54 protein-coding genes and 2 pseudogenes (1 of these 56 running past the window's edge) are annotated in these 55,418 nt (G+C 58.2%); 22 read left to right on the forward strand and 34 right to left on the reverse strand.

What is annotated here, in order from left to right:
- The first annotated feature begins 112 nt into the window (after positions 1–112).
- Positions 113–978: pseudogene (ppk2, locus tag QZ268_RS04430) on the forward strand (polyphosphate kinase 2).
- 106 nt (positions 979–1,084) lie between these two features.
- Positions 1,085–2,479 (forward strand): MATE family efflux transporter, encoded by a 1,395-nt coding sequence (locus QZ268_RS04435; protein ID WP_295448629.1) that lies wholly within the window; start codon positions 1,085–1,087, stop codon positions 2,477–2,479.
- 44 nt (positions 2,480–2,523) lie between these two features.
- Here QZ268_RS04435 and QZ268_RS04440 read toward each other — a convergent pair whose 3' ends face one another.
- Both QZ268_RS04440 and QZ268_RS04445 read right to left on the reverse strand, forming a co-directional pair.
- A complete protein-coding gene (locus QZ268_RS04440) occupies positions 2,524–2,937 on the reverse strand; it encodes a hypothetical protein (protein ID WP_295448632.1) in 414 nt (137 codons plus the stop codon).
- A gap of 18 nt (positions 2,938–2,955) precedes the next feature.
- Positions 2,956–4,158, reverse strand: a complete 1,203-nt coding sequence (locus QZ268_RS04445) for a pyridoxal phosphate-dependent aminotransferase (RefSeq protein ID WP_295448635.1) — start codon at positions 4,156–4,158, stop codon at positions 2,956–2,958.
- A 99-nt stretch (positions 4,159–4,257) separates the two neighbouring features.
- On the opposite strand from QZ268_RS04445, the gene QZ268_RS04450 reads away from it, so the two are divergent.
- The 3 genes from QZ268_RS04450 to QZ268_RS04460 all read left to right on the forward strand — a co-directional run bounded on the left by QZ268_RS04450 (position 4,258) and on the right by QZ268_RS04460 (position 5,508).
- Entirely contained in the window at positions 4,258–4,659 is a 402-nt protein-coding gene (locus tag QZ268_RS04450; protein WP_295448638.1) for a helix-turn-helix transcriptional regulator, read from the forward strand.
- Positions 4,660–4,669: 10 nt separating this feature from the next.
- Positions 4,670–4,939 carry a succinate dehydrogenase assembly factor 2 gene (locus QZ268_RS04455; RefSeq protein WP_295448641.1) on the forward strand — a complete coding sequence of 90 codons (270 nt, stop codon included), beginning with the start codon at positions 4,670–4,672 and terminating at the stop codon, positions 4,937–4,939.
- Positions 4,940–5,010: 71 nt separating this feature from the next.
- Positions 5,011–5,508 carry a winged helix DNA-binding protein gene (locus tag QZ268_RS04460; protein WP_172684845.1) on the forward strand — a complete coding sequence of 166 codons (498 nt, stop codon included), beginning with the start codon at positions 5,011–5,013 and terminating at the stop codon, positions 5,506–5,508.
- 238 nt (positions 5,509–5,746) lie between these two features.
- On the opposite strand, the gene QZ268_RS04465 is transcribed toward QZ268_RS04460, so the two are convergent.
- Entirely contained in the window at positions 5,747–6,175 is a 429-nt protein-coding gene (locus QZ268_RS04465) for a VOC family protein (RefSeq protein WP_295448646.1), read from the reverse strand.
- Between the two features lie 322 nt (positions 6,176–6,497).
- On the opposite strand from QZ268_RS04465, the gene QZ268_RS04470 reads away from it, so the two are divergent.
- Both QZ268_RS04470 and QZ268_RS04475 read left to right on the forward strand, forming a co-directional pair.
- Positions 6,498–7,331, forward strand: a complete 834-nt coding sequence (locus QZ268_RS04470) for a thymidylate synthase (RefSeq protein ID WP_295448649.1) — start codon at positions 6,498–6,500, stop codon at positions 7,329–7,331.
- Positions 7,332–7,415: 84 nt separating this feature from the next.
- Complete coding sequence (locus QZ268_RS04475) at positions 7,416–7,904, forward strand: dihydrofolate reductase (RefSeq protein ID WP_295448652.1); 489 nt, start codon at positions 7,416–7,418, stop codon at positions 7,902–7,904.
- Positions 7,905–8,088: 184 nt separating this feature from the next.
- On the opposite strand, the gene QZ268_RS04480 is transcribed toward QZ268_RS04475, so the two are convergent.
- Positions 8,089–8,307, reverse strand: a complete 219-nt coding sequence (locus QZ268_RS04480; protein WP_295448655.1) for a cold-shock protein — start codon at positions 8,305–8,307, stop codon at positions 8,089–8,091.
- 231 nt (positions 8,308–8,538) lie between these two features.
- Between QZ268_RS04480 and QZ268_RS04485 the strand changes: the two genes are divergently transcribed.
- The gene (locus tag QZ268_RS04485) at positions 8,539–8,856 is read left to right on the forward strand and encodes an ArsC/Spx/MgsR family protein (RefSeq protein ID WP_295448658.1); all 318 of its coding nucleotides are present in this window, start codon (positions 8,539–8,541) and stop codon (positions 8,854–8,856) included.
- Positions 8,857–8,945: 89 nt separating this feature from the next.
- Here QZ268_RS04485 and QZ268_RS04490 read toward each other — a convergent pair whose 3' ends face one another.
- The 6 genes from QZ268_RS04490 to QZ268_RS04515 form a co-directional block, all read right to left on the reverse strand.
- On the reverse strand, positions 8,946–9,509 hold the full coding sequence (locus QZ268_RS04490; RefSeq protein ID WP_295448661.1) for a DoxX family membrane protein: 564 nt from the start codon (positions 9,507–9,509) through the stop codon (positions 8,946–8,948).
- Between the two features lie 4 nt (positions 9,510–9,513).
- Positions 9,514–10,299: a DNA-binding domain-containing protein gene (locus QZ268_RS04495; protein WP_295448664.1), complete on the reverse strand. Its 786-nt coding sequence runs from the start codon at positions 10,297–10,299 to the stop codon at positions 9,514–9,516.
- On the reverse strand, positions 10,296–11,186 hold the full coding sequence (locus QZ268_RS04500) for a DUF692 domain-containing protein (protein ID WP_295448667.1): 891 nt from the start codon (positions 11,184–11,186) through the stop codon (positions 10,296–10,298). The genes QZ268_RS04495 and QZ268_RS04500 overlap by 4 nt, the downstream gene beginning before the upstream one ends.
- Before the next feature lie 207 nt (positions 11,187–11,393).
- Positions 11,394–11,699, reverse strand: coding sequence for a DUF2282 domain-containing protein (locus tag QZ268_RS04505; RefSeq protein WP_295448670.1), 306 nt, complete (start codon positions 11,697–11,699; stop codon positions 11,394–11,396).
- A 233-nt stretch (positions 11,700–11,932) separates the two neighbouring features.
- Positions 11,933–13,879, reverse strand: a complete 1,947-nt coding sequence (gene thrS / locus QZ268_RS04510) for a threonine--tRNA ligase (RefSeq protein ID WP_295448673.1) — start codon at positions 13,877–13,879, stop codon at positions 11,933–11,935.
- 205 nt (positions 13,880–14,084) lie between these two features.
- Positions 14,085–15,092, reverse strand: a complete 1,008-nt coding sequence (locus QZ268_RS04515) for a DUF4105 domain-containing protein (protein ID WP_295448676.1) — start codon at positions 15,090–15,092, stop codon at positions 14,085–14,087.
- Between the two features lie 195 nt (positions 15,093–15,287).
- Here QZ268_RS04515 and QZ268_RS04520 point away from each other — a divergent pair, with 195 nt between their 5' ends.
- The 3 genes from QZ268_RS04520 to QZ268_RS04530 all read left to right on the forward strand — a co-directional run bounded on the left by QZ268_RS04520 (position 15,288) and on the right by QZ268_RS04530 (position 17,467).
- Positions 15,288–16,028 (forward strand): alpha/beta hydrolase, encoded by a 741-nt coding sequence (locus tag QZ268_RS04520; RefSeq protein WP_295448679.1) that lies wholly within the window; start codon positions 15,288–15,290, stop codon positions 16,026–16,028.
- 70 nt (positions 16,029–16,098) lie between these two features.
- Positions 16,099–16,524 (forward strand): VOC family protein, encoded by a 426-nt coding sequence (locus QZ268_RS04525; protein WP_295448792.1) that lies wholly within the window; start codon positions 16,099–16,101, stop codon positions 16,522–16,524.
- A gap of 199 nt (positions 16,525–16,723) precedes the next feature.
- A complete protein-coding gene (locus QZ268_RS04530) occupies positions 16,724–17,467 on the forward strand; it encodes an alpha/beta fold hydrolase (RefSeq protein WP_295448682.1) in 744 nt (247 codons plus the stop codon).
- A 99-nt stretch (positions 17,468–17,566) separates the two neighbouring features.
- Here the strand turns inward: QZ268_RS04530 and QZ268_RS04535 are convergent, their stop codons facing one another.
- Positions 17,567–18,139 carry a DUF6151 family protein gene (locus QZ268_RS04535; protein WP_295448685.1) on the reverse strand — a complete coding sequence of 191 codons (573 nt, stop codon included), beginning with the start codon at positions 18,137–18,139 and terminating at the stop codon, positions 17,567–17,569.
- A 4-nt stretch (positions 18,140–18,143) separates the two neighbouring features.
- Positions 18,144–19,442 carry a polyhydroxyalkanoate depolymerase gene (gene phaZ, locus QZ268_RS04540; RefSeq protein ID WP_295448689.1) on the reverse strand — a complete coding sequence of 433 codons (1,299 nt, stop codon included), beginning with the start codon at positions 19,440–19,442 and terminating at the stop codon, positions 18,144–18,146.
- Between the two features lie 145 nt (positions 19,443–19,587).
- Between phaZ and phaC the strand changes: the two genes are divergently transcribed.
- Positions 19,588–21,393: a class I poly(R)-hydroxyalkanoic acid synthase gene (gene phaC, locus QZ268_RS04545; RefSeq protein WP_295448692.1), complete on the forward strand. Its 1,806-nt coding sequence runs from the start codon at positions 19,588–19,590 to the stop codon at positions 21,391–21,393.
- A gap of 130 nt (positions 21,394–21,523) precedes the next feature.
- The gene (locus QZ268_RS04550; protein WP_295448695.1) at positions 21,524–21,967 is read left to right on the forward strand and encodes a phasin, PhaP; all 444 of its coding nucleotides are present in this window, start codon (positions 21,524–21,526) and stop codon (positions 21,965–21,967) included.
- Positions 21,968–22,160: 193 nt separating this feature from the next.
- Here QZ268_RS04550 and QZ268_RS04555 read toward each other — a convergent pair whose 3' ends face one another.
- Positions 22,161–23,033: an NAD-dependent epimerase/dehydratase family protein gene (locus QZ268_RS04555; protein ID WP_295448699.1), complete on the reverse strand. Its 873-nt coding sequence runs from the start codon at positions 23,031–23,033 to the stop codon at positions 22,161–22,163.
- Between the two features lie 212 nt (positions 23,034–23,245).
- Here QZ268_RS04555 and phaR point away from each other — a divergent pair, with 212 nt between their 5' ends.
- Entirely contained in the window at positions 23,246–23,821 is a 576-nt protein-coding gene (phaR, locus tag QZ268_RS04560; protein ID WP_295448702.1) for a polyhydroxyalkanoate synthesis repressor PhaR, read from the forward strand.
- Positions 23,822–24,010: 189 nt separating this feature from the next.
- Here phaR and QZ268_RS04565 read toward each other — a convergent pair whose 3' ends face one another.
- The 5 genes from QZ268_RS04565 to QZ268_RS04585 all read right to left on the reverse strand — a co-directional run bounded on the left by QZ268_RS04565 (position 24,011) and on the right by QZ268_RS04585 (position 30,311).
- The gene (locus tag QZ268_RS04565; protein ID WP_295448704.1) at positions 24,011–25,222 is read right to left on the reverse strand and encodes an aminotransferase class I/II-fold pyridoxal phosphate-dependent enzyme; all 1,212 of its coding nucleotides are present in this window, start codon (positions 25,220–25,222) and stop codon (positions 24,011–24,013) included.
- Between the two features lie 240 nt (positions 25,223–25,462).
- The gene (locus QZ268_RS04570; RefSeq protein WP_295448707.1) at positions 25,463–26,773 is read right to left on the reverse strand and encodes an FAD-binding oxidoreductase; all 1,311 of its coding nucleotides are present in this window, start codon (positions 26,771–26,773) and stop codon (positions 25,463–25,465) included.
- A 119-nt stretch (positions 26,774–26,892) separates the two neighbouring features.
- Entirely contained in the window at positions 26,893–28,251 is a 1,359-nt protein-coding gene (locus QZ268_RS04575; protein ID WP_295448710.1) for a glutamine synthetase family protein, read from the reverse strand.
- Entirely contained in the window at positions 28,251–28,931 is a 681-nt protein-coding gene (locus tag QZ268_RS04580) for a type 1 glutamine amidotransferase (RefSeq protein ID WP_295448713.1), read from the reverse strand. Before QZ268_RS04580 ends, QZ268_RS04575 begins: the two co-directional genes overlap by 1 nt.
- A 60-nt stretch (positions 28,932–28,991) precedes the next feature.
- Positions 28,992–30,311, reverse strand: a complete 1,320-nt coding sequence (locus tag QZ268_RS04585; RefSeq protein ID WP_295448715.1) for a glutamine synthetase family protein — start codon at positions 30,309–30,311, stop codon at positions 28,992–28,994.
- 292 nt (positions 30,312–30,603) lie between these two features.
- On the opposite strand from QZ268_RS04585, the pseudogene QZ268_RS04590 reads away from it, so the two are divergent.
- Both QZ268_RS04590 and QZ268_RS04595 read left to right on the forward strand, forming a co-directional pair.
- Positions 30,604–31,637: pseudogene (locus tag QZ268_RS04590) on the forward strand (IS1595 family transposase).
- 100 nt (positions 31,638–31,737) lie between these two features.
- The gene (locus tag QZ268_RS04595) at positions 31,738–32,928 is read left to right on the forward strand and encodes an NADH:flavin oxidoreductase/NADH oxidase family protein (protein ID WP_295448718.1); all 1,191 of its coding nucleotides are present in this window, start codon (positions 31,738–31,740) and stop codon (positions 32,926–32,928) included.
- 135 nt (positions 32,929–33,063) lie between these two features.
- Here the strand turns inward: QZ268_RS04595 and QZ268_RS04600 are convergent, their stop codons facing one another.
- From QZ268_RS04600 to QZ268_RS04645, 10 genes are all read right to left on the reverse strand, one after another.
- Positions 33,064–33,870: an ABC transporter permease subunit gene (locus QZ268_RS04600; RefSeq protein ID WP_295448720.1), complete on the reverse strand. Its 807-nt coding sequence runs from the start codon at positions 33,868–33,870 to the stop codon at positions 33,064–33,066.
- A complete protein-coding gene (locus QZ268_RS04605; RefSeq protein WP_295448795.1) occupies positions 33,867–34,748 on the reverse strand; it encodes an ABC transporter permease subunit in 882 nt (293 codons plus the stop codon). Before QZ268_RS04605 ends, QZ268_RS04600 begins: the two co-directional genes overlap by 4 nt.
- Before the next feature lie 114 nt (positions 34,749–34,862).
- Positions 34,863–35,573, reverse strand: coding sequence for a transporter substrate-binding domain-containing protein (locus QZ268_RS04610; RefSeq protein ID WP_295448723.1), 711 nt, complete (start codon positions 35,571–35,573; stop codon positions 34,863–34,865).
- Between the two features lie 80 nt (positions 35,574–35,653).
- Positions 35,654–36,442, reverse strand: coding sequence for an amino acid ABC transporter ATP-binding protein (locus QZ268_RS04615; protein ID WP_295448726.1), 789 nt, complete (start codon positions 36,440–36,442; stop codon positions 35,654–35,656).
- A gap of 137 nt (positions 36,443–36,579) precedes the next feature.
- The gene (locus tag QZ268_RS04620) at positions 36,580–37,347 is read right to left on the reverse strand and encodes a PhnD/SsuA/transferrin family substrate-binding protein (protein WP_295448728.1); all 768 of its coding nucleotides are present in this window, start codon (positions 37,345–37,347) and stop codon (positions 36,580–36,582) included.
- Positions 37,344–37,784: a TerB family tellurite resistance protein gene (locus tag QZ268_RS04625; protein ID WP_295448734.1), complete on the reverse strand. Its 441-nt coding sequence runs from the start codon at positions 37,782–37,784 to the stop codon at positions 37,344–37,346. The genes QZ268_RS04620 and QZ268_RS04625 overlap by 4 nt, the downstream gene beginning before the upstream one ends.
- Positions 37,777–38,244 carry a TerB family tellurite resistance protein gene (locus tag QZ268_RS04630; protein ID WP_295448737.1) on the reverse strand — a complete coding sequence of 156 codons (468 nt, stop codon included), beginning with the start codon at positions 38,242–38,244 and terminating at the stop codon, positions 37,777–37,779. Before QZ268_RS04630 ends, QZ268_RS04625 begins: the two co-directional genes overlap by 8 nt.
- A 159-nt stretch (positions 38,245–38,403) precedes the next feature.
- Complete coding sequence (locus QZ268_RS04635; RefSeq protein WP_295448740.1) at positions 38,404–38,697, reverse strand: DUF1330 domain-containing protein; 294 nt, start codon at positions 38,695–38,697, stop codon at positions 38,404–38,406.
- Between the two features lie 196 nt (positions 38,698–38,893).
- Positions 38,894–41,971 carry a valine--tRNA ligase gene (locus tag QZ268_RS04640; RefSeq protein WP_295448743.1) on the reverse strand — a complete coding sequence of 1,026 codons (3,078 nt, stop codon included), beginning with the start codon at positions 41,969–41,971 and terminating at the stop codon, positions 38,894–38,896.
- 103 nt (positions 41,972–42,074) lie between these two features.
- On the reverse strand, positions 42,075–42,509 hold the full coding sequence (locus QZ268_RS04645; protein WP_295448746.1) for an AsnC family transcriptional regulator: 435 nt from the start codon (positions 42,507–42,509) through the stop codon (positions 42,075–42,077).
- A gap of 108 nt (positions 42,510–42,617) precedes the next feature.
- Between QZ268_RS04645 and QZ268_RS04650 the strand changes: the two genes are divergently transcribed.
- From QZ268_RS04650 to QZ268_RS04660, 3 genes are read left to right on the forward strand one after another with little or no spacing between them, the layout of a single operon-like run.
- Positions 42,618–43,769: a type III PLP-dependent enzyme gene (locus QZ268_RS04650; protein ID WP_295448751.1), complete on the forward strand. Its 1,152-nt coding sequence runs from the start codon at positions 42,618–42,620 to the stop codon at positions 43,767–43,769.
- 47 nt (positions 43,770–43,816) lie between these two features.
- Entirely contained in the window at positions 43,817–46,111 is a 2,295-nt protein-coding gene (locus tag QZ268_RS04655) for a xanthine dehydrogenase family protein molybdopterin-binding subunit (protein ID WP_295448754.1), read from the forward strand.
- Entirely contained in the window at positions 46,092–47,186 is a 1,095-nt protein-coding gene (locus QZ268_RS04660; protein ID WP_295448756.1) for a DUF2235 domain-containing protein, read from the forward strand. The genes QZ268_RS04655 and QZ268_RS04660 overlap by 20 nt, the downstream gene beginning before the upstream one ends.
- Before the next feature lie 74 nt (positions 47,187–47,260).
- Here the strand turns inward: QZ268_RS04660 and QZ268_RS04665 are convergent, their stop codons facing one another.
- Both QZ268_RS04665 and metF read right to left on the reverse strand, forming a co-directional pair.
- A complete protein-coding gene (locus QZ268_RS04665; RefSeq protein ID WP_295448759.1) occupies positions 47,261–47,752 on the reverse strand; it encodes a PaaI family thioesterase in 492 nt (163 codons plus the stop codon).
- A gap of 114 nt (positions 47,753–47,866) precedes the next feature.
- Positions 47,867–48,736, reverse strand: a complete 870-nt coding sequence (metF, locus tag QZ268_RS04670; protein WP_295448762.1) for a methylenetetrahydrofolate reductase [NAD(P)H] — start codon at positions 48,734–48,736, stop codon at positions 47,867–47,869.
- 95 nt (positions 48,737–48,831) lie between these two features.
- Here metF and QZ268_RS04675 point away from each other — a divergent pair, with 95 nt between their 5' ends.
- Together QZ268_RS04675 and QZ268_RS04680 are read left to right on the forward strand one after the other, a co-directional pair.
- Positions 48,832–49,737 carry a LysR family transcriptional regulator gene (locus QZ268_RS04675; RefSeq protein WP_295448765.1) on the forward strand — a complete coding sequence of 302 codons (906 nt, stop codon included), beginning with the start codon at positions 48,832–48,834 and terminating at the stop codon, positions 49,735–49,737.
- 32 nt (positions 49,738–49,769) lie between these two features.
- On the forward strand, positions 49,770–50,132 hold the full coding sequence (locus QZ268_RS04680; RefSeq protein WP_295448769.1) for a hypothetical protein: 363 nt from the start codon (positions 49,770–49,772) through the stop codon (positions 50,130–50,132).
- A 96-nt stretch (positions 50,133–50,228) separates the two neighbouring features.
- Here QZ268_RS04680 and QZ268_RS04685 read toward each other — a convergent pair whose 3' ends face one another.
- A complete protein-coding gene (locus tag QZ268_RS04685) occupies positions 50,229–51,269 on the reverse strand; it encodes an NADP-dependent oxidoreductase (protein ID WP_295448771.1) in 1,041 nt (346 codons plus the stop codon).
- Between the two features lie 238 nt (positions 51,270–51,507).
- On the opposite strand from QZ268_RS04685, the gene QZ268_RS04690 reads away from it, so the two are divergent.
- Positions 51,508–52,293, forward strand: coding sequence for an inositol monophosphatase family protein (locus QZ268_RS04690; protein ID WP_295448774.1), 786 nt, complete (start codon positions 51,508–51,510; stop codon positions 52,291–52,293).
- A gap of 156 nt (positions 52,294–52,449) precedes the next feature.
- Here QZ268_RS04690 and QZ268_RS04695 read toward each other — a convergent pair whose 3' ends face one another.
- The 3 genes in view from QZ268_RS04695 to putA are tightly spaced (at most 58 nt apart) and all read right to left on the reverse strand, a layout consistent with a single transcriptional unit that may run on beyond the window.
- Positions 52,450–52,833: a GFA family protein gene (locus QZ268_RS04695; RefSeq protein ID WP_295448777.1), complete on the reverse strand. Its 384-nt coding sequence runs from the start codon at positions 52,831–52,833 to the stop codon at positions 52,450–52,452.
- Between the two features lie 11 nt (positions 52,834–52,844).
- Positions 52,845–53,630 carry a rhomboid family intramembrane serine protease gene (locus QZ268_RS04700; protein WP_295448798.1) on the reverse strand — a complete coding sequence of 262 codons (786 nt, stop codon included), beginning with the start codon at positions 53,628–53,630 and terminating at the stop codon, positions 52,845–52,847.
- A gap of 58 nt (positions 53,631–53,688) precedes the next feature.
- Positions 53,689–55,418, reverse strand: partial view of a bifunctional proline dehydrogenase/L-glutamate gamma-semialdehyde dehydrogenase PutA gene (gene putA, locus QZ268_RS04705; RefSeq protein ID WP_295448780.1) — the 3' portion only. It continues 1,678 nt past the right edge of the window; only the last 1,730 of its 3,408 coding nucleotides appear in the window; the start codon falls outside the window, past its right edge — the gene reads right to left on this strand; it ends in the stop codon at positions 53,689–53,691.

Genomic DNA, 55,418 nt, shown 5'->3' on the forward strand with positions numbered 1-55,418 from the left:
CAGTAGCGAAAGCGCGGCAGTGTCGGTATTGTTCTTCATGGCGTGATCTCCCTGGCGGTTGCTGCCGCCGGTTGGGTGGGTTCAGTTCACCCGGAGATTACGCCACCTTCAAATTTCCACCACCTTCGCGACACGACCGGAAGATATCCGTCGGGTCTTTGAAAGTGGGCGCTATCCCTACAAGCGTAAGATGTCGCGTCGGACCTATGAGGCCGAGAAGGCGCGCCTGCAGGCAGAGCTGTTGAAGGTTCAGATCTGGGCGCAGGACACGGGCCAGAAATTCGCCATGGTGTTTGAAGGGCGTGATGCTGCGGGCAAGGGGGGACGATCAAACGCTTTACCGAGCACCTGAACCCGCGCTCGGCCCGGGTTGTTGCCTTGAATAAACCCACCGACGAAGAGCGTGGCCAGTGGTACTTCCAGCGCTATATCAATCACCTGCCTACCAATGGTGAAATTGTTCTTTATGACCGCTCTTGGTACAATCGGGCAGGCGTCGAGCGGGTCATGGGCTTTTGTGAGCCGGATGAGTACCTCGAGTTCATGCGCCAGACACCTGAGCTGGAGCGGATGTTGGTGCGGTCTGGTGTGCGGCTTTATAAATACTGGTTCTCGGTCACTCAGGCCGAACAGCGGCGCCGGTTCCAATCCCGCGAAACGGACCCGCTGAAACAGTGGAAGCTGTCACCGATCGACAAAGCCAGCCTTGGCAAATGGGATGACTACACCGAGGCCAAGGAGGCGATGTTCTTTTACACAGACACCGCAGACGCGCCCTGGACCGTCGTCAAATCCAACTGCAAGAAACGAGCGCGCCTGAATTGCATGCGACATTTCCTGAGCACAGTGGACTACCCGGGCAAAGATCCCTCAATCGCTCAGGCCCCTGATCCACTGATCGTGGGCCAGGCGCATCATGTGATTCATCGGTCCGATCACATTCTGGGTAAGGCTCTGCATCCAGACGCAAAAGCGTGATACACTGAGTGCGATAGCGCCCCCTGCCTGGGGGCGTTATTGGGGTAGTATTGCGCGCAGCACTGTCGGTACTTGCCGGGGGCGCAGTACCTGCTAAGACTGCCCTATGATAGATCAATCCAGCACTCATCTTACCACATCCAGAATGACCAAAGGCGGCCACCTGCGGGCTGTGTCTTTGCTTGGTTTTCCGTTGGTTGGCGGTCACGTGGCGCAATATGCCATTGGCATGACGGATTCGCTCATGCTGGGCTGGTACGGGGCCGAGGCTCTGGCGGCGGTGACACTGGCCGGATCCTATTTCTTTGTGTTTTTCCTGATGGGTGCAGGATTCGCCTTTGCGGTAATGCCTCTGGTGGCCGCCGCTGCCGGGGCCGGGGAAGAGCGCCAGATCCGCCGCGCCACCCGCATGGGGCTGTGGCTGTCGCTGCTTTATGCTGTGGCGGCGATGCCGGTGCTGCTGTTTTCAGAATATATCTTGTTGGCGCTGGGACAAAATCCAGAAGTGGCAGGACCGGCCTCTGCCTATTTGCAATTGGCGGGGTGGGGACTGTTTCCGGCGTTGCTGGTCATGGTGTTGAAATCTTATCTGGCAGCGCTGGAGCGCACGCAGATCGTGCTTTGGATCACCATTTTGGCGGCTGTGGTGAACGGGCTGGTGAACTATGCGCTGATTTTTGGCAACTGGGGCGCACCAGAGCTGGGCATTGCCGGGGCGGCCTATGCCTCGATTGCGACGCAGTCGGTGTCCTTGCTGACAGTGGGAGCATACGCACTGTGGGTGCTGCCCGAGCATGAACTGTTAAAGAATTTTCACCGCCCGGATTGGGAGATGTTTTTCCGGGTGTTTAAATTGGGCATGCCCATTGGTCTGACAAATCTAAGCGAAGTCAGCCTGTTTGCCGCCTCCGCCATGATGATGGGCTGGTTGGGAACCATCCCGCTGGCGGCCCATGGCGTGGCGATGACGCTGTCGGGGCTGACATTCATGGTGCATCTGGGCCTGAGCAATGCTGCCACTATTCGTGCCGGCAACGCCTATGGGCGCCGTGATCGCGCTCATATGGCGCTGGGCGCCCGGGTGGTGATTTTACTGTCGCTGGCCATGGCGCTGCTTGGCAGTGCGGCCTTTTTATTGGTCCCGGACCCGCTGATTTCGCTGTTTCTGGACCCCACGGACCCCAACAAGCCTGAAATCCTGATTGTTGGGGCGGGTCTCTTGGCGATGGCAGCCCTGTTTCAGCTGGCGGATGGTATGCAGGTGATCGCGCTGGGCTTGCTGCGCGGTGTGCAGGACACCAATTGGCCGATGGTGATTGCGGCGCTCAGCTATTGGGCGATTGGCGTTCCGGCCTCTTATCTCTTTGGCTTTACCTTTGGCTGGGGCGGCGTCGGGGTCTGGTCGGGGCTGGTGCTGGGGCTTTGCTTTGCTGGTGTCTTCCTGATGTCGCGCTTTTGGCGCCATTCCATCCTGCTGACAGAAGAAAAGCCTGCAGCGTAAATCGCCACAGTGATTTGCTAAAACGCCGGGGCGGGCTGCAGAGCTTAGTCGTCTTTTTGTCCCTTGATGAGCCGATCTGCCTTTTTGCGCACCAAGACGCTGCGCAGGTCATGCATGGTCAGCAACAGATCATCGGTGACAGCTTCGAGCTGTTCATCGGTGGCCTTGGTCTGGGCCCAATGGGCGGTGAGGTTCAGGTGATCCACCGCCCGCTTGATGTCATCTATGTCCCGTGCGGCCAGGACCGCGCGCCGGTCTGCCATCCAGGATTTGATCGCCGCCAGATCCTGGTCTGACAGGGCGCGTCCGCCATGTGGCTTGATCTCGCCGTTGCGGATGTTGATGGCTGCAATCTGATCCATGTCGATGCGCCGCTGCCGGTTTTCGGTATCAACCCGAAACACAAAAGCACCGTTTTCACGCACGCGAAAGAAATACTCGGGCAGCGTTGCAGCCATCAGCTTGGATCCTTTGGCTTAGGTCAGGGAGGCGCAGAACGCGGCAATACGCGCGCAGGCCTCGGTGAGGGCTTCGTCCGAGGTGGCATAGCTGACCCGGAAATTTGGCGACAGGCCAAAGGCCGCGCCAAAGACCACCGCGACATCCGCCTCAGCCAAAAGCGCCGTGGCAAAGGCCTTGTCGTCCTCAATCACTGTGCCTTTGGGCGTTGTCTTGCCGATCAGACCTTTGATCGACGGATAGACATAAAAGGCGCCTTCTGGTGTGGGGCAGGTCACGCCGTCGATGGCGTTGAGAGCAGCCACCACCAGATCGCGGCGCCGTTTGAAGGCGACATTGTTGGTCGCGAGGAAATCCTGCGGGCCATTCAGCGCCTCAACCGCTGCCCATTGGCTGATCGAAGAGGGGTTGGAGGTTGACTGAGACTGGATCTTGCGCATGGCAGCAATCAAATGCTGGGGGCCTGCGGCATAGCCAATGCGCCAGCCGGTCATGGCATAGGCTTTGGACACTCCGTTGCAGGTCAGCGTGCGGTCATACAGACCGGGCTCCACCTGCGCTGGAGAGGTGAATTCGAACCCATCAAAGACCAGGTGTTCGTACATATCATCTGACATCACCCAGACGTGGGGATGGCGCATCAGCACATCTGTCAAGGCCTTCAACTCGGCGCGAGTATAGCCGGCACCGCTGGGGTTGGAGGGCGAGTTGAAGATGAACCATTTTGTATTGGGCGTTATCGCCGCTTCCAGCTGTGCGGGCGTCAGTTTGAAATCCGTTTCCAGGCTGGCCTCGACCGCGACAGGTGTGCCGCCGGCCAGCAGCACCATATCCGGGTAGCTAACCCAGTAGGGGGCTGGAATGATCACCTCGTCGCCGGGGTTAAGTGTTGCCATCAGCGCATTGTACAGCGTTTGCTTGCCGCCGGTGCCAACTGAGACCTGTGCCGGTTCATAGGACAGGCCATTCTCGCGCTCAAATTTGGCGCAGATGGCCTGTTTCAGCTCGATGATGCCGTCAGGGGCGGTGTATTTTGTCTTGCCCGCAGCAATGGCGGCATTTGCCGCATCCTTGATGTTCTGCGGGGTGTCAAAATCTGGTTCACCCGCGCTTAGCCCGATCACATCCCGGCCAGCAGCTTTCAGCTCGGCAGCCATTGCAGTAATCGCAATCGTGGGCGACGGTTTTACACGCTCGAGGGTCTTGGAGAGGAAAGACATGGCTGCGGGTCCTTGTTTGAATGTTCTTGGTATCTGTCATAGGGTGCCACCAAATTGCGATCAAGCAGCATTGACAAAGAGCAGAAACGGAGATGGCAAATGTCTGACGAAACAACAGATTGGTTCGGACCAGAGGCAGCAACATTTGGCGATCGTGTCGCCGCCGCCCGCGAGGCCGCCGATATGACCCAGGCACAGCTGGCGCGACGCCTTGGGATCAAGAAGTCCACTCTGATGGGCTGGGAACAGGATCTGTCTGAACCACGCGCCAACAAGCTGTCGATGGTATCGGGGCTGTTGAATGTCTCGATGTCCTGGTTGCTGACCGGCGAGGGCGAGGGGATGTCGGAACCCGCAGATGTGGATCTTGCGGTGGGCGATTTTGCCGGTGTGCTGAATGAGCTGCGCGCCCTGCGCAATGAGATGCGCAGCAATGCCGAGCGCGCCGCACGGCTGGAAAAGAAGCTTCGCACACTGGTGCAGAGTGCCGCGTCTACGTGAGGCTGATTGGATGACTGAAACGACGGAATTGCACGAACATCGCCTCAAGCGTCTAAAGATGCGGTCCATGCGTCGCGGCATTAAAGAAATGGATATTCTGCTCACTGCCTATGCAGATGCCAACTTGCCTGCGATGGATGCGGCCAAGCTGGATCTCTATGATCAGATGCTGCACGAGAACGATCAGGATCTCTATCAGTGGGTGACAGGGCAGGTTGCTGCCCCCAGCTCTTATGAGGCTCTGATCAGGGAAGTCGCACAAACCCATCAAACTAAATAAAAAACCAGCTTAACGCATTTTTGGGGAATTTTCTGCATTCTCTCCTGAGCAAACTCGAGTCGGAGATGCGAATGAGTATGGAAATGCCAATCGGCCAGCAGGACCGCAAAGGGTTCATGACTGGTTACCTTGAAGCGCTGGCACTGGTGGAGCGACTGCACCGGCTGTTGTTGGATGTTATCAAGGATGAGTTCGAACGCGTCGGCGTTCTGGAAATAAACGCAGTGCAGGCACTGCTCTTGTTCAACGTTGGTGACAATGAAGTCACTGCCGGTGAGCTCAAGAGCCGTGGCTATTATCAGGGCAGCAATGTCAGCTACAATCTGAAAAAGCTGGTTGAGCTGGACTATATGCACCATCAGCGCTGCGAGATTGATCGCCGGTCTGTTCGGGTTCGCCTGACGCCACGCGGTCGCGAGATCCGCGATATCGTCGCGGGCCTCTTTGCACGCCACGCCGAAGGCCTAGAGGGCAAGGATGTTATCAGCCGCGAAGGCATCGCTGACATCACAAGCTCGCTGAAGCGTGTGGAACGGTATTGGTCGGATCAGATCCGCTATATCTATTAAAAACAGATCTTTGGGGGCAAAAGCTCCCTGAGAAAAGACCTGGGTGGGCAAGAAATGCACCGCCCATATCCAAATAATCCTGATTCGGCTGAACACCAGTCGCATCTAGACTTGAAGAACTCGGGTTCGCTATAAAACGCACCGCAAAGTCCTAACCGGACTGGCGGTGCGTTCTTATATCTGCCTGCCTGTTATCGCAAAGGCAGAACGCCGGGGCTGGTTTTACCAGTGGCCGGTCTTACCAGTGGCCTGTGTTTGCCATGCTGGACCAGGGCTCTGCTGGCTCCAGTGCCTCGCCATTTTGCAGCAGCTCGATTGAGATATTGTCGGGCGAGCGAATAAAGGCCATGCGCCCGTCATGGGGGGGGCGGTTGATGGTGACGCCGTTGTCCTGCAAAAACTGGCAGGTTTCATAGATATTATCGACCCCATAGGCGAGATGGCCAAAGTGACGGCTGTCACTCGGCAGGCCCTCGTCGCCATCCCAGTTATAGGTCAGCTCAACCGGGGTTTCTTCCTGACCGGGGGCAGCCAGATAGAGCAGGGTGAAACGGCCCTTTTCGCTGTCGTAGCGCCGGGTTTCGCGCAGTCCCAGAAGTTCATAAAATGCTCTGGATTTTTCCAGGTCTTTCACCCGAACCATTACGTGCAAATAAGTAAGCGCCATGTGCGAGGATCCTTGATCGTTTGACATCTCCTCGCCCAAGGTGTGAGGGCGAAGATTTTTCGGAGAGTTTATTTTGCTTGGTACAACTTGCCCGCACTATAGGCCAGATCCAATCGATTCGCAGGGCCGGAAGGCTTGGAGTTTCCACATGTAGGCGCCAGGACGTGAAGGCAGAACGGTGGCCACCGCCGCCTTTCGCGCCCTATGTGTGCTGCATGACTGTGCAACTGGTGCCAATCCGCCGCGACGCATCGGCTTGTTATTTGGGGTCACTCCCCGCTATGACTGCAGGACAGGCATCGAGTGTCAAAGAGGGATCACTGTGCAGCAATATCACGCGGCCTTGCGCCAAATTCTGGAAACCGGGGTGCCCAGCAGCGATCGCACTGGCACCGGTACGATCTCTTGTTTTGGTATGCAGACACGATACCCTCTGGCGGATGGTTTTCCGCTGGTGACCACCAAAAAGCTGCATCTGCGCTCAATCATACATGAGCTTTTGTGGTTCCTGTCCGGCGATACCAATATCAAGTATCTCAAAGACAATGGGGTCTCGATCTGGGACGAATGGGCCGATGAAAACGGTGACCTCGGGCCGGTTTATGGCCACCAGTGGCGCAGCTTTCCAAAACTGGAGCTGGTGCCCGGCACCACCGGGGATGAGCCGCTCTATCGCGCTGGTTCGGTTGATCAGATCGCCGACCTGGTAGAGATGATCAAAACCAGCCCAGACAGCCGCCGTCTGATTGTTTCCGCCTGGAACCCTGGCGATGTGCCAGATATGGCGCTGCCGCCCTGCCATACGCTGTGGCAGGTTCGGGTGTTAGGCGGCAAGCTGCATCTGCAACTGTATCAGCGTTCGGCGGATATGTTTCTTGGGGTGCCCTTCAACATTGCCTCCTACGCCTTGTTGCAGGTGATGCTGGCCCATGTGACGGGCTATGAGCCGGGGGACTTTGTCCACAGTTTTGGCGATGCGCATATCTATTCAAATCATCAGGACCAGGTGGCACTACAGCTGTCGCGCAGCCCTAAGCCGCTGCCACAGATCCGGATCAAACGGCAGGTCTCGTCGATTTTTGATTTTACCTATGATGATTTTGAGGTCCTGAACTATGATCCCGATCCGGGCATCAAGGCCCCCGTCGCAGTGTAAAACTGCTCGTCAGGCGCCGCTCGCCTTTTGTCGTTTCATCCACCCCCACCGCAGGCGGGGCCCTGTTTCAAGGCAGACCGTAGAATGATTACCCTAATTGTTGCCCGCGACCGCAATGGCGCCATTGGCAAGGACAATACCATTCCCTGGCATGCCCCCGAGGATCTTAAGGCTTTTCAGCGTGAAACCCTTGGCGGGGCCATTGTCATGGGGCGCAACACCTGGGACAGTCTGCCGTTCAAGCCCTTGAAAAACCGCCTGAACCTGGTGGTTTCTTCCAACCCCGAGGCAGCAGATGAGGTGCATGGCTCAGTCACTGAGGCCGTTGCTGCGGCCTATGCCCAGGGCTATCGTCGGGTTTACGGGATCGGGGGCGCGGGGATCTACCGCGAAATGATGCAGATCGCGGATCGGCTGTTGATTACCGAGGTCGCGGTAGAGGTCGAGGGCGCAGATACGTTCTTTCCTGAGATACCAGAGGCGGAGTGGCAACGGCAAGGCGACACCCAGCTGCGCCCCGCAGATCCGGCCTGCGTCATGGTGGAATATCTGCGCATCCATTCTGGCCGCTAAGAGGGCGCTTTACCCGTTCCTGCCTAAGTCTTGACGGTCGGCTGGGAGCGGATTTGAGCGTTGCTGAACGCAAGCTGCCTCCAAGCAACCGCTGAAGGGGCGCACTGTCGGCAACGCGCATGTGCAGAGGCTTGAACCAGCAGGCCGTGCGGTTGGGGCAAGGCCCCAGGGCGCGTCTCTCAGATTAGTTAGAGCTCTGAAGGGGTTTGATTTCTCCCGCCATTTGTCGGCCATCGCGTCCCTCGGTGAGCTCATAGTCAACTTTCATATTGTCAGCGAGACCAGTAAGGCCGGACCGCTCAACCTGAGAGATATGCACAAAGACGTCACTTCCGCCGCCGTCGGGTTCAATGAAGCCAAATCCTTTGGTTGTGTTAAACCATTTCACGGTGCCACTTGGCATTTCCCGTGTCTCCTTCTACTTATGTGTTGTTCTGGGGCAGCCCAGAGAATTTCGGGGTTTGCGACAGGCAGCCCATTGTTTTCAAACGTAGTCTGCTGACATGCAGGCCACACCAGTGCCGACCTGTGTGTCAGCCCTGTTGCAACTGTTGCATGCAGGGAAAATAAATCAAGTGGCTATGGGTATTCTTCTTTAGATTGTGCTCATTGCCACGCTGAGGAAGGAAAATTGATGATCCTTTATGGCTTAAAGAACTGCGATACCTGTCGTAAGGCGTTGAAACAATTGCCTGACGCGGGCCTGGTGGATGTCCGAAGCGAAGGGGTGCCAACAGAGCTGTTGGCAGAGGCGCTGGCGCAGTTTGGCGACAAAGTGGTAAATACCCGGTCAACCACTTGGCGCGGGCTGAGCGAAGAGGAGCGCGCCGGCGCACCAATTGACCTGTTGCAACAGCATCCGACCTTGATGAAACGTCCATTGATTCAGACCGCTGATGGCCTGTTTCTGGGCTGGGACAAGGCAACACAGGCGGCCTTGCTGAAGGTGTGAAACCGCGGGGCTTTGGGGCGGTCGTGTTAAGACATAAAAAAGGCGCCGCTGCCGGGAGCAGGGCGCCTTTATTCGTGCTTTATGAAAGATTACATCGCCTCAGTTTCAAGGCGGCGCTTGATGATCCGGTCCAAGGACAGCGCGCCTGCGCCTTTGATCACCAGAACGGCAAGAACAAAGACCCAGAACAGACGTTGATCCAGGATGATGCTATCCGGGAAGCGGTCGAACAAGGCGCCCAGGGTTTTTGCATCGGTGGCATTGTGGCCAATGACGTCGGTCAGCGACTGCACGATGATAAATCCGATCATTCCCAGCGCCGCCAAGCGGGTGAACAGGCCCAGCAGGATCAACAGGGGCAGGATGAATTCGGCATATGTGCCTGCCAGAACAACCAGCTGATGAAAGATGCCGAATTGGGACACATCATATCCCGCGGCTTCGAGCTGTTTGGGAAAGATCTGGGAGTAGGCGCCAATAGACGGGCTGAACAGGCCCAAAATGCCGTCGCCCAGCTTGGTCAGGCCAGAATTCCAATAGTAGAGCAGCAGAGTGGCGGCAAAGACAAAGCGTGCCGCCAGCGGCAGCACCCAGGTGCCAGCCTTTTCTACCAGGCCAAAAACGGCGTTATGAATGGTGACAAGTGCGTGCATGTTGTTACCCTTTGCTTTCTTCAAGTCGAGTGATTGCTCCGCCCTGCAACAACAGGGTGAGTGGGGAGCTGAGGTCAAAATCAGTATCTAGGTCCTGGGCTTGGCCGAGGGCCTCGCCAATGCTGGCCCCCCGCATCAAAGCCTCAATCCAGGCGGCATCCGCGGCGCTGACCACCTGCGGCAGGGGGTCGTATTCGGGGCGGGTGATCACCACGGCCTCGGCGCCGGCCTGCGGTTTTGGCGCCTTTTCTTCGGTGTTGAAGCGCCAGATCGAATGGATCGGCCAGGGGGAGCGCAGCAGATGCAGCGCCGGGGCAAGACAAAGCCTGGCCTGCAACAGGCTCTGCTCTGACAGGCCAGCCAGCTGCAACGGGTCAATGGCTGTGGCATCGGCGGCGTGATAGGCGTGGCGCAGGGCCAGTTCCAGCCGGGCGACATCCCCAAGATATCCAAGATGATCCAGCTGCTGCATGCCTTCCAGAAAGGCGGGGAACTCAGCGCCATAGAACATCATCAGGGGCGAGCTGGGGGGATGGGCGCGCAGATAAAGACCGGATAATCCATCCATGTTTTTACGCCCCAAAAGCTTGGCAATCACCGGAAAGGCGCTGTGCATGGCCTCGGTCAGCGAAACCGCGACATTATTGCGGTAAACGGAAAACCGCCGACCTGCCGCTTCTGCCGCCTGATCAACCAGACCGGCGGGCACCGGCACGGCAGCATCCATCAGCGCTGTGATGAACTGGGCCTGATCGACCGCAGGTCCCTGGGGTTTTGTGGTTCTGCTCATGCCGGAACGTGCTGTGTTGCGGTGGCTGTGGTCGTGGTGGGGAGGCTGGCAAGGGCAAAGGCGGCGCGTTCCGCTTCGGCAGCCAGGGTGGGCCAGTCAGGAACATCTGTGTCCCATTCAATCAGCACTGGCTTGGGACCGGCGCGGTCAAGCGTGTAGTCCAGCAGGGACCAGACAGGATCGACCACGGCGTGGCCATGGCTGTCGATCAACAGCGGCCGTCCCTGATCATCGGTATCTTCGTCGTGCCCCCCAAGGTGGATTTCCCCCACCTTGTCCAAGGCAAAGGCATCAATATAGCCCTGCGGAGAGAACTCCAGATTGGTGGCCGAAACAAAGACATTGTTCACGTCCAGCAGCAATCCGCAGCCGGTGCGTTGGCTGATCTCAGCCAGAAAATCCGGCTCTGACCAGGTGCTCTCGGCAAAGGCGAGGTAACTGGAAGGGTTTTCCAGCATCATTGGGCGGCCGATCGCCTCTTGCAGCTGATCAATATGGCTGCAGACCCGGTCGAGCGTTGCATCGGTATAGGGCAGCGGCAGCAGGTCGTTGTAGAACTGTCCCTCATGGGTCGACCATGCGAGATGTTCGGAAAAGCTGGCTGGATTAAGCCAGCCCAGCAGGTGTTTCAAGCGGGCCAGGTGCTCTGGGTCCAGAGGGGCCTCTCCACCAATCGACAGACCAACACCGTGTACCGAGATGGCAAATTTTTTGGCTAGGTGGCGCAGCTGGGCCAGGGGGCGCCCGCCCGCGCCCATATAGTTTTCGGCGTGAATCTCCAGCCATTGCACCGGGTCAGCCTGTTCCATGATCTCAGCAAAATGCTGCGGTTTGTAGCCAACGCCGGGGGCATTGGGCAGGGAGGGAGCGGTGCGGGGGTGAAGCATGGCAGATCTCATATCAGTCGGACCCGAACCGGACAGATCAGGTCAAAGCAGGAGGAGGTCAGGAAAAAACATTTGAGCAAACAGCCACATGCGATGGTCTGCAGAGAGTGTCAGGCAGGGGGCCCATTCGGACAGTCAGGCGGCAGAGGAGGGAGCCAAGAGGCCAGCGTCGTCACCGGCCTCTTGGGGTTTGTTTAAAGCGCTGACTTATGCAGGCAGATCGCGCTCTAGGGCTTCCAGCGAGCCAGTGCGCTTGGTGCCATCGGCGAGGTCGGGCAGTTCGACGTCGGCACAGGTGCCCGCGTCGACCAGGGTCCAGGCGTTGCCCTGATAATCAACGGTCGAGCTGCCGGCGCAGGTTGTGCCGGGACCCGCGGCGCAGTCATTTTGACCGGCAAGGGATACACCATAGCACTTTTCCTTTGTGGCGGCGGCGGCAGGCATGGTGGCGGCTGCGGTCAGAGCGGCGGCTACGGCACTGGCAACGGCGAAAGATTTGGAAGTTTTCGACATATCATGAATTCCTTTTGTGTTGGTCTTGCGCTGTTTATTCGCTGTCTTGTTGACACCAAAAACCTAACCCGATGTGAGGGAGAGTTTAAGTCACGAGAGCGTGTCTCACGGCTGCGTCAGCCTATGTGACAAAAGCATACAGTATAGGTGTCTGAAAATAAATGAAATTAGCGGAATTCAAAGCAAAACGGCCCCCAGATGGGGGCCGCCAAATGCGCTTTTATGGGTAAATGTTACAAAAGGTCGGGCGCGGTCGCTTCGAGCTTTAGCGCCTTTGTAACATTTTTGAGACTGTCGACACGGGTCTGCTTTTCGCCAAGGCGGCGGATCGAGACGGTGCGCTCTTCCACTTCGCGATGACCAATGGCCAGAATCACCGGCACCTTGCCGAGGGAATGCTCGCGGACCTTGTAGTTGATCTTTTCATTGCGAATATCTGCCTCAGCCCGCACGCCTGCTGCCTGCAGCTCGGCCACGACCTCTTGCACATAGTCATCCGCGTCCGAGGTAATGGAGGCGACAACAACCTGGCGCGGGGCCAGCCAGAACGGCAGCTTGCCGGCATGTTCTTCGATCAAAATGCCGATGAAACGCTCGAATGAGCCCAGGGTGGCCCGGTGCAGCATCAGCGGGCGGTGCTTGTCGCCATCCTGACCGATATAGCTGGCGTCCAGACGCTCCGGCAGGTTGGGATCGATTTGCAGCGTGCCGCATTGCCAGTCGCGGCCAATGGCATCGGTGAGCACGAATTCGAGCTTTGGCCCGTAAAAGGCGCCTTCGCCTTCCTGGATCTCGTAGTCGTAGCCCGCCGCCTGAATACCCGCCGCAAGCGCCGCCTCGGCCTGATCCCAGCTTTCCTCGCTGCCGACCCGTTTTTCGGGACGGGTGGAGAGTTTGACGCGCCAGGTCTCAAACCCGAGGTCCTTGTAGACCTTGGCGAGGAAGGAGACAAATTCCTTGGTCTCGGATTCGACCTGATCCTCGGTGCAGAAGATATGGCCGTCATCCTGGGTAAAGCCGCGCACCCGCATGATGCCATGCATGGCACCGGAGGGCTCGTAGCGGTTGCAGGAGCCGAATTCCGCCATGCGCAGCGGCAGGTCGCGGTAGGATTTCAGACCCTGGTTGAAGATCTGGATGTGGCAGGGGCAGTTCATTGGCTTGAGCGCGTTCACTGCCTTTTCGCGGGCGTGGTCTTCGTCGACCTCAACGATGAACATGTTTTCCTGGTAGTTGTCCCAGTGGCCCGAGGCCTCCCACAGCTTGCGGTTCACCACCTGCGGGGTGTTGACCTCCACATAGCCGTGGCTGTCCTGCATGCGGCGCATGTAGTCCTGAAGCTGGGTGTAGACGCGCCAGCCATTGGGGTGCCAGAACACCATGCCGGGGGCTTCTTCCTGCATGTGAAACAGGTCCATTTCGCGGCCCAGCTTGCGGTGGTCGCGCTTGGCGGCCTCTTCCAGCATGGTGAGATGGGCCTTGAGTTTTTCCTTGCCGGTAAAGGCCACGCCGTAGATCCGTTGCAACATGGCGCGGTCACTGTCACCGCGCCAGTAGGCGCCAGCGATCGACATCAGTTTGAAGGCGTCCCCCGGCAGCTGCCCGGTGTGCTGCAGGTGTGGGCCACGGCACAGATCCTGCCAGTCGCCATGCCAATACATCCGCAGAGGTTCGTCGCCTGGAATGGCGTCGATCAGCTCGACCTTATAGGGCTCGTCATTGGCGGTGTAAAAATCAATGGCGCGCTGACGCTCCCAGACCTCGGTCCGCACAGGCTCGCGTTTGTTGATGATTTCTTTCATCTTTTTCTCGATCACGCCGAGATCTTCCGGGGTGAAAGGCTCTGCCCGGTCAAAGTCATAGTACCAGCCGTTTTCAATGACCGGCCCAATGGTAACCTTGGTGTCGGGCCAAAGCTCCTGCACGGCGCGGGCCATGACATGGGCGAGATCGTGACGGATCAACTCATTCGCCTGGGGCTCATCCTTGAGGGTGTGCAGGGCAATGGCGGCGTCGCCCTGTATTGGCCACTGCAGGTCCCAGTGCTGGTCGTCAAGGGTGGCTGAAATGGCCTTTTTCGCCAGCGAGGTGGAGATGTCGGCGGCAACTTCGGCGGCGGTGATGCCGGCCTCATAGCTGCGTGCGTTGCCATCGGGAAATGTGAGAGAGATTTGGGCCATGGTTTGGCTGCTCCTCGTCGGTTTGGCGCCCACTGAACGCCCGGTTGCGGGTTATGTGATGAGGCTGATTTCGCAGGTGCGCCTGGCCCTGTCAAGATCGGGATTGGCAAGAGTGAGGTCGGTAAGATGTGGAGCGACCAAAAGTCCGAGGGGGCAATTGAAACCCTGGGGGCTGGTTCTCCAAATCCTGGGCAGTATTCCTAGTTTATTTGTGCAGTGGGGAGGGCACGCCCCGGCGGATGATTTGGGAATAGTCGGGGGTGATGCCATGCGCCTGGGCACGCGCAGTGATGCGCCCCTTTTCGGTCAGCTCCTGCAGCGGCAGGCGACTGTTGAGAACGCCAGCGTCATAGGCGTACTCAGGCAGGTAGCCATTGGCGATGACCCGCCAATCCAGTGGGACATCGCCCACAATTGTGCGGATCATTTGAAACACCACAGTGGTACAATTGGAAAAGAGCGAATTGTACCACTGGGGCTGTGCCGCCAGTTGGTTGGCAGCTGTCACATAGTGCAACAACAGGGCGCGGGCCTTTTGCGGGCTGGTGTTTGTGCGGTAGAGCTGGACATCTTCGCCCCGCGCGTTAGTGCGGGTGCCCAGCAGGTCACGCTCATCTGCGGCGATGAGCGACAGGGTGTTGGTTTTGAACATATCGGCCAGGGGAGAAAAGCCCCCACCGATCTGGCGGCGGACCTCCACGGACCAGGCGAGCTGTTCGCCATCGGCAAAGCCAAAGCTGATGATCATATGGGCGATGGTTTTGCCGGACCAATAGGACAGGAAGAGATCGACGCTTTCCAGTTGGTCGAGGTCGTAACTGCGGGTTTCCCAGTTGGCGTCAAATTCCGTCGGGCTGCGCCAGGTAAAGTTGCGGATGTTCTCCAGGGTGAGGGTTGAACCGCTGAGCTGTCCGGTCACCTGACGCTCCACATCTTTGGCCCAGTTTCGATCCGCCGGCGGCGTGAGGCTGATCCACCAGGTGATCACCGCTGCCAGCGCCAGACAATAGGTGGCAAGGCCACGCAGCCGCCGGGGGCGAAAGAGACCAAAGATCACGGCCAGCGCCAGCAGGGCAAACCCGGTGGCAATAATCAGGCGCGTGGCGGTGCCAAACGGCAGCCGGTACCACAGGGCCAGTGCGGCCCAGCATCCGGACAGGACAATCGTCAGGCAGAGCACAGCAAGGCCGCCGCGGTAAAATATCTGTGTCATAGTAGATCCTTGGAGGAGCCGCGAGCAGGGGCTGGCCATCTGCTGTAACCTAGAAGCTCTGGACCAAGGGGGCAAGGCTGGCCGTTGTCCGGTCTGGGGGGGGCGTTTGGTAGCGAGGCTGTTTTGACAATTGCAGCCTTGCCCATTGCGTGACACATCTTGATCCGACAAGCACCAATGAGGGAGAGCACAGATATGGCGGCACCAAAGTTTCTGACCACCGAGCAGGGGCGCTCGATTGCCTATCACGCGCATGCCGGAGCGGGGGTGACGCTGGTCTTCCTTGGGGGGCTCAAATCTGACATGGAGGGAACCAAGGCAATCCATCTGGAGGCCTGGGCCAAGGCAGCTGGGCTCGGGTTTCTGCGGTTCGACTATTCCGGCCATGGTGAAAGCTCGGGGCGCTTTGAAGAGGGCTGCATTGGGGATTGGCATGAAGATACCATTGCGGCCGTCTCGGCTCTGACCACCGGGCCATTGCTGATTGTCGGCTCCTCCATGGGCGGTTGGCAGGCGCTGTTGCTGGCTAAGGTCATGCCAGAGCGTATTCAGGGCATGGTGACCGTGGCCGCGGCGCCTGATTTCACCGAAGACGGCTATTGGGCCAGCTTCAGTTCAGCACAGAAGGCTGAGCTGGAGGCGCAGGGGTACGTTGGGCTGCCCAGCGACTACATGGAGCCATACCGCATCAGCAAACGCATGATCGAAGATGGGCGCAATCGACTGGTCCTGCGGCAGCCGCTGGACTTGCCCTTCCCGGTGCGTTGCCTGCAGGGGACGGCGGATACGGCCGTTTCGACGGACACCGCGCTGCGGCTTTTGGAGCACGCTTCCTGTGTGGACATGCGGCTAAACCTGGTGAAGGATGCGGATCATCGGTTTTCGGATGACGCCTGTCTGAAACTGATCGAAACATCCATATCCGAGTTGCTTTAGCCGGTTGTCCGTTGGGGCGGATTCCAGGAACCGACTGCGCAATACTGAGTAGAAAGGAGAGGTCATGAGTATGGAACAACGGGTGAGTTTGATCACCCTCGGGGTGCCGGATGTGGAAAAGGCTGCCGCCTTTTATGCCGCGCTTGGCTGGCAGGCCGTTGAGAGCCCGGATGGCGTGGTTGCTTTTGATCTGATCTCGCAGACGCTGGGGCTTTATCCTCTGGACAAACTGGCAGAGGACATCGGACTGCCGGTTGAGGCTCTGGGCACTGGCGCGATGACACTCAGCCATAATACCCGCAGCCGCGAAGAGGTGGACGATTTGCTGGCGCTTGCCAAGACGGCTGGCGGGGAAATTCTGCGTCCGGGCGGCGAGGTGTTTTGGGGGGGCTATATCGGCTATTTCAAAGCGCCCGGTGGTCATATCTGGGAAGTGGCGCATAACCCGTTTTCACCGCTGGCCGACAATGGCGCGTTTCGCTGGAATGGCTACTGATTTTTGCTCGGCGGTGCCCCAACGCCATTGGGGGCTGCCGGAGATCTATGTTTGGTTGTAGAGCAGGAGGGGATTTCTCTTGCTCCCAAAGGCAAGTCACCGCAAGAGTGAGTGTGAAACGCGCGAGATTGATTTGACATTTCAGCGGCTATCCAAAGCAGAGAGTGTTTGCGGATCAACGCGATAAAGGTAGGACGGCATGGAACAAGCAGGGAATTGGGGGCGCGAGCCGGTGGTGTTTTTGCCGGGTATGATGTGTGATGCGCGGGTCTTTACGCCGCAGCTTCAGGCCCTGTCGGTACAGGCTCCGGTTATGGTGGCTCCTCTGCATGGTGGGGCGCGCATTGACGATATTGCGACGCATATCCTGTCAATGCTACCCGCAAAATTTGCCTTGGTTGGCCTATCTATGGGCGGGATCGTGGCGCTGGAGATTTTGCGCCGTGCCCCGGAGCGGATCACCCGGCTTTGCCTGATGGCGACAACCCCATTGTCTGAAACGCCGGATCAGGCCGCCATGCGCGAGCCCTTGATCGTCAGTGCCCGTACCGGGGGGCTGGAAAAGGCGCTGCAGCTTTCCTTGCCGCCAGAGGTGCTGGCGCCGGGGGCGCGCCGGTTGGATATCCTCAATCTGGTGCGTGCGATGGGGCTGGATTTGGGGGCGGAGCTGTTTGTTGATCAAAGCCGGGCATTGCAGCGCCGGCTTGACCAACAGGCGACAGCACGGCGCTGTCGGGTACCGACGCTTATTCTTTGTGGGGAATATGACCGCCTGACGCCGGTCAAACGACATGAATTCCTGGCGGAGTTGATCCCTCATGCCAGGCTTGAAATCATTGCTGGCGCTGGGCATTTGCCAGGGCTGGAACAACCCGAAGCAGTCAATCGCGCACTGTCGCAGTGGCTGGCTGCCCCGGCCAAGGCTGGCAGAAGCGGAGCCTGAGCTTTAATCGCCAACTTGAGAGGTGCCTAGTGCGCAGGCTGAGCGATCAGGCTGCGCCATCAGGTGGGGACACCCAAGCGGCGGCCCTCAATCGGGGCCCTATGGGTAGAGCTTGGCGCGGGCCTCTTTTGACAGCACCTCTGGCTCTGCTACCGGCTTGCCGGTTTCCACATCAAAAAAGGGCGTTTCCCGCCAAAGACCAGACAGGCGCGCGGTTATCATACGGGAGAAAATTCCGTAGACCATGCGCGCCATGCCTTTGCTACGCGGCGGCTTGCCTGGGCGCGGGACATGGGCCTCGGCCTTGACCTTGCCCAGTGCATCTTTGTCTTCAAAGATATCTGTCCGCAGTCCGGCAAAGGCCAGTTGCGGTTTTGCCAGCGTATTGGCAAAGGGTGTGCCACAGCAGCCAGCATACCAGCGAAACAGGCCTTTGGGGCCAAGGCGCAACAGGCGCAGGTGCTCTGCGCCTTTGCTGATGGTGATGGCCTGCGGTGCCAGTTGAAACAGGTCGACACCTTCAACCGGGTCGGGCCTATGATGATAGAGCTCCGCCGCGCGACAATCCGGACAATGGCATAAAATTCGCAGTCCGGATTTTTGCCCCTGCGCTGAAACATGCCCGGCAAAACTGCCGCAGGAGCAGGAAAAGTCAAACTTCCCGTTGCTCATGGTATCAGCTTTTTACAGCTGAGAGTTTGGCCTGACCCTTGGTTGCCTTGGGTTTTGCAGCGGCTTTGGGTTTGCGGCTGTTTGCATCCATGAAATCAATGACCAGGGGGCGGATATTGTCGCGCCAACTGCGACCGGCAAAGATGCCATAATGGCCGGCACCTGGTTCCACATGGCTGGCTTTTTTGCTGTCCGGCAGGCCGGTGCACAGATCCAACGCTGCAATACACTGGCCCGGCGCCGAGATGTCATCATTGGCACCTTCAACGGTTTTCACCGCCACATCGGTGATCGCGCCCATATCAACCTTGTGGCCATCAACGATGAACTCATTGCGGGCGATTTCACGGGATTTGAACACCCGCTCGACGGTGGAGAGGTAGAACTCTGCCGTCATATCCATCACTGCCAGATATTCATCGTAAAAGCGATTGTGGGCATCGTGATCCGAAGCTTCGCCACGGCTGGCACGCTGGATCTGATCGCTAAAGGCCTGCGAGTGACGGTCCATGTTCATCGACATGAATGAGGACAGTTGCAGCAGGCCGGGATAGACCTTGCGGCCGACGCCTTTGTATTTGAAACCAACCCGCTGGATCATGGTTTCTTCCAGCTGGCCCATGGTGACGCGGCGCCCAAAGTCGGTGACCTCTGTAGGGGTGGCATCCGGGTCTACCGGACCGCCAATCAGGGTCAGCGAAGAGGGCTGTGCATCAGGGTCCTGCTCCGCCAGATAGGCGGTTGCCGCCAGGGTCAACGGCGCTGGCTGACAGACCGCTACCACATGGGTGTCGGGGCCAAGTTCGCGCATGAAATCAACAAGATAAAGCGTGTAATCTTCGATGTCGAACTTGCCAGCAGAGACCGGAATGTCGCGGGCGTTATGCCAATCGGTGATATAGACTTCACAGTTCACCAGCAGGCTGGTGACGGTGGAGCGCAGCAGGGTTGCATAGTGGCCAGACATCGGTGCAACAACAAGAACCTTGCGGGGCTGTTCTTTGCGTCCGGCGACACAAAAGTGAAGCAGATCGCCAAAATCGCGTTCAACAACCGGGGTGACTTCGACCAGATGGTCTTTGCCGTCCTCACAGGTGAAGCTGTGGATGCCCCAGTCGGGTTTAACGGTCATACGTTGAAAGGTGCGCTCGGTGACTTCGCCCCAGCCGGCCATCCAGCTCAGTGCTGGGTTGGGGATCGCTGAAAAGGCGGGGTAGGAGGCCATCGACAAGGCACTGGCGCCCAGCCATTGGTTCATATTCCGGGCGGTTTCCATCAAGTCGTAAGACATCATAAAACGCATATGGCTTTCCTTTTGTCTGCCCGCCGATTTAAATCCCACAACTGGGGGCGGAAATAATGCAGGGCCTCGGACCTTTCGTCGCTTTGGCGTAACATGGGGTTACCAGTATTCTGCACAGCAGAAAGAGTATGGGGGATTCCTTAAGATGACAACAAGTGACGCGCTGGACCATGGCACTTCGCCAGAACACCTTGAACGCCTTAAGGAAAATATGGAGCGAGTTGACCAGCTCTCTAAGAAAATGGTCGAGATCATGGCAAATCGGAAAGGGCACAACCCTGGTTTGGACGGTCCGAATCAGGAGCTGTTTGCACGTGCAGCAACCTCTTATTGGGCCGAACTCCTGCAAAATCCTGCCAAATTGATGGAAAAGCAGGTCGAGTTTTGGGGCAAGTCTGTGCTGAACTTTGCCGAGGCCCAGAAAGTTCTGGCTGCACAGGGCCATGACGACACCGCGCCACAGACATCGCAAGACCGCCGGTTTGGCAATCCGATGTGGGAAAACAACCCCTATTTTAGCTTTGTAAAACATCAGTACCTGACCAATGCCGAGGCAATTCGCGAGGCCGTGGCCCAGGTCGATGATCTGGACGCCATTGATCGTCACCGGCTGCAATATTTCTCCGATCAGATCATCAACATGATGGCGCCGACCAATTTCCTGCCCACCAACCCGGATGCGCTGGAAAAGGCGCTGGAGACCGAGGGCACCTCTTTGATTGATGGGTTGCAGAACCTGGTCAACGATCTTGAGTCCAACAATGGTGAGCTGGTGGTGCGACTGGCGGATGAAACCGCCTTTGAGATCGGCGGCAATATTGCCACCAGCCCCGGCGAGGTGGTCTATCGCAATCGGATGATGGAGATGATCCAGTATCACCCGACCACCGAGACGGTGCACGAAACCCCCATCGTGTTGTTCCCGCCCTGGATCAACAAATTCTACATCCTCGACCTAAAAACGCAGAACAGCCTGATCAAATGGGTGACGGAACAGGGCTATACCCTGTTTGTGGTCTCCTGGGTCAATCCCAACCGGGACTATGCCGATGTCAGCATGGAAGACTATATCGAAGAAGGCTTCCTGACCGCCTTTGAGAAGGCCAAGGAGATCTGCAAGGTCAAACAGATCAACGCCATCGGATATTGCATCGCGGGTACCACGCTTAGCCTGGTGCTGGCTTTGATGAAAAAGCGTGGCGATAAATCGGTAAAGTCGGCAACGCTGTTTACTGCGTTGACGGATTTTTCCGATCAGGGGGATTTCACCCCCTTCCTGCAGAACGATTTTGTCGATGCTATTGTTGAGGAGATTGGCGAGGACGGTATTCTGCCCTCCTACATTATGGCGCGCACCTTCTCGTTCCTGCGGGCCAATGATCTGGTCTATGGTCCGGCCATCCGCAGCTATATGCTGGGGGAGACCCCGCCCGCCTTTGACCTGCTGTATTGGAACGGCGATGGCGCCAACCTGCCGGGCAAGATGGCAGAGGAATATCTGCGCGGGCTGTGCCAGGGCAACCAGTTTGCCGATGGCGGTTTTGAGCTTTTTGGCGAGACGCTGCATCTCAAGGATGTAGATATCCCGCTGATGGCGATCACCTGTGAAACGGACCACATCGCGCCCTGGCGCAATTGTTACAAGGGTGTGCAGCAGATGGGGGGGCGCAGCAAAACCTTCATCGTATCGCAGTCCGGTCATATCGCCGGCATCGTTAACCCGCCCAGCCGCAACAAATATGGTCACTACACCAACGATGACTTGAAACTGGCCCCCGAAGCCTGGATGGAAGGGGCGACCTTCAACGAAGGCTCCTGGTGGCCGCGTTGGGAGAGCTGGCTGAAGAAGCGCTCTGGCAAGCAGGTTCCGGCGCGCACCCCTGGTGATTCGAATAATCCAGTGCTGGAACCGGCTCCTGGCAGCTATGTGCGTGTCCGTGCAAATGATTGATTTTGTGGATTTACGGTAATTTATTCTGCATCGCAGCATTATTTTCTTGAAATGCTGCGATGCAGAAAGTATATATTCCTCATGCTGAAACGCGGGGTGGTCCCGAGATGCAAACAGAGGAACCAGTACAATGGCTAAGACCCAAGATTTTACCGCTATGATGAAAGACATGATGGGCGCATTTCCGGTGGATACATCCGCCATGGAAGAAGCGTTCAAAAACACTGCCGCGCTGAACGAAAAGCTGAGCGCAGTTGTTCTGGGTGCTGCTGAGCAGTCCTCGGAAATCTCCAGCAAATGGACAAAAGACGCCCTGGCAAAGATGTCCGGCGTTTCCAAAGCTCAGACAGATCCGTCTGAGTATGCAAAGTCGGCAACCGATTTCGCCAGCGCCTCTGCTGAAGTTGCCGCTGAAAACATGGCCGCTTTTGCTGAAGTTGCAAAAAAAGTGCAGATGGAAACCGTTGAACTGCTGATGGCCGCAGGCAAAGATATGGGCGAAGAAGCCTCTGCCGCTGTCAAAAAAGCGACGTCCGAAGTGACCACTGCCGCTAAAAAAGCAGCCGCTAAATAAGCAGCCCAAATGGGCTGATCACGAAGAGCGAGATCACGGCTCCTCCCTGCATATGATCCCCATCTTACGTGTCCAAAAGGGCAGGTCGTTTGACCTGTCCTTTTTTGTTGTCGCCGGTATTTCCGACCAAACCGTATTTCCGACCAACTGGCTACCCAACCAGACTGGCCGCCCGGCCAAACTGGTGCAAAGGCTAAAACGCCGCCTGGGTGAAATCACTGATTTCTGGCTGCCAGCCGCAGGCGGTCTGGATCTTATCGGCCCTCATTTGCTGATCCAGGGTTGGGCCCTCGGCCCAGGTGCCGTATTTAAACATCACATATTTGCGGTTGCGGACCACATAGGCCCCATCATGGGGATGCCGTCGAATGATCTCGTCCAGAATCTCGCGCAAGGGCACGCCATTCTGGGCCGCAACATTGTAGTGGCCGCAAAGCTCTGAGTGCTCTGCCAGCAGGCGATAGGCGCGGGCCAGATCCCGGCGATGCACCAGCGGCCAGCGGGTGTGAATACTGCCCCAAACCTCCAGCGGCAGACCCGTTGCTGCCTGTGTCAGCAGACGAGAGAACACACCGCCACCGTCTTCGTGATAGGTCATGGCTGGGTGAACAATGCAGCTGTTGACCTTGGGGTCTTGTAACAACGCCAGCGCGTTTTTTTCCATCCAGGCAAAGGCCGGGATTGGCCGCCTTGGGCTGGTTTCAGAGGCGGCCAGGTTGCCGGTTTCCCCATAAAGCCAACAGCCCCCGGTATAGAGCACCCGCAGGGGAGAACTGCGGTGGTGCGCTTCCTGTCTTATGGCCTCAATGGCGGCGGCATCGACTGCGCCCATGTCCTCTTCAAAACTTGTGGCCAGCTGGATAACCACATCCACTTCGCGCAGCGCCGCCCGCCAACTGGCCGGGCTCCGCAGATCTCCGCGCCAGGGCTGGGCGCCCAGAGCCGCGAGTTTCTGAGCTGACCTGTCAGAGCGGCACAGGCCAGTGACAGTATGATTGTAGGCAACCAGTTCTGCGGTGACGGCGCTGCCAATGGAGCCGGTGCCGCCAAGGATCAAAATGTTCAAACCAGGACTCCTGTGATGGTGTAGGGCATGGTATAAAACCTCAAGCTAAGTTTAGCTCAAGGGCTTTTTACGGAAGATCCAGAGGCGCGATTTTCGAGCCAAAGCTCCGGGCTGCCAGGGCTGTCGTCGAGGAAGGCGGTTCTGCAGGCTTTTCTTTTGTTCTGCGCTCGCATAGTCTTTTCTGCATTGCATCATGTCCGGGGAGGGACAGTATGGCCGATCAGGAAAAAGCCCTGCTGATCAAGCGTTACGCCAGCCGGCGTTTGTACAACACTGAGACCAGCGACTATGTCACCTTAGAGGATATTGCGGGGTTCATCCGGGAAGGGCGTGAAGTTCAGATTGTTGACTTGAAGTCCGGCGATGATCTGACGCGGCAGTACCTGCTGCAGATTATTGCCGAACACGAAAGCCGCGGTGAAAATGTCCTGCCGGTTAATGTGCTGAACGATCTGGTGCGCAGTTACATGCAGCCGGGCGGTGGGGTGATGCCACAGTTCCTGCAGGCCTCTTTTGATATGCTGCGCGACAGTCAGTCTCAGATGGTAGAGAATATCTCGGCGATGAACCCGATGTCGCAGATCCCGGGATTTGACGCGATGAAGGTGCAGCAGGAAGCGTTTTTGAAGGCGATGACCGCTGGCCTGCCTGGTGGTCTCCCCGGGGGCTGGGGCGGTGGCACGACCACGCCAGAAGCGGAGACTGAAAAGGACGGCGAGGGAGAGGATCTGGATGCGATCAAACGCCAACTGTCAGAACTGCAGGACAAGCTGTCCAAGTTGAAATAGGCTTGGGTTAACTATCTGAAGTAGAAAGGCTCTGATCCGATCAGAGCCTTTTTTTGTGTGCTATAAGAGTGAGACAAAATGGGGGGGGGCTCCCGCCCGTCGGAAGATCCCTATGGGATCTCCTCCCGTTGGGCCTGGCGCCGCGCAGAGCGCGGCGCGGCAGCGTGATTTTGCCGGGTCCTAAAAGGATCAGGCTGCAGCAGCACTGGCCATGGTTGTGGTTGCGGCATCAACCAGAATTCCGGCAACCACATCCAGCTCTTCCTTGGTCAGGCGCACCGGCAGGCGCACGTCGCAGGCCTGCATCAGCATGGCACGGGTTTGCGGCAGCTCTGGCAGGTCCTGAATGAACTGCCAGTTCCAGAAGGCCCGGGCATTGTCCGCAGAGCGGCCAAAGATCTGCACCTTGACGCCAGCCTGGGCGGTTGCCTCGGAGAAGGCGGTGATTTGCTCATCCGTCATGCCCACCAGGTTGAATTGGATGGAATCTGGCGCACGCTGTTCTGGGGCCAGAGGGGCGGGGACATCAAAGTAGGGCGAGGCATTCAGCTGTGCCGCCACATAGTCGTGGTTTTTCAGCCCGTCCCGCACCCGGCGCGCCAGCTCTGGCAGCTGTGGGCGAATGACCGCGGCGGACAGGTTGCTCATCCGTAGATTATACAGCGGCAGCTGGTTTTGCCATTTGGCAAAGGCGTCTTCCAGGTCTGTGCTGTTGTCGCCCAGTGGGGCTTTGTGCTTTTGCCAGTTGTGCTCGTAAGCGCCGGACATGATCACTGCACGGGCCACCAGCTCGGCGTCATTGGTGATCAGGATGCCACCTTCGCCGGCGTTGATCATCTTGTAGGATTGAAACGAAAAACAGCCGATCTGGCCCAGTGTACCAATATTACGGGCATTCCAGGTGGTGCCAAGCGAATGGGCCGCGTCCTCGATGACTGGGATGCCACGCGCCTCGCAGAGCGCCAGAATAGCATCCATATCAGAGGTATGGCCACGCATGTGGCTGATGATAACCGCGGAAATGTCATCGCCAAGCCGGGTCTCAAAATCTGCCATATCAATGCGGTAGTTTTCGCCCACTTCACAAAGCACCGGCACGCAATCGGCATGGATCACCGAAGAAGGAACCGCTGCAAAGGTGAAGCCGGGGATCAATACGCGGGCATCGCGGGGCAGGTTCAGGGCCTTGAGAGACAGGAATAGGGCGGCGGAACAAGACGAGACAGCTAAAGCATATTTACAGCCCAGAAGCGCCGCGAATTCCTGTTCCAGCAGCGCAACCGGCGCATCCTCGGGGGCTGTATAACGAAACAGATCGCCAGACTGCATCAGTTCGTCAAGTGCGATACGCGCGGCTTCCGGAATGGGTTCGGCGGCGTGAACATTAGGTGCCTTTGTCATATTTCAAGTTCCTGAATTCTGGATTTGATAAATATAAAACAACTGAACAGATAAGCCAAGAGAAAGCCGATCCTTCGGTCTTGGGGTCGGTGAAATTTCACCAATTTGTTGCATGGCGCCCCATGGCACCACTCTGGTTTTACCACGACGGCGAGAAGGCCTGCTGCAAAACTGTAAACGCCCTGCGCAGACATAGCTGAGCAGGGCGTTGAGCCTAAATCAGACCTGTTTGGGTCCTCGCTAAATCCCGAGGCGATCACGCAGGGCAAACCAGGTCATGGCCAGTGCCAACAGCGGAGACCGCATGGCGGGACCGCCTGGAAAGCGCGGGGCAGGCACGCGGGACATGGTGTCAAAGCCCTCGGCCTGGCCCTGGATCGCCTGGGCAATCAGCTGGCCGGCATGGATGGCTGTGCCCACCCCGTGGCCGGAATAGCCTGAGGCAGAGAGTACATTTTCACCCAGGCGCGCGAGATAGGGCATGCGCTTCATGGTGATCCCCAATGTGCCCCCCCAGGCATAGTCTAGGCGCACGTCTTTCAGGTGTGGAAAGATCTCTGTCATGGGTTTGCGCACCACCGCCTTGATGTCTGAGGGGAAGCGGTAGCCATAGCTTTCGCCGCCGCCAAACAGCAGTCGTTTGTCATGGCTGAGGCGAAAATAGTTGACCACAAATTTGCTATCCGCCACAGCGACATCTCGCCCCAGAACCTTGTCTGCCGCATCGCCGAGCGGTTCGGTGGCGACGATAAAGTTGTTGATCGGCATCACCTTGGCGGCGACCTGACGGTTCAGCCCGCCCAGATAGCCGTTACAGGCGAGGATCAGATGATCGGCGCGAACCTCTCCGGTGGCGGTTTTGACCCGCACCTCGGCGCCCTCCTGGATGTCCAGAACTTCACTTTCCTCGTGCAGCGAAGCACCGGCCGCCGCCGCTGCGCGGGCCAGGCCAAGCGCCAGATTGAGCGGGTGCAGGTGGCCGGCACCGTGATCCAGAATGCCGCCTTTGTAATCAGGGGAGGGGCACATCTGATGGCAGGCCTCAGGCGAGAGCAACTCGATCTGATCATAGCCATAGCGATCTTCAAGATGACGGCCGTAATCATGCAAATGCATGCTGTCGCGGCTGTTGGAGGCGGTCCAGGCAACACCGGGGCGCAGGTGACACTGAATATCGTGCTTGGCAATCAGGGATTTGACCAGATCCTTGGCCTCTTCCCCCAGCCGCCAGAGCTTTTGCGCTTCTTGTTTGCCAACAAAGCCCTCAAGCCCTTCCTGATCCATGCGCTGGCCGCTGCCAAGCTGACCACCATTGCGACCAGAGGCGCCAAAGCCAACACGATGAGCCTCCAGCAGGGTCACCTTCATGCCCGCCTCGGCCAGGTGCAACGCCGCCGACAACCCGGTAAAGCCGCCACCGATAATGACGACATCGGCGCGCGCGTCCCCTGACAGGGCAGAAAACCGCGCAAGAGGCGTCGCGGTCGCGGCATACCAGCTGTTGGGGTACTGCCCCTTGCGATCATTGGAGTGGAGCAAATTTAGTCCCATCGCATACCTCTTTGAAAGCTCTGGCGCCCAGGGGCTGCCAGCAGCTCTTTATCTTTCCATAAATATTCGATTGCACTGGCGTCCCCTCTCAAGGCGACGCCAGAGTTTATGTTGGCGCCCTAGACATTCATCAGCAGATGCTCGCGCTCCCAGGGGGAGATCACCTGCAGGAATTCCTCATACTCAGCGCGTTTGACGATGCTGTAGACCCGGGCAAATTCAGGGCCCAGTACTTCGTGCAAGGCAGTGGCGGTGTCAAACAGATCGAGGGCACTGCCCATAACCTGCGGAATATCGCCTTCACCCTCATAGGCATCGCCTTTGAACTGTTTCTCTGGGTGGGTCTTTTCCATCAGTCCCAGATAGCCACAGGCCAGAGAGACGGCGATGCCCAGGTAGGGGTTGCAGTCCATGCCGGCAATGCGGTTTTCAACCCGCCGTGCCGCAGCCCCAGAGAGCGGAATGCGGATGCCGGTGGTGCGATTGTCGCGCGCCCATTCCAGATTGATCGGGGCGGCGTGATCTTTGACATACCGTCGGTAGGAATTCACATAGGGTGCCATCACCGCGATCCCTGCCGGCAGATGGTTCTGTAGCCCGGCAATAAAGTGGAAAAACGCATCCGTTTCGGACTCATCCTCTGCGGAAAAGATGTTCTTGCCGGTTTTGCGGTCCAGTACCGAATGGTGGATATGCATCGCCGAGCCGGGCTCATTCTCGATCGGCTTGGCCATGAAGGTGGCAAAGCAATCATGGCGCAGTGCCGCTTCGCGGATCAGCCGTTTGAAATAGAACACCTCATCCGCCAGTTTGACCGGATCACCATGCAGCAGGTTGATCTCCAGCTGGCCGGCGCCGCCTTCCTGGGTGATGCCGTCGATTTCAAACCCCTGGGCCTCGGCAAAATCATAGATATCGTCGATAACAGGGCCAAATTCATCCACGGCCGTCATGGAATAGGCCTGGCGAGCGGCGGCAGGGCGGCCAGAGCGCCCCATCATGGGTTCGATCTTTTTGGCAGGATCGACATTGCGCGCCACCAGGAAGAACTCCATCTCAGGTGCCACAACCGGATCCCAGCCCTGATCGTGATAGAGCTGCACCACCCGCTTCAGCACGTTGCGTGGGCTAAAGGGGATCGGATCGCCGTTACGGTCAACGGCGTCATGGATCACCTGCAGGGTCCAGTCCCCGGTCCAGGGCGCCGCCGTGGCGGTGGACATATCCGGGTGCAGGGTCATGTCTTTTTCGATCCAGCCATCCTCATCCGCAGCCTCGGCCCAATCGCCGGTGATGGTTTGGTAAAAGATGCTGTCGGGCAGGTGAAAGTAGTCCTGCTTTGCAAACTTGGATGCCGGTACTGCCTTGCCCCGGGCAATACCGGGAAGGTCCGAAATAACGCATTCAACTTCGTCGAGACGACGGCCCTCCAGATAGAGCTTTGCCGCTTCGGGAAGGTCGTCTAGCCAAGATGACATCAAGTCCTCTCTTTCTTCATAAATTCTGCGAGGAAATTTGCAATTGCGGGGGAGTCTACGGGGGTGTCGAGCTGCTGGCTGGCCTGATCAAGGATCTGGTCCGGCACCACGCCACGGCCCCGTTTGTCGATCAAGCCACTGGTGAACGCATTGCTGAATTCGGGATGCGGCTGCAGGGTCCAGATATGGTCACCATAGGCGAGGATGCCGTTTTCACAGAATTCATTTCCGGCCAGCACGCGGGCCCCGGCGGGACGCTCGATCACCTGATCCTGGTGCCAGGCGTTGAGAGTCAAAGGCACGCCGTCCTGCTCATAGGTAACATGGCCAACGGCCCAGCCACCCTCATATTTGGCCACCTTGCCGCCAAGCGCCTGGGCGATGATTTGATGGCCAAAGCAGATCCCGGCCATGGGCTGTTTCTTGGCATGGATCTCACGGATCAGCTCTTCGAGCGGCGGGATCCAGTCGTGGGGTTCATAGGCACCATGGCGCGAGCCAGTGATGATCCACCCATCTGCGGCATCGGCATTTGCGGGAAACTGGCCGTCAACGACTGCAAAGGTCTCAAACTCAAAACCATTGCCCGCCAGGAGAGTGCAAAACATCTGGTCATAGTCGCCCGAGTCCTGAATGAGATCTTCAGGCGCGTGGCCGGTTTGCAGGATGCCGATTTTCATAATTCACCAGATTTGATCAAAAGGGGATGGGGTGGGGCCGCGCATCGGGGCTGACAGTGTTCATACCGCGTCCAACCAGCTGAGCCAATGTTGATCTGTCGGCAGGGCGGCAAAGCCCGCCAGTTCCTGGCGTTTGGTCATCACCAGGTTGCGGATCATCATCTGCGGTAGGATCCGTGCGATCAGCGGGCTTTCTTCAAACCGGGCAATGGCGGTTTCCCAATCGGGCGCCAGCTGTGGCAGATCGGTCTGCTCATAGATGTTCCCACTGGAGGCGGCGGGCGGCACCATTTTGTCAGTGATGCCCAGCAGGGCGGCACCCAGAACAACAGAAAGCATCAGATAGGGGTTGATGTCCCCACCGGCGGTGCGGTGCTCAATGCGCCGCGCCTTGGGGCTGCCGCCGGGAATACGGATGGCTGCGGTTCGGTTTTCATAGGCCCAGGCAGCTCCGGTCGGGGCGTGGGCACCGGGCACCAGGCGGGCATAGGAATTACCATGTGGCGCAAAGATCAGCGTACTGGCTGGCATCGCCGCGATGCATCCCGCGACCGCCTGGTGCAGCAGGTCGGTGCCGGTTGCGGATCCATCATCAAAGACATTGTTGCCCTGCGCATCCACCACCGAGAAATGCACATGCATGCCATTGCCGGCTTCCTCGGCATAGGGTTTTGCCATAAAGGTGGCCGCCATGCCGTGTTTTCGCGCCAGGCCTTTGACCAGGGCTTTGAACAGCCAGGCATCATCCGCCGCGCGCAGGGCATCCTGATGGTTCAGGTTGATCTCGAACTGGCCCAACCCGGCCTCAGAAATTGCCGATTGTGCCGGGATGCCCATCTCTTCGGCGCCGGCATAGAGGTCGGTGAAAAACAAATCAAAGGCGTCCAGCTCTTCCAGTGACAATACCGACTGCTGGCTGAGCTTTCGCCCGGTGTGGGGATGCGCTGGTGGGCCGGGTTGCGCGCCGCTGTCATCCACCAGATTGAATTCCATTTCGGTGGCGGCCATCACCGTCCAGCCGCGCGCCGCATAGCCGTCAAGCACCTGTGCCAGAACCTGACGTGGATCGCCCAGAAAAGGCGCGCCATCGTCGGTTTCCAGCATCATCGGAACCAGAGCCGACGGAGTGTCCAGCCAGGGCATCGGCACCGGGCCACGTTGTGTTGGCTTGAGGATGCCATCGGCATCGCCGGTTTCAAACACCAGCGGGCTGTCTTCGATGTCGCGTCCCCAGATATCCACGTTGAGGGCAGAAACCGGCATCCGCGCCGCGCCATCGGCCAGTTTTCCCGCCTGTGCGGCAGGCATGCGTTTGCCGCGCATCTGTCCGTTCACATCACAGGCGGCGATGCGGATGGTCTTCAGCGTGGACAGGTCCATGGGGCGGCTCCTTGGTAGCGGTGCCTCTGTTGTACTGCAGGTTTTTGCATGAGCCAAGAGAATTTGATCAAAAGTTTGCATCAAGACGTGGAAGCCCTAAAAACCGCCAAAAAAATGGCCCCGGAAGGAGCCATCATGTCGTTCATTTTTTCCATTATCCACGAAAAGAAGCATTGGTTGAGCCATAGCTATGAAACCATAGAAAAACCTCGGACATGTCACCATTTCGCGCGAAATAAATTGTTCCCTTCGGGCAAAATGTAGTTGGCCAATATTGTCGGCTCCAAGTCATTTGAGTGCCGACATGATCACGGAACCGAAATCCGTCAGGGACATTTGGAAGAAAATGGCGAGCGAACATCACGGGCCGTCTTCCTCGAAGAAATGGTCTGGCCCACCGGCCGGTATTGTCCACACTGCCGCAGTGTGCGGTCTGTTGCGCTTCGCGGTCAATCTGCGCGTGCGGGACTGTATCAATGTTCCGAGCGACGAATGTCGCCGTCAATTCACCCTAACCACAAGAATGCCAATGCACTCGACCAAACTTGATCTTCGAGTGTGGATTGTCGCGATCTTTCTCGTGCTGACATCAAGAAAGGGGATCTGCTCGGTCGTCATGTCACGAATCCTGGGCGTGAACCAAAAAACTGCCTGGGAACTCTGTCGGCCATTCGTGAACTGATGGCCGACAGAGAAGGGATCGCCAGTCCGTTGGGCGGCATAGTCGAGGTCGATGTTTCCTTCGTGGGAGGTGCCCCTAAGTTCAAGAAAAGGGTCAAAAACAAGCCGGGGCGCGGCACCAAAAAGCCTGTCGTTCTGGTTGCCGCTGAACGCAATGGCCAAGCCAAGGCGACCATGTTTCGGAACGCCCAAGGCGCAACACTTGGGCCAATCATGAAAGAATGGATGGAACCGCAGCCTATTCTGATGACGGATGGCAAGAGGGCTTATCGTAAAATCGGCAAAACATTTGCTGCACATCATACGGTCAGTCACGGTGCTCGACAGTATTCCCGTCCCAGTCTCGGGGTGCACATCAATACGGTGGAAGCCGTCAAGTCTCAGGTCCGGCGCGCCTTTGTCGGAGTATTTCATCGCCCTGGACGAAAGCACCTTCAGCGATACCTCGACGAGATCCTGTGGCGTTGCAACCATCGTCAGCCAGCCGTGAAGGTCTGGCAGAAACTGATGAAATCAGACGCAAAGACAGTCACGACAACAACGTGGAAGCTAATACTTGTCGTCGAACAGATGAGAGGGCTTCTCTGCTGTGCGATTGGTCGGCAAATGCCCCGCACGCCTGAATGGGGTTTGACCTGGCCATAAGATCGACGGCGGCTTAGAGCCTAAACCTTCATTGGGTTGCCGCGCCAAAACTACTCATTGATGTGTTATCAATTGCTGAGATTTTACAGGAGCTGTTCGGATGCAACAAAATGAGGTTCTGTTTCAGGCGCTTGAATTGCCATGTGGCGTTGTCTTGAAAAATCGGATTGCAAAATCTGCAACGTCGGACTCTCTGGGCGACGGCACCGGTCACCCAACGCCCGAACAAAACAGGCTGTATCAGCGATGGGCGGAAGGAGGGCTGGCCGTATCGATTATTGGCGAAGTTCAAGCGACTTCGCACTTTGCCGAAAAGCCCGGAAATCTGGTGCTTCACGCAGTTTCGGACTTAAACAAGTTTAGGGACCTTGCCGCGCACGGTAGTCAAAACGGCCCGCAGTTGTGGCTACAACTCGGTCATGCTGGGGCGCTTGCATACGCACCGATCAGCAATCCGAAGGGGCCAAGCGCTCTCGATTTACCAAGCCTGCGCTGCGAGGCGCTAACGCAAGATGAAATCCATCAGGTTTCGGCAGACTTTGCCAAGACAGCTATATTGGCAAAGCGGGCTGGTTTCGGCGGCGTGCAAATACATGCAGCACATGGTTTTCTGCTCAGCCAGTTTCTGTCGCCTTTGTTCAATAAGCGCCGCGATGGATATGGTGGATCTATCGCCAACCGTATGAAACTTCTACTTGAAACCATTGAGGCAACACGCGCGGCGGTCGGTCCTCACTTTCCAATCGCGGTGAAGCTTAACTCTTCAGACCAACTTGAAGGCGGGCTTGGCGAAGACGATGCGCTTCAGGTCGTGTCCGCTCTGGACACATCATCGGTCGACTTAATCGACATCAGCGGTGGAACGTATTTCCCTGGCGCTAAATCTGCTTCTGACAGCGCTGGAAGTGGGCCATATTTCATCGCATTCGCCAAACGCGCCCGAACGGTGAGATCCAAGCCTTTGATGTTGACCGGGGGCTTCAAAACGCGGTCGCAGGCAGCGGAGGCGGTCACGAGCGGCGCAGTTGATATAGTCGGCCTGGCTCGTGCGCTCGTTCTTGAACCGGCCCTTCCCAATCTTTGGATGAAAGACCAGACGCCAGAGCCCGCCTTTCCACGGTTTTCAGATGCGCCGGAGGGCGGGGTAACGGCGTGGTATACGATGCGGCTGACGGAAATCGGAGCTGACAAAGAGACAGACGAAGCTGGCGACCTTGGGCAGGCCATCGAAAATTATCAAACGCGTGACGATATCCGAACAGAAATCTGGTTGCGCCATTTTGAGAGTTAGGCCAGTCGCTTGGTCAATCGGCTGGCAGCATTTCTGTCGCTTGTCCCACATTGGGGTTCTTTACCGTATAGCCATACGGTCAGCGATTTTGGACCAGACTCCGTTTGGTGGATAATTAGGTCAGTTTTTGTTCTTTTAGCGCATGAAATTGGGTCTGTATTTCAACTTGGGGCGCTGTCCCCGCGGCAGATGCCGGTTCAGCCGCTTGTTTATCAGCCCAAACAGGGCAATCACCATCAGGGTCAGGAGGATGAAATAGAAGGCCAGAATAGGGTAGGGGACAAAGGGGTTGAAGGTCTTATCTGCAAAATACTTTGCATAGTAGAGCGCATCGCCTTTTTGGCGCCAGGCTGGAAAGGCCGAGACAAAAACCAGGGTGGTGGCATGAAACAAAAAGATCGCCTCATTGGTATAGGCGGGCCAGGCAAGGCGCATCATGGTTGGCCACATCACCTTGCGATACCGCGGCCAGCCGGTCAGCCCATAGGCATCTGCAGCCTCAATATCGCCTTTGGGGATCGACCGCAGCGCCCCGTAGAAGATCTCGGCGGAATATGCGGCGGTGTTCAGAAACAACACGATGAGCGCGCCAGCCCAGGCCGAGGACAGCGGATCAAAGACGCTTGATACGCCTTTCAGACTGAGGAACAGGAAGTAAGCAAAGAAGAACTGGATGAACAGGGGCGAGCCGCGAAACAGAAAGATGAACCATTCAGCAGGTTTACGGGCCCAGGGCGAACTGGCATTCTTTGCCACCGCCAGGAGATTGGCCAAGAAGAAGCCAGTCACGATCGCAAGGACGCCATAGTAGACGTTCCAGATCATCCCCGAGCCGATCAGGGTGAAATGCTCACATAGGGTGAAATCACTGCGCGGCAGCATCCGTTCGCCATAGCCAAGCGAGCGGAACGCATAGTCCTGAACGGTTTGAAAGCAGCTCATAACGCTTTCCTTTGCGCTTCGCCAGCCAGGGTGGCTTGACCATGGGACAGGCGGATGGTGATGCGGTTCAAAACCAGTTCGGAAACCTTGGTAAAGCTGAGATAAAAGATCAGCAATCCAAGGAAGTACCAGGTGCGCCAATCGGTATGGGGATAGGCGGTGAACCTGGCGGTTTTGGAGCCGCCGAGTTCCTTGGCCCAATAGACGATATCCTCAACCCCCAGCAGGAACAGCAGGGGCGTGGCCTTGATAAGGACCATCCAGAGGTTGGAAAGACCGGGCAGGGCATAGGTCCACATTTGTGGCACCAGAATGCGCCAAAAGGTCTGGCTATTGTTGAGCCCATAGGCCTCTGCTGTTTCGATTTGTGCATGGGGCACCGCCTGCATCGCGCCATAAAGCACATTGGCGGCGAAGGCCCCAAAAACAATGGCAAAGGTCACAACCGCAATGGTGAAACCATAGACTTCATGGATCCATTGCGCAGAATCCCCCAGTGGCAGCTTGGCAATATCGCAGACGATGAAATCGCTGCCCTGGCGAATGGGTTGATCCCAATCCGGGCATTTGACCTTATGGCGCAGATATTCCAGCGCCTGATCCAATGCGATGACAAAAAACAGGAAAAAGGCGATGTCCGGCACGCCACGCACAATGGCGATATAGCCACGTCCCAACCAGCTGAGCGGCGCAAAACGCGCCCGCGCGGCCATGGCGCCGCCAAAACCAAACAGCAGTGCGGCAGGCGCAGCAAGTGCCAACAGCAACAGAACCGTCCCGAACGACATGTAAAAGGCCATGTGCTTACCGGTGGTGAGATAGCAGCTCATCCACTGGAAAGTCTCGAGAGTGGCCGGGTCAGAGCAAAAGGAGAAAATGGCGGACCTCGTGGGGATCGGGACCGATGGCGCGAGGATCTGAATGCACCGTTGCGGTCAAGGGCAAAGGGGGGCGCGGCGCCCCCCTTTATTAGTGTTTAGGGATCAAAAGGTTCAGAACTTGCCTTCGATTTCCCATTTGTCGAGCAGCATGTTCAGCGAACCGTCTTCTTTCATTGAAGCAATTGCCGCGTCGAACTTGGCAATGACGTCGGTATCAGACTGGCGGAAGGCCATGCCGATGCCATCACCCAAGAAGACGTCTTCGCCTACAAACTGCAGATCGGTTTCGTCAACGATGGGCAGCAGGAAGTCCTTGTCGGCCATGACGGCATCTGCTTCGCCTGCGTTTACTGCGGCAATGGTTTCATCCGGTGTGGGGAATTCGACGAGCGTCGCGCCGGTGCCCGCGACATGCGAGGATTGAATGGTCGAGGCCTGCGCAGAGATAACGGCGGAGGTCAGATCAACATCTGCCGACAGGGCGGCAAAAGCGGAAGGCGAGGGGCGTGTGTAGCCCTGGGTGAACTGAACAACTTCTTTCCGCTCAGGTGTGATCGACATGCCGGCGATGATGGCATCGTAGTTGCCCGACAGCAGGTTGGGGATGATGGAATCCCAGTCATTTGTGACCCATTCGCAGGTCAGCTCGGCGCGTTTGCACAGCTCATCGCCCAGCTCGCGCTCAAAACCGTCCACTTCGCCGTTGTCGTTCAGGAAGTTGTAGGGAGGGTAGGCACCCTCGGTGCCCAGACGGACTGTGTCAGCCAGGCCCATGCCTGCGGTCAAAGCAAGCGCTGCGGTGGTCAGAATGAGTGATTTCATGGTGATACTCCCAGTTTTTGGTTTCTGTTTTGGTTTGTTCTTGTCGTCTCCAAGGCCCGGATCGGGCCTCAGGGAAGGGGCTAACGGCTTGCGCGCAGGTGCCGGGTCGGCGCCAGGAAGTTGCGCAACCGTTCGGATTGCGTATTGCCAAAGACCTCATCGGCGGTGCCCTGTTCCTCGATCAGGCCCTGGTGCAGAAACACCACCTTATCTGACACATCAGCGGCGAGGTTCATATCATGGGTCACAATCATCATTGTGCGGCCTTCGCCGGCCAGGTCCTTGATGACTTTGACCACTTCCTGTTCCAACTCAGGATCCAGCGCCGAGGTGGGTTCGTCAAACAGCAGGGCCTCGGGCTCCATGCACAGCGCCCGCGCGATGGCTGCACGTTGCTGTTGGCCGCCAGACAGCTGCGCCGGGTAGGCGTCCCATTTGTCGCCAATACCAACCTTGTCCAGATATTGGCGCGCGGCGGCCTCGACCTCTTTGGCATCGCGCCCCAGAACCGTGACCGGGGCTTCCATCACATTTTGCAAAATGGTCATATGGGCCCAGAGATTGAACTGCTGAAACACCATCGACAGATTGGTCCGAATACGCAGAACCTGTTTGGCATCACTGGGACGACGGTTCAGCCCTTTGCCGGACCAGGTGATGGGCTCTCCCTTAAAGTTGATCTCTCCGGCCTGGCTGTTTTCCAGCAGGTTGCAGCAGCGCAAAAGGGTCGATTTCCCCGACCCGGAGGAGCCGATCAATGACACAACATCCCCGCGATGGGCAGTGATGTTGACACCTTTGATAACTTCCAGCTCTCCATAAGATTTATGCAGGTCGCGGATCTCGAGTACAGGTGCCAGTGTGGTCAAAACGGTTTCGCCCAGTTGTGAAAAAAACTCGCTCTAATTGGACCGAAAAAATGGCTGAATGCAATGTCAAAACCGGGAAGTATTCAGGATAACTGCACGGAAGGGAGGTCACAGTCTTCGAAATGGGCAGCTGTGCACTAACCGCGTGCCTTGATCTTTAGCCCTGTCAGGACCGGCCCCGGAGGCGTTGGCACTGCCAGGTACTCGCTGGTTGGAATGTGCAAGAACCCTTTCAGCCTGAGAGTGGCGCGCGTCGTTTCATCCAGAGAGTCAATTGCGGATTTTATCGCCAGAAACAGCGCTGTAGGGTCCTGGTTTAATGCGGTGATAAAGGGCAGGCCAGGGGTTGGTACAGTGAGATCAACAACGGACAGTTCATCCGCAAAATCATCGTAGGTCTGGATCATCTCCCAGGACAACAGGTCGAGAGCGGCAAAATCAGCGCGCCCTTCGGCCACCGCTTGGGCAGAGCCGCGATGGCTGCCGGTTTCGATTAGGGTGCCCGGTAGGATATTGCGGTCTTGCAGGTGGATCAGCGGGGCTGCCCAGCCGGATTGCGACAAGGCATCATTATAGGCAAAACGCCCCCGGTCGAATTGTTCCAGCCGTGGGCTGGCGGCGGATTTTTTGGCGATCAATACGCTGCGATAAAACCCGGGCGCACAATCTGGCAGGCCATAGTCCGGGGTGCCGACCAGTTCGACCTCGCCATACAATCGGGTACGGAAGGGGCAGCCGCAGGTCTGCGCCAACAAAAGGTCGGGTGAGCTCCAGGCCGACCAGGGCTCAATCTCGCGGGAAAGGGTCGCCGGCCCGTTTTCCAGATTGTTGCGAATGGCAGACCAGAGCAGGTCATTGGCCGCAGCGGTTTCAGGTCTGTCATACATGCCGAGAAAGGCAATCATATGGCTGCCTCCATCCGTTTGCGGGCCTGGGCACTTTCCAGGTCGTTGACGCCCAGAAGATTTGCGGTGAGCCGCATCAATGCATCTTCACCAGCGTCGCGGTGACCATCCGCCAGTACCACTTGCCACATGGCTTCGACGACACCAATGCGATCTTCCAGGCTGACAGCCTCTTTGATGGCGCGGGTGAAGCGCACCGTATCGGGGGCCTCGGCCTCCATTGCCTCGGCCTGTTCGCGCAGAATGATCGCGCCCCCAGTATCCTGGTCAAACCGCGAGCAGATAATGCGGTCAATGCGGTCTTTCTCAACTTCAGAATAGTTTTGATCAGAGCGGGCGATCCGGACCAATAGCGCAGTAAGCGCCATGCGGGCGCCTTCATCCGTCAATGGTTCTGGTGCGGGAGCCAAAAGGCGGGCCAGAAGTTCTTTAAACATTATTGTCCCCTTGGCTTGCCAGGAGCTTGACCTGGGCTTTTGTCCGCGCGGCCTCATTGTCTGCAAAGGACAGGCCCATCGCCTTATAGGCCTCTTCAAGAATGCGAACTTCGCCTTCGTGTTCATTATTGTCGGCCAGCACAACTTCCCACAGGGCATCCAGGGCGGCCAGACGTTCGTCCAGCCCGGTGGTCTCGCGGATCAGGCGGCCAAAGGTGTCGGTCTCGGGGGCGGCGGAATGCAATTTCTCACAGGTCGCCCGGACCTTGGCAGCCTCAAGGGCGTCGTGTTGATACAGTCGCGACAGGATCCGATCAATCAGGCTGATCTCTTCCAGCTTATATTCGCGGTCCGATTTTGCGACGCGCACCAGCAAAGCCCCCAAAGCCAGTTCGGCATCCGGATCAGGAAGGGCCGGCGGATCGTTGGGCCGGAAGGCCTGAAAAAGTTTCTTGAGCATGCCAGGGATACTCCGTGGATCTAGGGGCCGGTGGCGGCGGCGAAACGCAGCTGGCCAAACTATTTTAATCGATGGTTGGGTCGATATCTCTGACCCGGGAACCTGACCAGTCAACGCGCTGGGAACCCCAGAATGTGCCAGCTGGTCAATCTGTTGATGTTAGCTATCGTAGCCTTCGATAATCTCCATGTCGCCGGTAGAAACCGGATCACGTAGCGCTTTGGCGTCTTGATAAGACACACTATCATAACAGGATTTTGCTGTTGTGAAATCCTTGAATTCGATCACCACGGTGCGGGCGCGCATCGCACCTTCGCGCACCTCTTTAGGCCCACCCCGTACCAGAAAGCGTGCGCCATACTCGGCAAAAGGTGCGGCATTGGCTGCGACATACTCCTTGTACCGGTCCAGGTCGTCAACATCGACATGCGCGACCCAATAGCCCTTTGGCATTTTCAGAACTCCCTCATGCAGTTTGCAACAAGCTGATACAGAACCACGGCAAAGACAATGGTGAGCTGTCAGACATTTTCCCCGTAGGCGCGTGAAAATACCAAAAAATATCAAAAATATACGTCACATATATGAAAAACGCCCGCGCGGTGGCGGGCGTTTTTTGGTGCGTATCCGTTCGAGAGCGGCGGTTGCCTTATTCAATTTCCTGCAGGCGCGACAGGGCGTCTTGCAGCTTGGCTTCTTCCTCTTCGCGTAAGGCGAGGTTCTCGCGGGCCTCTGCCACCACCTCATCCGGCGCCGAGGCGACGAATTTGGGGTTCTTGAGCCGACCGCGCAGCCCGCCAAGTTCTTTGGCCAGTTTGCCGAGGTTTTTCTCCAGCCGCGCCTTTTCCGCGTCCACGTCGATGATATCGGCCAGGGGCAGGCCAAAGCTGGCACCGGGGGCGGCAACGCTGGCGCAGCCTTTGGGGAAGCTCTCCACCTGATCCAGGCTCACCACGCGGGCGAGTTTTTTGATCATGGTTTCGTTGGCCTCCCAGGCGGCGCGGGCAGCATCATCAAACTGGGTGACAACCATCGGGATTTTGGAGCCGGCAGGCACGTTCATCTGGGCGCGGGCCGAGCGGATGTTTTCAATGGTGGTGATGACCCAGGTCATTTCCGTATCCGCCGCCTCGTTGACCAGCTCCAGCCCATATGTGGGCCAGTCCTGATGCACCAGCATAGTGTCGCGCTTGGCGGTCTTGCCCCACAGCTCTTCGGTGATGAAGGGCATGATGGGGTGCAACAGCACCATACATTGATCCAGTACCCAGCCTAGGGTCTGGCGGGTCTCGGCAATCACGGCTTCATCTTCGGATCCAAACAGCGGCTTGGAGAGTTCGATATACCAGTCACAGACCTTGCCCCAGACAAAGGCATAAAGCGACAGCGCCGCATCGTTGAAGCGGTAAGCCTCAAGCGCGGCGTCGACCTCAACGCGGACCTTGGCGGTTTCGCCAATGATCCACTGGTTTACCGCCGCCTTCGCCTCGGGGCAGGAGTAGCCGGGTTTGGCCTCGTCATAGACCTCATTGAAATTGGCAAAGTTCACCGCGTTCCACAGTTTGGTGCCAAAGTTCCGGTAGCCGGCGATACGCTGCATATCCAGTTTCAGCACGCCACCCAAGGAGGCCATGGCCGCATTGGTAAAGCGCAGCGCATCGGCGCCGTATTCGTCGATGATTTCCAGCGGGTCAACGACGTTGCCGGTGGATTTGGACATCTTCTTGCCCTTGGCGTCGCGTACCAGCCCATGCAGGTAGACGGTGTCAAACGGGATGCGCTGCTCGACGGGGAGGTCCTGATCCAGAACCGCCATCTGCATCATCATCATCCGCGCGACCCAGAAAAACAGGATGTCCTGACCGGTGACCAATGTGGAGGTTGGGAAGTACTTCGAGGTTTCCTCGGTCCACTCGGGCCAGCCCAGGGTGCCAATCGGCCAAAGGCCAGAAGAGAACCAGGTGTCCAGCACGTCGGGGTCGCGGGTCAGAGAAACTGTCGAACTACCTTCGGTGTCACCTTCATTTTCGTACATTGTCATGTACTCGAATTCAGTTCCCTCTGCGTCAACGGAAACAGTTGCGCTCTCACCGTAGTAAGCCTGCGCGAGTGCAATTGCTTCTTCTTCTGTCGCCCCACAGAAAGTTCTTGAAGTGCCTTTGTAGTTGTCGAAATCTTCCAGAGCATCTTTGGTCGGACCATACCAAACCGGGATCTGGTGGCCCCACCACAGCTGGCGCGAGATGCACCAGGGCTCGATGTTTTCCAGCCAGTGATAATAGGTCTTCTCGCCGCTCTCAGGCAGGATCTTGACGGTGCCGTCTTTCACCGCGTCCAGCGCCGGGCCGACGATCTTGTCGGTCTCAACAAACCACTGGTCGGTCAGCATCGGCTCGATCACCACTTTGGAGCGGTCGCCAAAGGGCTGCATGATTGGCTTGGCCTCAACATAAGGCACGACCTCCGAGACCTCAGTCTCGTTGCCGTCCTCGTCTTTGACCGTTTTGGTCTCGGTGACCATCACGGCGAGACCTTCGGCGGTGATATCGGCCACCACGCGCTTGCGGGCCTCGAACCGATCCAAGCCACGATATTCTTCCGGCACCAGGTTCATCGCGGCGATTCTGGCCTCGGTGAATTCTGCCTCGCCATTGGCAATCGCCTGTGCGGTGGTGGCTTCCTCGACATAGGGCGCGCCGTCGCTGCGCATATTGGCCTTGGTGTCCATCAGGTTATACATCGGAATGCCGCCGCGCTTGGCGACCTGATAGTCGTTGAAATCATGCGCACCAGTGATTTTCACCGCGCCAGAGCCAAAGTCCTTATCCGGGTATTCGTCCGTGATGATCGGGATCAGGCGGCGCTGCGCCTTGGGACCAACGGGAATTTCGCAGAGCATACCAACGATGGGCGCGTAGCGTTCATCCGAGGGGTGCACCGCAACCGCGCCGTCACCCAGCATGGTTTCGGGACGTGTGGTGGCGATGGAGATATAGTCGCGCTCTTCCTCCAGCGTGACGTTGCCGTCCTCATCCTTCTCGACATAGGTATAGGTGGCACCATCTGCCAGGGGGTATTTGAAGTGCCACATATGGCCGGGGGTCTCGATGTTCTCGACCTCCAGATCCGAGATCGCGGTTTCAAAATGCGGGTCCCAGTTGACCAGGCGCTTGCCGCGATAGATCAGGCCTTTGTTGTACATCTCCACAAAAACCTTGATCACGGCATCGTGGAAATTGGGCGAGTTCTCGTGGCCCGTACGGGTGTCGCCAGCTGCGCCTGCCATGGTAAAGGCGGTGCGGTCAAAGTCGCAGGAGGCGCCAAGGCGTTTGAGCTGCTCAATGATGGTGCCGCCGGACTGCTCTTTCCATTCCCAGATCTTGGCCAGGAAGTCAGGGCGGCTAAAGTCGGTGCGTTTCTTGCCTTCTTTGGCCAGCTCGCGCTCCACCACCATTTGCGTCGCGATACCTGCGTGGTCACATCCCGGCTGCCACAGGGTGTCAAAGCCCTGCATGCGCTTCCAGCGGATCAGGATGTCCTGCAGCGTGTTGTTAAAAGCATGGCCCATGTGCAGAACGCCGGTGACGTTTGGCGGCGGGATCATGATGCAATAGGTCGAGGCCTCAGGCTTGGCATTGGCGCCTGCTTTAAAGCAGCCGGCCTCTTCCCAGGCTTTGTATAGGCGGCTTTCAGCTTCGGCCGCGTCGAATGTCTTGTCCAGTGCCATGAGGGTCGTCCTGCGTCGGTTGAATTCGGGTTGCTGCATCCAATAACGAATGGACAGGCAAAGGGAAAGCCATCGCTGGGTTTGCAGGTAAAAAGGCCAGCGCCTAGGGGGTGCGATCCAGCTTGGTGGCCAGATGGATCAGGCTCTCGGAGGAGCGCACGCCACGGGCCTCGCCAATGCGATCTATGGTCTGATCCAGCTCGGCTGTGGTCTGGGCCACCACCTGGGCCAAAAGATCAAACCGCCCGGAGGTGGTATGCACCACCTCAACCCCCGACAGGCTGCGCAGCCGCGACAGCACCTCGGGGCCAGAGCGCGGCTCGATCGAGATCAGCACCGTGGCCTGCAACGGCGGGCGCGTCGCCGCCGAGGCGCGCAGAGTATAGCCCTCAATCGCGCCGGTGGTTTCCAGCCGCTCAATCCGGGCCTGCACCGTGGTGCGGGCGAGCCCAAGCGCACGGGCAAGATCGGAGACCGGGCGGCGGGCGTTTTCTCGCAACAGGGTCAAAAGCTGCTGGTCAGTTTCGTCTGTTTTCATGCTGTGGCCTGCAATTTGCCGAAATTTTTCGTCACCCTAGTCGAAATGCCGGGGGATATCGACGCCAAAGCGACGGAAAATAAGCAAAACAATATGAGGCTTTACCAGATGCAGCAGATCCCCCCCCTATGGCTTGACCCTGAAACTCACCTGGCGCGACACAACCCGGATCACCCGATCCTTTATTTCTCGCCACGGGTGCTGCACCAGGTGGCGCAGCGGTTTCAGGCGGGTTTTGACGGGGTGGTCACCTATGCGGTCAAGGCCAACCCGCACCAGGCGGTGCTGTCGAATTTGGTGGCGGCCGGGATCTCGGCCTTTGACGTGGCCTCTCCGGCGGAGATGGCTGCCGTGCGCCTGGCCAGCCCTGACGCGGTGATGCATTACAACAACCCGGTGCGTTCTATGGCTGAAATCGCAGCGGGGATCTCTCAGGATGTGGCCAGCTGGTCGGTGGATGAGCAATCCGAGCTGGATAAGCTGGCCGCCGTGCCCCGTGACAAGGAAATCGCAGTGCGTTTTGCCCTGCCAGTAGAGGGCGCGGCCTATGATTTTGGCAGCAAATTTGGCGCAGCCCCGGATGAGGCCGTTGCCTTGCTGAAACGGGTCGCCGCTGAGGGCTGGACCCCGGCGCTGTGTTTTCATCCCGGCACCCAGTGTGAGGATGCTGCGGCCTGGGTTGAATACATCCATGCGGCCAAGCGCATAGTAGAGGCGGCGGGGGTGTCGATTGCCCGGCTGAATGTGGGGGGGGGCTTTGCCGCTAACCGCGATGGGGTGGCGCCGGATCTGGAGCGGGTCTTTACCGCCATCAAAGGCGCCGTGGTTGCGGCCTTTGGCGCCAACCACCCGCAGCTGATTTGCGAACCGGGTCGGGCGATGGTTTCTGAATCCTTCACCCTGGCGGCGCGGATCAAGGGCATGCGCCAAGGCGGCGAGAGGGTGTTCCTGAACGATGGGATCTACGGCGGTCTGGTTGATATCCGTGATATGGGGCTTCCGGGGCGGGTTGAGGTGGTCAGCGCCACCGGCAACCACCGGCAAGCGGTGCGTACTCCGCGGGTTGTCTTTGGCCCCACCTGTGACAGCCTGGATCGGCTGCCAGACGGTCTGCCGCTGCCGGCGGATACCCAGGCCGGGGATTATGTGCTGTTTCCGGGGTTGGGGGCCTATTCTTCCGCCATGAGCACCCAGTTCAATGGCTACGGGTTATCTGACGTGGCGACGGTGATCGAGCTCTCTGGACAAGCGCGCCACTAAGGCTAAGGTCCCCCTAAAGCACCAGCCAGCGCGAACAGGGGGCGAGCATGGAAAAATTTGGAAAGAGTCAGCCGGTCAAACGGGTCGAGGATGTGCGGTTTCTGACCGGGCATGGGAACTATATCGAAGACTGCGCCCCGGCAGGCGCACTGCGGGCCTGGGTGCTGCGCAGTCCGGTTGCCCATGGGGTAATCTCGACCCTGGATCTGGCAGAGGCCCGCGCCGCCGATGGGGTGCATATGGTGTTGACCCTGGCTGACCTGCAGGCGGCGGGGCTGACCACCACCATGGATGCCACCGTGGTCAAAAACCGCGATGACAGCGATGGGGCCGCCCCTGAACGCCACATGTTGGCCAATGGCCGGGTCCGTTTTGTCGGGGAACCCATTGCGGTGGTGATTGCCGACACGCTGGATCAGGCGCGGGACGCGGGTGAGCTGATTGAGCTGGATATCGACGATCTGCCGGTCAAGTTGGACCTGCAGGCCGGTGGCGAGCCGTTGCACCCAGAAGCGCCAACCAACAGTGCCTTTGACTGGGGCATGGGAGACGAGGCGGCCACACAAGCGGCCTTTGAGGCTGCGGCCCATACCGTGGCGCTGCAGGTGGATGACAACCGCATTATCGTCAACGCCATGGAGCCAAGGGGCTGTTTTGCCACCTGGGACGAGGGACGTTTGCATTTCACCTATGGGGGCCAGGGCGTCTGGGGGGCCAAAAGCCAGCTGGCGGCCAAGCTGCATCTGTCCGAGGAGGAAGTACATGTGGTGACGCCCGATGTGGGCGGTGGCTTTGGCATGAAGGCGATGACCTATCCGGTGTATTTTGTCGTCGCCCATGCCGCCAAGACGCTGGAAAAACCGGTGTTCTGGATGTCGGACCGCACCGAGGCGATGCTCAGCGACAACGGTGGCCGCGATCTCACCTCGCTGGCGGAACTGGCCTTTGACGCGGATCTGAAAATCACCGCTTACCGGGTGCAGACCCGCTGTAACCTTGGGGCCTATAATTCGCAGTTTGGTCAGCCGATCCAGACCCAGCTCTTCAGCCGGGTCCTGGCCGGGGTCTATGATATCAAAACCGCCTGGCTGCAGGTGGAAGGTATCTATACCAATACCACCCAGGTGGATGCCTATCGCGGCGCTGGGCGCCCCGAGGCGATTTATGTGCTGGAACGGGTGATGGACCGCGCCGCACGGGAGCTCGGGGTTGACCCGCTTGAGCTGCACCGTCGCAACTTTATTGCCCCGGGAAATTTCCCCTATGCCACGGTCACCGGCGAAAGCTATGATGTTGGCGATTTTTCTATGGTCCTGTCACGCGCCGAAGAAGAGGCCGATATTGCAGGGTTTGCGGCCCGTCGTGCCGCTGATGCAGAGGTCGGCAAACTGCGTGGTCTTGGTCTGTGTTACTATATCGAAAGCATTTTGGGCGACCCTTCAGAAGGCGCAGAAGTCGAATTTCTGGAGGATGGCCGGGTGAATATCTATGTTGGCACGCAGAGCAACGGGCAGGGGCATGAAACTGTCTATGCCCAGTTCCTCGCGGATCAGACTGGTATTCCGGCCGAGATGATCTCGACCATTCAGGGCGACAGTGACCGCATCGCCAAGGGCGGTGGCACCGGCGGGTCGCGTTCGGTGACCACCCAGGCCAATGCCACCTTGGCGACCGTGGATGTGATGGTTGCCGCCTTTAGCCCCTTCCTGGCAGAGGAAATGGGGGTTGAGGAAGAGGCGGTCAATTTTGACGGCGAGACGTTCCGGGCACCGGGGTCAAACCTGACGCCTTCGATGTTGGAAGTGGCAGAGATGGCCCGCGCGAAAGGCCGCATTGATTTGCTGCGTCACGCGGCGCGGGCGCAATTGCCGGGGCGCTCGTTTCCAAACGGGGCCCATCTCGCGGAAGTTGTGATCGACCCGGAGACCGGCACCTGCCATGTGGATCGTTATACCGTCGTTGATGATTTTGGTAACCTTATCAATCCTATGCTTGCCGAAGGTCAGGTGCATGGCGGTGTTGTGCAGGGGCTGGGCCAGGCGATGATGGAGCATGTGGTCTATGATGATGAGGGGCAGCTGCTCACGGCAACGTTTATGGACTACGCCTTGCCGCGCGCCGGTGACGTTCCCATGATTGGGTTTACCTCTGAGCCGGTGCCTTCGACCCAAAACCCGATGGGGATGAAGGGCTGCGGCGAGGCCGGGACAGTTGGCGCCCTGGCGGCATTGGCCAATGCGGTCCAAGATGCCACCTGGGACAAGGGCTTGCGGCAAGTGGACATGCCGTTCACACCGCTGAAACTATGGGAAGCACTACGGAATGGGACTGAAGCAGCTTAGAAATCGCTTTCTCGGATGGCTCGGGCGCCCCTTGCGCTCGGAACATTCCGGTGAGGCCAAGCTGCGGGGGCCGCAGGCCCATGTGATCATTCTAGATGGCACCATGTCGACGCTGGAACCGGGGCATGAGACACATGCCGGCAGGCTCTATCAGATGTGCCGTGAAATGGGGGCTGAGGTTTCGGTCTTTTATGAAGCCGGGGTGCAGTGGACCGGTTGGGCCAGTGCACCGGATGTGATGATGGGGCGCGGTATCAACCGGCAGATCCGCCGTGCCTATGGCTATCTTGCCTCGCGCTATCGCCCTGGCGACCGCATCTACCTGTTGGGCTATTCCCGTGGCGCCTATGCGGTGCGCTCGTTAGCGGGGGTGATCGGCGAGGTCGGCCTGTTGAAGGCGGAACATGCCACCGTGCGCAATATTCGCACCGCCTACCGCCATTACCAGCAGGCCGGATCGCCAGAGGTGGCGCAGGCCTTTCGCCGGGCGCATTGTCACAGCGAGACCAAAATAGAGATGATCGGCGTCTGGGACACGGTCAAGGCCCTGGGGCTGCGGCTGCCCCTGCTGTGGCGCTGGGCTGAAAGCCGCCATGCCTTTCACAACCATGAACTGGGTCCGCATGTAAAGCATGGCTACCATGCCCTAGCGCTGGACGAGACCCGCGATGTGTTCAAACCGGTGCTTTGGACCTGCCCGGAGGGCTGGAATGGTCGTATCGAACAGGTCTGGTTTCACGGGGCGCATGGCGATATTGGCGGCCAGCTTGCTGGCTTTGAGGAGGCGCGCCCCCTGTCCAATTTGCCGTTGGTCTGGATGTTGGAAAAGGCGGAGGACTGTGGCCTCGCCCTGCCGCAAGACTGGCGTATGCGTTTTCCGGTCGATCCCAAAGCGCCCTCGATCGGCACCTGGAGGGGCTGGGGCAAGATCTTTTTGCTGCGCAGCAGACGGCAGGTGGGATTGGACCCCAGTGAGCGGTTGCACAGCAGCGTTCAGGGCCGGGTGATGCAGCAGAAATCTGCGGGCTGGTTTGCCGGGCTGACAGGCAATGCGCCTTCAGCGCCGCGCCAATAGCCAGGGTCTTTGGCCTCCGCAGTTAAAGTCCCTGGTGGCTATTGTGGTAGAGTGGCAACTACAGCGCCAAGCGCTCAGGCTTTGCTGCCAAAGACATTCATCACGATACAGGTGGTTGACCCCGTGGCGTAGAGCTTGCCATCCTTGACGCCGCGGATCTCGCCATGGGCCACCCCGGTGGAGCGCCCAACATGATCAATCACCCCGACGCAATCCACAGTGGTGCCCAGGGGAATGGATTTTAGGATATTGATCTTATATTCCAAGGTTGTATAGGCGGAGCCTTTGGGGACGGCCGTCATCACAGCGCAGGCCATGGCACTGTCGAGCAGCGTTCCGTACCAGCCACCATGCACCGTCCCCATTGGATTGGTGACTTCGAATTCCGGGGTGCCACGAAACACCGCGCGCCCCTCTGAGACTTCGTGCAGGGTATAACCCAGTTGTGCCCCGATTGGGGGGCCGGGCAGGCGCCCTTCCAGTATGCCCTGCATGAACTCAAGCCCGGAAAACTGAACAACCTGATCCATCGGCAACAGATCGGCTGGGGATTTTGCAACTGCCATGTCAGGGCCCTTTTTGTGCGAATTCCAAAGACGCACCCAAGGCGCCTCTTGAGTGAGGTGCCTTTAGTGCGTTCCTTTTTGGAATTACCTTAAAGGCCGGACCTGCAACAAGCTTTACGCTACGTTCTCCAAAGAGATGTTCGGCGTTAGGCCAAGCGCAAAGCAGACATCGCGGGTCAGTTCCGGACGGTTGAGCGTATAGAAATGCAGCTTCTTCACGCCCTCATCCAGCAGATCAGAGCACAGTTCGCTGCAAATGGCGGTGGCCAGCAGGTCTTCGCGGTCATCGCGGGCGGCCTTTGCAAAGGCGTCATCCACCCAGGCGGGGATCACGGTGCCGCAGCGTTTGGCAAAGTTACGCGCACCTTTCCAGTTTTCAATTGGCAGAATGCCGGGAACCAGCTTGTCGCCGTCAATGCCCGCCTTGGCGCAGGCATCGCGGAAGCGCAGGAAGGTCTCGGGCTCAAAGAAGAACTGAGTGAGCGCCTCATCGGCGCCGGCGTCCAGCTTGCGCTTGAGCCAATCAACATCCGCCTGCGCATTGGCTGCCTCGGGGTGGGGATCTGGGTAGGCACCGACGCGTAGGGTAAATTTGCCGGTTGCCGCCAGGGCTTCGATCAGTTCAACCGAATTGGCAAAACCATCGGGATGGGGCACAAACTGGCTGCTGCCCTTAGGAGGGTCGCCGCGCAGGGCGACAATTTCACTGACACCAGCGTCGGCAAAGGTCTCGGCGATCTCCAGTGTTTCGGCCCGGCTGGCATCGACGCAGGTCAGATGCGCCGCCACGTTGAGCCCAGAGCTGCTATGGAGGGTTTTTACCGCATCCCGTGTCAGATCCCGTGTGGTGCCGCCGGCGCCGTAGGTGACGGATACAAAACGCGGATCAAGTGGAGCCAGGGTCTGCACGGTGTCCCATAGACGAAATGAGGCCTCCAGCGACTGCGGCGGGAAAAACTCAAATGAAATCTCAGGGCTGGTCATGACTTTGCTCTCCGTTTGATTTCGCTCTTGTTGCATGTGCAGCATTGTGAAACAATTTCATAATTCTCAAGAACAACATGAGCTGAGCTATAGTTATGCATATCGAGTTTCGCCACCTGCGCACCATCAAGGCCATTCACGAGGCCGGAGGTCTGGCGCGGGCTGCTGATCAGCTCAACATTACCCAAAGCGCTTTGAGCCATCAAATCAAGGGTTTGGAGGATCAAGCCGGGGTAGAGCTGTTTCTGCGCCGCTCCAAGCCGATGAAGCTGTCGGCGGCGGGGCTGCGGTTGCTGCGCCTGGCGGAACAGGTGTTGCCCCAGGTCGAAGCAACCCAGGCGGAGTTTTCCTCATTGCGCGATGGCCATGCGGGACGGATGCATATCGCCATTGAATGCCACGCTTGTTTTGAGTGGCTGTTCCCGGTGCTTGAGGCCTTTCGCAAAAGCTGGTCCGATGTGGATGTGGACATTCGTCCGGGCCTCGCTTTTGACGCTTTGCCCGCGCTGCAAAAGGAGGAGGTGGATCTGGTGGTCTCGTCGGATCCTGAGGACATTCCCGGCGTCGATTTTATCGAACTTTTTGACTACAAGGCGGTTTTTGTCGCTTCGGCACAGCACCCGCTGGCCCAGAAAACCTATGTTGAGGCAGAGGATTTTATCGGCCAAACGCTGATCACCTATCCGGTCGAGAAGTCGCGCCTGGATGTGTTCAGCCAGTTGCTGACCCCGGCGCGGGTTGAACCGGAAAGCATTCGCCAGGTAGAGCTGACGGCAGTCATCCTGCTGTTGGTGGCCTCGAACCGGGGTATCACGGTGCTGCCGGACTGGGTGGTGCGCGAGGTGAAATACTCGTCTGATTATGTCACCCGGCCGCTGACTAAATCCGGCATCACCCGCCGCCTTTATGCGGCGATCCGCAGTGACGACCGGCAAAAGCCCTATATGCAGGAGCTGATCCGCCTGGCCAAGGTCGAGGCGCGCAAACTGCAGCAGCAGTAGGCAACGGGTCGGCAGTGTGAGGAAATGTAGACATGCACAGGTTCGATCTGAATGCGAAATTTAGCGCAATAGGAAGTGAAACTTCAGAAACGAGGATCGGCGAGATCTACCAGGTTCGGGGCAGCCGGGGCGGGTCTGGTTCTGGTTCTGTTTCTACCCCGATTGCCAAGTATTTTGTATGGCGGCCAGAATACATCGAAGGCGCGGCGCCCCATTGGCGTATCGACTGCTATTTCAAGAAACACAAGCTGGCAGGGGATCCCAAAACACTGTCGCGGTTGCTTTCCAACAATATGCAAAATGCAGGGCTCTGCGATACGCCAATTTGGGTATCGTGGCATAGAAGTGATGAAATCAGTGGTGAAAGCATCGGCACTTTGTTTACCGACGACTAACTGACACATCAGTTTTTAGTGTGGTCTACTAACTAAAAAGGGCCCCAGATCCGCTGATCCTCTGAGGCCCTTTACTTTCATCATCGCGGCTATCTATTACACCAGCTTGACGATCTGCTTGCCGGTATTGCCACCCTTGAGCATCGCCATAAAGGCGGTTGGGGCGTTTTCCAGACCTTCGGCGATGTCTTCCACAAAGCGGAGCTCGCCTTTGGCCACCATTGGGCCAACTTCCTTGAGGAACTCCGGGTAGCGGTCAAAATGGTTGGAGATGATAAAGCCGTTTACCGACAGGAACTTCACCAGCACATTGCGCCAGATGTTGGGGCCGGTGAGGGCCGCATCGCTGGCGCCTTCGCCCAGACCGCCGGCGTTGTACCAGGCGATCATGCCGCAGATTGGAATGCGGCCATGGGGGTTCATCATCGGCAGTACCGCCTCCAAAACCTTGCCGCCAACGTTTTCAAAATAGATGTCGATACCTTTGGGGCAGGCCTCTTTCAGATCCTTGCGCAGGGCGCGGGCATCCGCATAGGCGCGGTGATCCAGGCAGGCGTCAAAGCCAAAGGTTTCGACCGCCATTTTGCACTTTTCCGCGCCTCCAGCGATGCCGACAACACGCAGCCCTGCCTTTTTGGCCAGTTGCCCCACCATGGATCCAACCGGGCCAGTTGCCGCCGCCACAACAAGGGTTTCCCCCGCCTGGGGGCGGCCGTAAGCGGATAAGCCATGCCATCCGGTAAACCCGGGCATGCCCAAAACGCCAAGCGCAGCAGTGATCGGCCCCTGACTTGGATCCAGCTTGCGCAGCTCACGCGCGGGCAGGCAGCCATGGCTGGCCCAGCCAAACATACCAAAGGCAAAATCGCCAACCTGAAAATGGGGGCTGTTTGATGCGATGACCTCGCCAACGGCGCCGGCTTCCATGCGGCCGCCGATTGGCACTGGGGCGGCGTAGGATTTGGCGTCATCCATACGTCCCCGCATATAGGGGTCCAGTGACATATAGTGAACTTTTACAACTACTTCCCCGTCACCCGGAGTGGGCAGGGGGCTTGTTTCCAGTCGAAAATTTTCAGGCGTTGGTTCCGCCTCGGGGCGGCTTGCCAAAACGATTTCTTGCATTTCTGTGCTCATCTCTCTCTCCCTGTTGTGGCCCATCGCTCAGCGTGGTCTGCGGTGGGTTTTACTGAACTGTGTCGTTCAGTTTGGCCTTTGACAACCGTTGCACAGATATGACCCTGCGGAAAACCCAGCGGCCCGAAGGGGGAGGGGTATTTACCTGATGCTGCATTCACCCTTGGCAAATGCGACACTGGGGCGTATAGGCACGCATTGACCGACATCTCCCCGCATTCAACAGGATCCAGCAAACATGATTGGCAGCGCAAACCTTAATGTGATGATCAAAGCCGCCCGCAAGGCTGGCCGTTCCCTGGTGAAGGATTTCCAGGAAGTGGAAAACCTGCAGGTCTCGCGCAAGGGCGCTGGCGACTTTGTCTCCAAGGCCGATATCGCCGCCGAGAAGATCCTGAAGGATGAGCTGATGGGCGCCCGCCCGACCTATGGTTGGCTGGCCGAAGAAGGTGGCGAAACCCCCGGCGAGGATCCAACCCGTCGCTGGATTGTGGATCCGCTGGATGGCACCACCAACTTTCTGCATGGTCTGCCGCACTGGGCGATCTCCATCGCGCTGGAGCACAAGGGCAACATCGTTTCCGGGGTGATCTATGACCCCGCCAAGGATGAGATGTTCTTTGCCGAAAAAGGCACTGGCGCCTGGATGAACGAGACCCGCATCCGGGTTTCTGCCCGTCATCGCATGATTGAATCCATTTTTGCCACTGGCCTGCCTTTTGCGGGCCGGGCCGATCTGCCAGAAACCCTGAAGGATCTGGCGCGGCTTTTGCCTGCAACCGCTGGCGTGCGCCGCTTTGGTTCGGCAGCACTGGACATGGCCTATGTGGCCGCGGGCCGCTACGAGGGCTTTTGGGAGCGTCGCCTGCATTCCTGGGATCTGGCAGCGGGTATCATCATCGTGAAAGAGGCCGGCGGTCTGGCAGAATCCATGGACCCAGAGGCAAGCATTGTTGAGAGCGGCGAAGTGATCTGCGCCAACGAGCCGATCTTTGAAAGTTTTGCCAAGGTGGTCCGGGGCTAACCCAGATCTGAAGTCAGCGAGAACGATAAAAACGCGGCCCCTTTGGTCGCGTTTTTTGTTGCGTGGCGTTGTGTGTGCCAGTCGCGGCATCCTCGTCAACGCCCTGTACCTCCCCCCCCTGTATCTGCCTCATGGCGCAGATGCGGCCGCCGGTGCTCAGGCCTGCTGATCCGCAGGGTGGTTTACCCCGTCATTCCAGGGAATTTCGCCATGGCTCTGCGCATGGGTTCTGGGATTGGCCCCGTCGATGCAGCCCAGGTTGACCCCGCATTCATTCGGATCAGAGCGGCGTTGATGATGGGTGTAGATGCCGCAGGTCTTGCAGAAGTAGTGCTTGGCCGTTCCGGTGCCCCAGGTGTAGAGGCTCAGGTTTTTGCCGCCGTTGTGCACCTTTAGCGTACTGGTCAGCGCCGTTACCGCAGCAGCGCCCCGACGGCGACAAAAGGAACAGTCACAACGGGCCGCAGAGCCCAGCCCCTGCGGGAATTCGGCGCTCAAAACGACTGCGCCACAATGGCAGCTTGCGGTGAGTGTAACCACTTGGCTCTCCTTCATTTCCCCCAGGGGCCGGGATGTGTTCGGTTTGGGTTTTTCTTTTTGCGCGGCAGGCGCGGCACGCGGGTGACACTATAGGTGTATTCGGTCTTGGGGTTCGGTGGTGACCCCGCTGTTCGTTCCCAATACTTTGGACCGCCGCGGCGCAGCCAAAGGGGAAGCACCAGCACCAGACCCACCGCAAAGCCACCTGCATGGGCCCAATAGGCGACACCGCCCTCATCAGGGTTCGAGCCAAAGCCACCAAAGATCTGCAAGGCCAGCCAAAGCCCCAGCATCAGTGCGGCCGGCACCGTGATAACGCGGAAAAACACGATCAGGATCAGCAGTATATCGACGCGCGCCTTGGGAAACAGCAGCAAATAGCCGCCCATGACCCCTGCAATGGCACCAGAGGCTCCGATGGTGGGCACCTGCGAGGTCGGGGCCGCCAGCACATGGATCAGCCCGGCGCCGACCCCACAGGCTAGGTAGAAGGCGAGAAAGGGCAAATGCCCCATCTCATCCTCTAAGTTGTCGCCAAAAATCCAGAGAAACAGCATATTGCCGCCCAGATGCATCAACCCGCCATGGATGAAGACCGATGTGAGCAGGGTGGAAGAGTTCTCACCACCTACAATCTGGGCGGGGATGATCGCATAGGCCTGATAGAACTGCATCAGCGCAGGCGGGTCGGCGCTGAGCCCCGAATACATCACAAAGGCCAGAATATTGGCCGCCATCAGGGTATAAACCACATAGGGGGTGCAGTTTGATGGGTTGTGGTCACGCAGTGGAAACATGGGGTGACGCTGGGCCGATTTTGGTCCAACGTCAAGGTCTTGTAGCGTTAAGGTCATCTTAACTTTCGCCGCCCAACAGGGCCGCATTACCACCTGCGGCGGTGGTATCGACGCAGACGTGGCGCTCTGCCAGAACCCGGGCGCGATCAGGGTGGCCTGGGATCAGCGGCAGGATTGGCCCCTGGCGTTTGGCCAGGGTGCGCTCAATCTCGCGGCCGGTGTCCTCATCGCCCCACCACAGCACGCCTGCAATACCCTGGATGAACTCCAGCCGATGTAGATCAAACATGCCGTGGGCCTCAATGGCGGTACCGCCCATGCCGATGACCTCTTTGGCCTGGGCCGCTGCGGCGGTGGCACCGGGCCCCATGCACAGCAATGGCGGGCGGGCCGAGGTGGTCAGCCGGTTGGACTCCCCCGTCGGCCCGGGCAGCGAGGTAGTGATGGGACGGCCAGGAACGCCAGTCTCACCGGGCAGATCTGCGGTGGTTGTCCCCCAGGTCTCGGGGGTGGTCTGGCGGTCTGGCGCGCAGAAGCGGGCCAGATAGTTCGGCCCCCCTGCCTTGGGGCCGGTGCCGGACAGGCCTTCGCCGCCAAAGGGTTGGCTGCCGACAATGGCGCCAATCTGGTTGCGGTTCACATAGATGTTGCCCGCGTGAATGCGGTCACAGACATGCTGCACCCGGTCATCAATGCGGGTATGCAAGCCAAAGGTCAGCCCATATCCGGTGGCATTGATGTCGTTGATGATCTTGTCCAGATCCTGGGATTTAAACCGCGCTACATGCAGAACCGGGCCAAAGATCTCTTGCTCCAGATCGCCGATGCCTGTGATCGAAATCAGGGTTGGCCCGACAAAGGTGCCGGCCTGCGGCGTGCTCATCTCCTTTAGCACCCGGCCTTCTGCACGGGCCTGATCGATATGGGCCAGAATGCCCGCACGGGCACCGGCATCAATCACCGGACCGCTGTCGACATTCAGGTGCCAGGGATCGCCAAGGTTCAGCACATCCATCGCGCCTTTGAGCATGGTCAACACGCCGTCGGCAACATCGTCCTGTAGATAGAGACAGCGCAGCGCCGAACAGCGCTGGCCTGCGGATTGAAAAGCGCTTTCAATGATCGACTGCACGGCCTGTTCGGGCAGGGCGGTGCTGTCGACGATCATCGCATTGAGCCCCCCGGTTTCGGCGATCAAAGGCGCGCCAGGGCGCAGGGTCTCGGCCATGGTGCTGCGGATCCGCATGGCGGTGGCGGTGGAGCCGGTAAAGGCAACGCCATCCACGCGGGCATCCCCAGTCAGGGCGGCACCAATTTTTGAACCTTGCCCTGGCAGCAATTGCAGGGCACTGCGCGGCACACCGGCCTCGTGCATCAGCGAAATGGCGCGATGGGCAATCAGCGGCGTCTGTTCTGCTGGTTTCGCCAGCACCGCGTTGCCACAGGCCAGCCCTGCAGAAATCTGCCCCGAGAAAATCGCCAGCGGAAAGTTCCATGGCGAGATACAGGTGAACACCCCGGCAGGGGCTGCTGCGGGGATGTTAGCGGCGTAATAGCGCATGAAATCCACCGCTTCGCGCAGCTCAGCCACCGCGTCTGGAATGCTCTTGCCGGCTTCGCGCGCCAGAATGGCAAAAAGCTCGCCAAAGTTTTCTTCATACAGATCCGCCGCCTTGTTCAGCGCCGCGGCCCGCTCAGCCGCAGGGGCATCCCAGGGCTGCGCGGCAGCGAGTGCCTGTTCCACATCCGCCGCACTGGCGGGGGTAACCTGCCCGACGGCGGTCAGAT

The organism is uncultured Pseudophaeobacter sp. (assembly GCA_905479575.1).
GTDB lineage: Bacteria > Pseudomonadota > Alphaproteobacteria > Rhodobacterales > Rhodobacteraceae > Pseudophaeobacter.

What these genes read in the sequence shown, in the direction of transcription:
- QZ268_RS04435 (WP_295448629.1), top strand. Translation starts at nt 1,085, where the DNA reads ATGATAGATCAATCCAGCACTCATCTTACCACATCCAGAATGACCAAA.
- QZ268_RS04440 (WP_295448632.1), bottom strand. Translation starts at nt 2,937, where the DNA reads ATGGCTGCAACGCTGCCCGAGTATTTCTTTCGCGTGCGTGAAAACGGT.
- QZ268_RS04445 (WP_295448635.1), bottom strand. Translation starts at nt 4,158, where the DNA reads ATGTCTTTCCTCTCCAAGACCCTCGAGCGTGTAAAACCGTCGCCCACG.
- QZ268_RS04450 (WP_295448638.1), top strand. Translation starts at nt 4,258, where the DNA reads ATGTCTGACGAAACAACAGATTGGTTCGGACCAGAGGCAGCAACATTT.
- QZ268_RS04455 (WP_295448641.1), top strand. Translation starts at nt 4,670, where the DNA reads ATGACTGAAACGACGGAATTGCACGAACATCGCCTCAAGCGTCTAAAG.
- QZ268_RS04460 (WP_172684845.1), top strand. Translation starts at nt 5,011, where the DNA reads ATGAGTATGGAAATGCCAATCGGCCAGCAGGACCGCAAAGGGTTCATG.
- QZ268_RS04465 (WP_295448646.1), bottom strand. Translation starts at nt 6,175, where the DNA reads ATGGCGCTTACTTATTTGCACGTAATGGTTCGGGTGAAAGACCTGGAA.
- QZ268_RS04475 (WP_295448652.1), top strand. Translation starts at nt 7,416, where the DNA reads ATGATTACCCTAATTGTTGCCCGCGACCGCAATGGCGCCATTGGCAAG.
- QZ268_RS04480 (WP_295448655.1), bottom strand. Translation starts at nt 8,307, where the DNA reads ATGCCAAGTGGCACCGTGAAATGGTTTAACACAACCAAAGGATTTGGC.
- QZ268_RS04485 (WP_295448658.1), top strand. Translation starts at nt 8,539, where the DNA reads ATGATCCTTTATGGCTTAAAGAACTGCGATACCTGTCGTAAGGCGTTG.
- QZ268_RS04490 (WP_295448661.1), bottom strand. Translation starts at nt 9,509, where the DNA reads ATGCACGCACTTGTCACCATTCATAACGCCGTTTTTGGCCTGGTAGAA.
- QZ268_RS04495 (WP_295448664.1), bottom strand. Translation starts at nt 10,299, where the DNA reads ATGAGCAGAACCACAAAACCCCAGGGACCTGCGGTCGATCAGGCCCAG.
- QZ268_RS04500 (WP_295448667.1), bottom strand. Translation starts at nt 11,186, where the DNA reads ATGCTTCACCCCCGCACCGCTCCCTCCCTGCCCAATGCCCCCGGCGTT.
- QZ268_RS04505 (WP_295448670.1), bottom strand. Translation starts at nt 11,699, where the DNA reads ATGTCGAAAACTTCCAAATCTTTCGCCGTTGCCAGTGCCGTAGCCGCC.
- thrS (WP_295448673.1), bottom strand. Translation starts at nt 13,879, where the DNA reads ATGGCCCAAATCTCTCTCACATTTCCCGATGGCAACGCACGCAGCTAT.
- QZ268_RS04515 (WP_295448676.1), bottom strand. Translation starts at nt 15,092, where the DNA reads ATGACACAGATATTTTACCGCGGCGGCCTTGCTGTGCTCTGCCTGACG.
- QZ268_RS04520 (WP_295448679.1), top strand. Translation starts at nt 15,288, where the DNA reads ATGGCGGCACCAAAGTTTCTGACCACCGAGCAGGGGCGCTCGATTGCC.
- QZ268_RS04525 (WP_295448792.1), top strand. Translation starts at nt 16,099, where the DNA reads ATGGAACAACGGGTGAGTTTGATCACCCTCGGGGTGCCGGATGTGGAA.
- QZ268_RS04530 (WP_295448682.1), top strand. Translation starts at nt 16,724, where the DNA reads ATGGAACAAGCAGGGAATTGGGGGCGCGAGCCGGTGGTGTTTTTGCCG.
- QZ268_RS04535 (WP_295448685.1), bottom strand. Translation starts at nt 18,139, where the DNA reads ATGAGCAACGGGAAGTTTGACTTTTCCTGCTCCTGCGGCAGTTTTGCC.
- phaZ (WP_295448689.1), bottom strand. Translation starts at nt 19,442, where the DNA reads ATGCGTTTTATGATGTCTTACGACTTGATGGAAACCGCCCGGAATATG.
- phaC (WP_295448692.1), top strand. Translation starts at nt 19,588, where the DNA reads ATGACAACAAGTGACGCGCTGGACCATGGCACTTCGCCAGAACACCTT.
- QZ268_RS04550 (WP_295448695.1), top strand. Translation starts at nt 21,524, where the DNA reads ATGGCTAAGACCCAAGATTTTACCGCTATGATGAAAGACATGATGGGC.
- phaR (WP_295448702.1), top strand. Translation starts at nt 23,246, where the DNA reads ATGGCCGATCAGGAAAAAGCCCTGCTGATCAAGCGTTACGCCAGCCGG.
- QZ268_RS04565 (WP_295448704.1), bottom strand. Translation starts at nt 25,222, where the DNA reads ATGACAAAGGCACCTAATGTTCACGCCGCCGAACCCATTCCGGAAGCC.
- QZ268_RS04570 (WP_295448707.1), bottom strand. Translation starts at nt 26,773, where the DNA reads ATGGGACTAAATTTGCTCCACTCCAATGATCGCAAGGGGCAGTACCCC.
- QZ268_RS04575 (WP_295448710.1), bottom strand. Translation starts at nt 28,251, where the DNA reads ATGTCATCTTGGCTAGACGACCTTCCCGAAGCGGCAAAGCTCTATCTG.
- QZ268_RS04580 (WP_295448713.1), bottom strand. Translation starts at nt 28,931, where the DNA reads ATGAAAATCGGCATCCTGCAAACCGGCCACGCGCCTGAAGATCTCATT.
- QZ268_RS04585 (WP_295448715.1), bottom strand. Translation starts at nt 30,311, where the DNA reads ATGGACCTGTCCACGCTGAAGACCATCCGCATCGCCGCCTGTGATGTG.
- QZ268_RS04595 (WP_295448718.1), top strand. Translation starts at nt 31,738, where the DNA reads ATGCAACAAAATGAGGTTCTGTTTCAGGCGCTTGAATTGCCATGTGGC.
- QZ268_RS04600 (WP_295448720.1), bottom strand. Translation starts at nt 33,870, where the DNA reads ATGAGCTGCTTTCAAACCGTTCAGGACTATGCGTTCCGCTCGCTTGGC.
- QZ268_RS04610 (WP_295448723.1), bottom strand. Translation starts at nt 35,573, where the DNA reads ATGAAATCACTCATTCTGACCACCGCAGCGCTTGCTTTGACCGCAGGC.
- QZ268_RS04620 (WP_295448728.1), bottom strand. Translation starts at nt 37,347, where the DNA reads ATGATTGCCTTTCTCGGCATGTATGACAGACCTGAAACCGCTGCGGCC.
- QZ268_RS04625 (WP_295448734.1), bottom strand. Translation starts at nt 37,784, where the DNA reads ATGTTTAAAGAACTTCTGGCCCGCCTTTTGGCTCCCGCACCAGAACCA.
- QZ268_RS04630 (WP_295448737.1), bottom strand. Translation starts at nt 38,244, where the DNA reads ATGCTCAAGAAACTTTTTCAGGCCTTCCGGCCCAACGATCCGCCGGCC.
- QZ268_RS04635 (WP_295448740.1), bottom strand. Translation starts at nt 38,697, where the DNA reads ATGCCAAAGGGCTATTGGGTCGCGCATGTCGATGTTGACGACCTGGAC.
- QZ268_RS04640 (WP_295448743.1), bottom strand. Translation starts at nt 41,971, where the DNA reads ATGGCACTGGACAAGACATTCGACGCGGCCGAAGCTGAAAGCCGCCTA.
- QZ268_RS04645 (WP_295448746.1), bottom strand. Translation starts at nt 42,509, where the DNA reads ATGAAAACAGACGAAACTGACCAGCAGCTTTTGACCCTGTTGCGAGAA.
- QZ268_RS04650 (WP_295448751.1), top strand. Translation starts at nt 42,618, where the DNA reads ATGCAGCAGATCCCCCCCCTATGGCTTGACCCTGAAACTCACCTGGCG.
- QZ268_RS04655 (WP_295448754.1), top strand. Translation starts at nt 43,817, where the DNA reads ATGGAAAAATTTGGAAAGAGTCAGCCGGTCAAACGGGTCGAGGATGTG.
- QZ268_RS04660 (WP_295448756.1), top strand. Translation starts at nt 46,092, where the DNA reads ATGGGACTGAAGCAGCTTAGAAATCGCTTTCTCGGATGGCTCGGGCGC.
- QZ268_RS04665 (WP_295448759.1), bottom strand. Translation starts at nt 47,752, where the DNA reads ATGGCAGTTGCAAAATCCCCAGCCGATCTGTTGCCGATGGATCAGGTT.
- metF (WP_295448762.1), bottom strand. Translation starts at nt 48,736, where the DNA reads ATGACCAGCCCTGAGATTTCATTTGAGTTTTTCCCGCCGCAGTCGCTG.
- QZ268_RS04675 (WP_295448765.1), top strand. Translation starts at nt 48,832, where the DNA reads ATGCATATCGAGTTTCGCCACCTGCGCACCATCAAGGCCATTCACGAG.
- QZ268_RS04680 (WP_295448769.1), top strand. Translation starts at nt 49,770, where the DNA reads ATGCACAGGTTCGATCTGAATGCGAAATTTAGCGCAATAGGAAGTGAA.
- QZ268_RS04685 (WP_295448771.1), bottom strand. Translation starts at nt 51,269, where the DNA reads ATGAGCACAGAAATGCAAGAAATCGTTTTGGCAAGCCGCCCCGAGGCG.
- QZ268_RS04690 (WP_295448774.1), top strand. Translation starts at nt 51,508, where the DNA reads ATGATTGGCAGCGCAAACCTTAATGTGATGATCAAAGCCGCCCGCAAG.
- QZ268_RS04700 (WP_295448798.1), bottom strand. Translation starts at nt 53,630, where the DNA reads ATGTTTCCACTGCGTGACCACAACCCATCAAACTGCACCCCCTATGTG.